The 56,970-nt window shown below is 71.1% G+C and carries 53 protein-coding genes (1 of these 53 running past the window's edge); 21 read left to right on the forward strand and 32 right to left on the reverse strand.

Features of this window, described 5'->3' with window-relative positions:
* A protein-coding gene (locus FZC61_RS01400) for a dihydrofolate reductase family protein (protein ID WP_246142497.1) crosses the window boundary here: on the forward strand, positions 1–81 show its 3' portion. Its footprint begins 648 nt before the window's first position; 81 of the gene's 729 nt are visible here — the last part of the coding sequence; its start codon lies beyond the left edge, outside the window; the stop codon is at positions 79–81.
* A 5-nt stretch (positions 82–86) separates the two neighbouring features.
* Positions 87–977, forward strand: coding sequence for a dihydropteroate synthase (locus FZC61_RS01405; RefSeq protein ID WP_148611723.1), 891 nt, complete (start codon positions 87–89; stop codon positions 975–977).
* Here the strand turns inward: FZC61_RS01405 and FZC61_RS01410 are convergent.
* From FZC61_RS01410 to rfbA, 6 genes are all read right to left on the reverse strand, one after another.
* Positions 974–2,167: a glycerophosphodiester phosphodiesterase family protein gene (locus tag FZC61_RS01410; RefSeq protein WP_170285922.1), complete on the reverse strand. Its 1,194-nt coding sequence runs from the start codon at positions 2,165–2,167 to the stop codon at positions 974–976. The two genes, FZC61_RS01405 and FZC61_RS01410, sit on opposite strands and share 4 nt — an antisense overlap.
* 51 nt (positions 2,168–2,218) lie before the next feature.
* Positions 2,219–3,130: an alpha/beta hydrolase gene (locus FZC61_RS01415; RefSeq protein ID WP_148611728.1), complete on the reverse strand. Its 912-nt coding sequence runs from the start codon at positions 3,128–3,130 to the stop codon at positions 2,219–2,221.
* Positions 3,131–3,207: 77 nt separating this feature from the next.
* Positions 3,208–4,041, reverse strand: coding sequence for an N-acetylmuramoyl-L-alanine amidase family protein (locus FZC61_RS01420; protein ID WP_148611730.1), 834 nt, complete (start codon positions 4,039–4,041; stop codon positions 3,208–3,210).
* Positions 4,038–5,042, reverse strand: coding sequence for a UDP-glucose 4-epimerase GalE (gene galE / locus FZC61_RS01425; protein ID WP_148611732.1), 1,005 nt, complete (start codon positions 5,040–5,042; stop codon positions 4,038–4,040). The genes FZC61_RS01420 and galE overlap by 4 nt, the downstream gene beginning before the upstream one ends.
* A 135-nt stretch (positions 5,043–5,177) precedes the next feature.
* On the reverse strand, positions 5,178–5,318 hold the full coding sequence (locus FZC61_RS22855) for a hypothetical protein (RefSeq protein WP_170285923.1): 141 nt from the start codon (positions 5,316–5,318) through the stop codon (positions 5,178–5,180).
* Between the two features lie 98 nt (positions 5,319–5,416).
* Entirely contained in the window at positions 5,417–6,283 is an 867-nt protein-coding gene (gene rfbA, locus FZC61_RS01430; RefSeq protein ID WP_148611734.1) for a glucose-1-phosphate thymidylyltransferase RfbA, read from the reverse strand.
* A 242-nt stretch (positions 6,284–6,525) separates the two neighbouring features.
* Here rfbA and FZC61_RS01435 point away from each other — a divergent pair, with 242 nt between their 5' ends.
* The 3 genes from FZC61_RS01435 to FZC61_RS01445 all read left to right on the forward strand — a co-directional run bounded on the left by FZC61_RS01435 (position 6,526) and on the right by FZC61_RS01445 (position 10,465).
* Positions 6,526–7,917, forward strand: coding sequence for a sugar transferase (locus FZC61_RS01435; RefSeq protein WP_211357033.1), 1,392 nt, complete (start codon positions 6,526–6,528; stop codon positions 7,915–7,917).
* Positions 7,918–7,960: 43 nt separating this feature from the next.
* On the forward strand, positions 7,961–8,962 hold the full coding sequence (rfbB, locus tag FZC61_RS01440; protein WP_148611737.1) for a dTDP-glucose 4,6-dehydratase: 1,002 nt from the start codon (positions 7,961–7,963) through the stop codon (positions 8,960–8,962).
* A gap of 120 nt (positions 8,963–9,082) precedes the next feature.
* Positions 9,083–10,465 carry a sugar nucleotide-binding protein gene (locus tag FZC61_RS01445; protein WP_148611739.1) on the forward strand — a complete coding sequence of 461 codons (1,383 nt, stop codon included), beginning with the start codon at positions 9,083–9,085 and terminating at the stop codon, positions 10,463–10,465.
* Here FZC61_RS01445 and FZC61_RS01450 read toward each other — a convergent pair.
* The 8 genes from FZC61_RS01450 to FZC61_RS01485 all read right to left on the reverse strand — a co-directional run bounded on the left by FZC61_RS01450 (position 10,431) and on the right by FZC61_RS01485 (position 17,672).
* Entirely contained in the window at positions 10,431–11,855 is a 1,425-nt protein-coding gene (locus tag FZC61_RS01450; RefSeq protein WP_170285924.1) for a tyrosine-protein kinase domain-containing protein, read from the reverse strand. The two genes, FZC61_RS01445 and FZC61_RS01450, sit on opposite strands and share 35 nt — an antisense overlap.
* Before the next feature lie 103 nt (positions 11,856–11,958).
* A complete protein-coding gene (locus tag FZC61_RS01455; RefSeq protein WP_148611743.1) occupies positions 11,959–12,312 on the reverse strand; it encodes a phosphomannose isomerase type II C-terminal cupin domain in 354 nt (117 codons plus the stop codon).
* Between the two features lie 153 nt (positions 12,313–12,465).
* Positions 12,466–12,747 (reverse strand): DUF2516 family protein, encoded by a 282-nt coding sequence (locus FZC61_RS01460; protein ID WP_148611745.1) that lies wholly within the window; start codon positions 12,745–12,747, stop codon positions 12,466–12,468.
* Between the two features lie 145 nt (positions 12,748–12,892).
* On the reverse strand, positions 12,893–13,516 hold the full coding sequence (locus tag FZC61_RS23310; protein WP_148611747.1) for a hypothetical protein: 624 nt from the start codon (positions 13,514–13,516) through the stop codon (positions 12,893–12,895).
* Between the two features lie 5 nt (positions 13,517–13,521).
* Complete coding sequence (locus FZC61_RS01470; RefSeq protein WP_148611749.1) at positions 13,522–13,938, reverse strand: helix-turn-helix domain-containing protein; 417 nt, start codon at positions 13,936–13,938, stop codon at positions 13,522–13,524.
* Positions 13,939–14,021: 83 nt separating this feature from the next.
* Entirely contained in the window at positions 14,022–15,125 is a 1,104-nt protein-coding gene (locus FZC61_RS01475; protein WP_148611751.1) for a glycosyltransferase, read from the reverse strand.
* Entirely contained in the window at positions 15,125–16,540 is a 1,416-nt protein-coding gene (locus FZC61_RS01480) for a Wzz/FepE/Etk N-terminal domain-containing protein (protein ID WP_148611753.1), read from the reverse strand. The genes FZC61_RS01475 and FZC61_RS01480 overlap by 1 nt, the downstream gene beginning before the upstream one ends.
* Before the next feature lies 1 nt (position 16,541).
* Entirely contained in the window at positions 16,542–17,672 is a 1,131-nt protein-coding gene (locus tag FZC61_RS01485) for a cellulase family glycosylhydrolase (RefSeq protein WP_148611755.1), read from the reverse strand.
* An 89-nt stretch (positions 17,673–17,761) separates the two neighbouring features.
* On the opposite strand from FZC61_RS01485, the gene FZC61_RS01490 reads away from it, so the two are divergent.
* Positions 17,762–18,910: a phosphotransferase gene (locus FZC61_RS01490; RefSeq protein WP_148611757.1), complete on the forward strand. Its 1,149-nt coding sequence runs from the start codon at positions 17,762–17,764 to the stop codon at positions 18,908–18,910.
* An 8-nt stretch (positions 18,911–18,918) separates the two neighbouring features.
* Here FZC61_RS01490 and FZC61_RS01495 read toward each other — a convergent pair whose 3' ends face one another.
* From FZC61_RS01495 to FZC61_RS01530, 8 genes are read right to left on the reverse strand one after another with little or no spacing between them, the layout of a single operon-like run.
* Positions 18,919–20,028, reverse strand: a complete 1,110-nt coding sequence (locus tag FZC61_RS01495) for a GNAT family N-acetyltransferase (protein WP_148611759.1) — start codon at positions 20,026–20,028, stop codon at positions 18,919–18,921.
* Positions 20,025–20,828 (reverse strand): polysaccharide deacetylase family protein, encoded by an 804-nt coding sequence (locus FZC61_RS01500; protein ID WP_148611761.1) that lies wholly within the window; start codon positions 20,826–20,828, stop codon positions 20,025–20,027. The genes FZC61_RS01495 and FZC61_RS01500 overlap by 4 nt, the downstream gene beginning before the upstream one ends.
* Complete coding sequence (locus FZC61_RS01505; RefSeq protein ID WP_148611763.1) at positions 20,825–21,964, reverse strand: glycosyltransferase family 4 protein; 1,140 nt, start codon at positions 21,962–21,964, stop codon at positions 20,825–20,827. Before FZC61_RS01505 ends, FZC61_RS01500 begins: the two co-directional genes overlap by 4 nt.
* Positions 21,961–23,097 carry a glycosyltransferase family 4 protein gene (locus tag FZC61_RS01510; RefSeq protein WP_148611765.1) on the reverse strand — a complete coding sequence of 379 codons (1,137 nt, stop codon included), beginning with the start codon at positions 23,095–23,097 and terminating at the stop codon, positions 21,961–21,963. Before FZC61_RS01510 ends, FZC61_RS01505 begins: the two co-directional genes overlap by 4 nt.
* Complete coding sequence (locus FZC61_RS01515; RefSeq protein ID WP_148611767.1) at positions 23,094–24,677, reverse strand: oligosaccharide flippase family protein; 1,584 nt, start codon at positions 24,675–24,677, stop codon at positions 23,094–23,096. Before FZC61_RS01515 ends, FZC61_RS01510 begins: the two co-directional genes overlap by 4 nt.
* On the reverse strand, positions 24,671–25,720 hold the full coding sequence (locus FZC61_RS01520) for a glycosyltransferase family 4 protein (RefSeq protein WP_148611770.1): 1,050 nt from the start codon (positions 25,718–25,720) through the stop codon (positions 24,671–24,673). The genes FZC61_RS01515 and FZC61_RS01520 overlap by 7 nt, the downstream gene beginning before the upstream one ends.
* A complete protein-coding gene (locus FZC61_RS01525; protein WP_148611771.1) occupies positions 25,627–26,991 on the reverse strand; it encodes an O-antigen ligase domain-containing protein in 1,365 nt (454 codons plus the stop codon). The genes FZC61_RS01520 and FZC61_RS01525 overlap by 94 nt, the downstream gene beginning before the upstream one ends.
* Positions 26,988–28,352: a sugar transferase gene (locus tag FZC61_RS01530; RefSeq protein ID WP_170285925.1), complete on the reverse strand. Its 1,365-nt coding sequence runs from the start codon at positions 28,350–28,352 to the stop codon at positions 26,988–26,990. The genes FZC61_RS01525 and FZC61_RS01530 overlap by 4 nt, the downstream gene beginning before the upstream one ends.
* 429 nt (positions 28,353–28,781) lie before the next feature.
* Here FZC61_RS01530 and FZC61_RS01535 point away from each other — a divergent pair, with 429 nt between their 5' ends.
* Positions 28,782–29,861: a GNAT family N-acetyltransferase gene (locus FZC61_RS01535; RefSeq protein ID WP_170285926.1), complete on the forward strand. Its 1,080-nt coding sequence runs from the start codon at positions 28,782–28,784 to the stop codon at positions 29,859–29,861.
* A 24-nt stretch (positions 29,862–29,885) separates the two neighbouring features.
* Here the strand turns inward: FZC61_RS01535 and FZC61_RS01540 are convergent, their stop codons facing one another.
* Positions 29,886–30,827, reverse strand: coding sequence for an asparaginase (locus tag FZC61_RS01540; protein ID WP_148611777.1), 942 nt, complete (start codon positions 30,825–30,827; stop codon positions 29,886–29,888).
* A 40-nt stretch (positions 30,828–30,867) separates the two neighbouring features.
* Between FZC61_RS01540 and cysC the strand changes: the two genes are divergently transcribed.
* The 13 genes from cysC to FZC61_RS01605 all read left to right on the forward strand — a co-directional run bounded on the left by cysC (position 30,868) and on the right by FZC61_RS01605 (position 46,727).
* Positions 30,868–32,730 (forward strand): adenylyl-sulfate kinase, encoded by a 1,863-nt coding sequence (cysC, locus tag FZC61_RS23875; protein WP_281289790.1) that lies wholly within the window; start codon positions 30,868–30,870, stop codon positions 32,728–32,730.
* Between the two features lie 3 nt (positions 32,731–32,733).
* The gene (locus FZC61_RS01550; RefSeq protein WP_148611780.1) at positions 32,734–33,765 is read left to right on the forward strand and encodes a sulfite exporter TauE/SafE family protein; all 1,032 of its coding nucleotides are present in this window, start codon (positions 32,734–32,736) and stop codon (positions 33,763–33,765) included.
* 13 nt (positions 33,766–33,778) lie between these two features.
* Entirely contained in the window at positions 33,779–35,011 is a 1,233-nt protein-coding gene (gene manA / locus FZC61_RS01555) for a mannose-6-phosphate isomerase, class I (RefSeq protein WP_281289793.1), read from the forward strand.
* Positions 35,012–35,208: 197 nt separating this feature from the next.
* Entirely contained in the window at positions 35,209–35,481 is a 273-nt protein-coding gene (locus tag FZC61_RS01560; protein WP_246142460.1) for a GlsB/YeaQ/YmgE family stress response membrane protein, read from the forward strand.
* 44 nt (positions 35,482–35,525) lie between these two features.
* Positions 35,526–35,741: a hypothetical protein gene (locus FZC61_RS01565; protein WP_148611795.1), complete on the forward strand. Its 216-nt coding sequence runs from the start codon at positions 35,526–35,528 to the stop codon at positions 35,739–35,741.
* Positions 35,742–35,836: 95 nt separating this feature from the next.
* Positions 35,837–38,188, forward strand: coding sequence for a M1 family metallopeptidase (locus FZC61_RS23880; protein ID WP_148611797.1), 2,352 nt, complete (start codon positions 35,837–35,839; stop codon positions 38,186–38,188).
* A 315-nt stretch (positions 38,189–38,503) separates the two neighbouring features.
* Complete coding sequence (gene cysD, locus FZC61_RS01575) at positions 38,504–39,418, forward strand: sulfate adenylyltransferase subunit CysD (protein ID WP_148611799.1); 915 nt, start codon at positions 38,504–38,506, stop codon at positions 39,416–39,418.
* Positions 39,418–40,707 carry a sulfate adenylyltransferase subunit 1 gene (locus FZC61_RS01580; protein WP_148611801.1) on the forward strand — a complete coding sequence of 430 codons (1,290 nt, stop codon included), beginning with the start codon at positions 39,418–39,420 and terminating at the stop codon, positions 40,705–40,707. The genes cysD and FZC61_RS01580 overlap by 1 nt, the downstream gene beginning before the upstream one ends.
* 271 nt (positions 40,708–40,978) lie before the next feature.
* Entirely contained in the window at positions 40,979–42,145 is a 1,167-nt protein-coding gene (locus tag FZC61_RS01585; protein WP_148611803.1) for a nucleotide sugar dehydrogenase, read from the forward strand.
* Positions 42,146–42,200: 55 nt separating this feature from the next.
* Positions 42,201–43,388: a glycosyltransferase family protein gene (locus tag FZC61_RS01590; RefSeq protein ID WP_148611805.1), complete on the forward strand. Its 1,188-nt coding sequence runs from the start codon at positions 42,201–42,203 to the stop codon at positions 43,386–43,388.
* Positions 43,385–44,620: an oligosaccharide flippase family protein gene (locus tag FZC61_RS01595; protein WP_148611808.1), complete on the forward strand. Its 1,236-nt coding sequence runs from the start codon at positions 43,385–43,387 to the stop codon at positions 44,618–44,620. Before FZC61_RS01590 ends, FZC61_RS01595 begins: the two co-directional genes overlap by 4 nt.
* Positions 44,621–44,673: 53 nt before the next feature.
* A complete protein-coding gene (locus tag FZC61_RS01600; protein WP_148611810.1) occupies positions 44,674–45,684 on the forward strand; it encodes a glycosyltransferase in 1,011 nt (336 codons plus the stop codon).
* Positions 45,681–46,727, forward strand: coding sequence for a glycosyltransferase (locus FZC61_RS01605; protein WP_148611812.1), 1,047 nt, complete (start codon positions 45,681–45,683; stop codon positions 46,725–46,727). Before FZC61_RS01600 ends, FZC61_RS01605 begins: the two co-directional genes overlap by 4 nt.
* Here FZC61_RS01605 and FZC61_RS01610 read toward each other — a convergent pair.
* The gene (locus tag FZC61_RS01610; protein WP_148611815.1) at positions 46,705–47,757 is read right to left on the reverse strand and encodes a glycosyltransferase family 4 protein; all 1,053 of its coding nucleotides are present in this window, start codon (positions 47,755–47,757) and stop codon (positions 46,705–46,707) included. The genes FZC61_RS01605 and FZC61_RS01610 overlap by 23 nt on opposite strands.
* Before the next feature lie 218 nt (positions 47,758–47,975).
* On the opposite strand from FZC61_RS01610, the gene FZC61_RS01615 reads away from it, so the two are divergent.
* Positions 47,976–49,319, forward strand: coding sequence for a hypothetical protein (locus FZC61_RS01615; protein ID WP_148611817.1), 1,344 nt, complete (start codon positions 47,976–47,978; stop codon positions 49,317–49,319).
* On the opposite strand, the gene FZC61_RS01620 is transcribed toward FZC61_RS01615, so the two are convergent.
* The 8 genes from FZC61_RS01620 to FZC61_RS01655 form a co-directional block, all read right to left on the reverse strand.
* On the reverse strand, positions 49,282–50,361 hold the full coding sequence (locus FZC61_RS01620) for a glycosyltransferase (protein ID WP_148611819.1): 1,080 nt from the start codon (positions 50,359–50,361) through the stop codon (positions 49,282–49,284). The two genes, FZC61_RS01615 and FZC61_RS01620, sit on opposite strands and share 38 nt — an antisense overlap.
* Positions 50,358–51,290, reverse strand: a complete 933-nt coding sequence (locus FZC61_RS01625; RefSeq protein ID WP_148611821.1) for an NAD-dependent epimerase/dehydratase family protein — start codon at positions 51,288–51,290, stop codon at positions 50,358–50,360. Before FZC61_RS01625 ends, FZC61_RS01620 begins: the two co-directional genes overlap by 4 nt.
* Before the next feature lie 12 nt (positions 51,291–51,302).
* Positions 51,303–52,319 carry a GDP-mannose 4,6-dehydratase gene (locus FZC61_RS01630; protein WP_148611823.1) on the reverse strand — a complete coding sequence of 339 codons (1,017 nt, stop codon included), beginning with the start codon at positions 52,317–52,319 and terminating at the stop codon, positions 51,303–51,305.
* Complete coding sequence (locus FZC61_RS01635) at positions 52,316–53,521, reverse strand: glycosyltransferase (protein ID WP_211357034.1); 1,206 nt, start codon at positions 53,519–53,521, stop codon at positions 52,316–52,318. Before FZC61_RS01635 ends, FZC61_RS01630 begins: the two co-directional genes overlap by 4 nt.
* Positions 53,512–55,263 (reverse strand): DUF4012 domain-containing protein, encoded by a 1,752-nt coding sequence (locus FZC61_RS01640; RefSeq protein WP_148611825.1) that lies wholly within the window; start codon positions 55,261–55,263, stop codon positions 53,512–53,514. The genes FZC61_RS01635 and FZC61_RS01640 overlap by 10 nt, the downstream gene beginning before the upstream one ends.
* A gap of 85 nt (positions 55,264–55,348) precedes the next feature.
* Positions 55,349–55,768, reverse strand: a complete 420-nt coding sequence (locus tag FZC61_RS01645; RefSeq protein ID WP_148611827.1) for an Ig-like domain repeat protein — start codon at positions 55,766–55,768, stop codon at positions 55,349–55,351.
* A gap of 144 nt (positions 55,769–55,912) precedes the next feature.
* Positions 55,913–56,377: a Fur family transcriptional regulator gene (locus FZC61_RS01650; protein ID WP_148611828.1), complete on the reverse strand. Its 465-nt coding sequence runs from the start codon at positions 56,375–56,377 to the stop codon at positions 55,913–55,915.
* Positions 56,378–56,387: 10 nt separating this feature from the next.
* On the reverse strand, positions 56,388–56,879 hold the full coding sequence (locus FZC61_RS01655) for a heme-binding beta-barrel domain-containing protein (protein ID WP_148611830.1): 492 nt from the start codon (positions 56,877–56,879) through the stop codon (positions 56,388–56,390).
* Between the last annotated feature and the right edge of the window lie 91 nt (positions 56,880–56,970).

Below are 56,970 nucleotides of genomic sequence, written 5' to 3' on the forward strand. Positions count from 1 at the left end.
CTCGAGAAGGTCGTCGGGTTCGGTCTCGAGCACGTGCTGACGGCCGAGGGCTTCCTCATGTGCCGCTACGTGAGGGGTTGAGCGTCGTGCTGAGCCTCTCCGCCCTCGCCCGGCTCGCCGCCGAGCACGCCGACGACCTCGACCTGCCCGTCGAGAAGCTGCGCCTCGGCGACCGCGAGATCGACACCGACACCAGGCCCGCGATCATGGGCGTGGTCAACCTGTCGCGCGACTCCAGCTATCGCGAGAGCGTGGTGACGTCGTTCGCCTCCGCGGTCCGCAAGGGCCGCGTGCTGACCGCGCAGGGGGCCGACGTCGTCGACGTCGGCGCCGAGTCGAGCAAGGCCACCGCGGCCCGGGTCGACGCCGAGGGCCAGGTCGCGACCCTGGTGCCCGTGGTCGCCGCCATGGCCGAGGCCGGTGTCACGGTGTCGGTCGAGAGCTACGAGCCCCCCGTGGTCGCGGCGTGCCTCCAGGCCGGCGCCCGGGTCCTCAACCTCACCGGGTCGGCCGAGGACGCCGCGATGTTCGACCTGGCGGCCGAGCACGACGCGTCGGTCGTGCTGTGCCACATCCTCGGCGCGCACGCCCGCGACCTCGACGGCCGCGACGTCGACCCCGACCCCTTCCCGGCCATGCTCGAGTCGTTCGGTCGCCGCATCGACGACGCCCGCAGTCGCGGGGTCCGCGGCATCGCGATCGACCCCGGCATGGGCTTCGGCTTCCGGCTCGGCGACCAGCGGGCCCGGGTCCGTCACCAGGCGTCGGTGCTGATGGCCTCGTTCCGGCTGCGCCGGCTCGGCGTACCGGTGTGCCACTCGCTGCCCCACTCGTTCGAGATCTTCGAGGACCAGTTCCGCACGGCCGAGGGGGTGTTCGCGGTGCTCGCCCACCTCGGCGGCACCGGCCTCTACCGCACCCACGAGGTGCCGCAGGTGGTCGCCGTCCTCGACGCGATGCAGGAGCTGTCGGTCTAGCTCGCCGCGTCGCTCGGCTCGGGCTCGTCGGTGTCGGCCTGCTCGAGCGCGTCGAGGGTCTCGATGACCTCGGTCGGCGACTCGGCGAGCAGGACGTCGAAGCCGATCGCCCGGACGCCGCGCAGCAGCTTCTCGAGGTCGCCGACGCCGGCCGGGTCGGTCCCGACCTTGAAGTCCTCGCCGAGCAGCGCGTTCTCGAACGACACGGGGTAGACGCCGATGGCGAACCCGGCGGCGTGGACCAGGTCGGGGACCCGCTGGGGCTCGTCGACCTTGGTGAAGGCCTCGGACTCGACGATGATCACGTCGATGGTGTCGGGCAGCCCGGCGAGCGCGTCGGCGGTGAGCAGGCGCGAGGAGTCGCCGTCGACGACCAGTCCCGACAGGACGTTGTCACCGAGGTTGGCCTCGAGCCGGGCCAGCACCCGCAGGTCGGCGGACTCGACCGTGACCCGCTCGGGCTCGTTGACCAGCCGGGCCTTGCGCAGCGACTTGGCGATGGCGGGCTCGACGGCAAGCCGCAGCCCGCGGAAGTAGGAGGCCCGCAGCGGCTCTACGAACACGCCGACCTCGGTGCCCTGCGCGAGGTTGAAGTCGTTGACCTGGGTCAGCAGGTCGTCGAACGAGATCAGGCCGAAGTCACCGTCGTACGCCGCGCTGTCGGGGCGCAGGGCGGGGTCGGGCTCGGTGGCACGCAGGGTGCGCAGCTCGTCGAGGGTGAAGTCCTCGCTGAACCAGCCGGTGGTCTCGACCCCGTCGACGACCTTGGTGGTCTCGCGGTCGGCGAACTCGGGCCGGTCGGCGACGTCGGTGCTGCGGCTGAGCTCGTTGTCGCCGCGGACCAGGAGCTGCTCGTCGCTGGTCATCACGACCTGGGCCTCGACGTAGTCGACGCCGGCGTCGAGCGCGTCGGCGTAGGACTCCGCGGTGTGCTCGGGCTTGGCGACCGGGTCACCGTGGCGGCCGGCGACCAGGACGGTGCCGAGGCGCAGCGGGCCGTTGGAGACGCCGCTGGAGGGCAGGAAGTCGGTGACGACCTCGGCCGGCCCGTCGTCGCGGGCCGAGTCGTCGGCGTCCTCGGCGCGGGTCGCGACCACGGCGAAGACCGCCGTGACGACCCCGACCACGACCAGGACCGCGACCACCGCACGCCGGACCCACCAGACCTGGTCCTCGCTCGCGCCGTCCACGACGCAGGAGCCTAGTGAGGCCCGGGGCGGCAGGTCATGGGAACCCGCCGATCAGGCGCGCAGCAACCGGTGGACCCGGGCCGCGACGTCCTCGAGCGCGGCCCCGGCCGCCGGGCTCATGATGCCCATGTCGATGAACCCGTGGACCAGGCCGTCGTAGCGCACCCGCTCGACCGGCACCCCGGCCGCCTCGAGCTGGTCGGCGTAGGCCTCGCCCTCGTCGCGCAGCGGGTCGTACTCGGCGGTGACCACCAGGGCGCGCGGCGCACCGGCGAGGTCACCGAGGATCGGCGAGTGGCGAACGTCGTCGAGGTCGACGTCGTCGCCCAGGTAGTGGGCGGCGAACCAGGTCATCGTCGCCATGTCGAGGAAGTAGCCCTCGCCGTTGTCGGTGCGCGAGGGGTAGTCGCCGGCCATGTGGGTCGCGGGGTAGAGCAGCACCTGGGCGTCGACCTGGTCGCGCAGGACCTGCGCCACGACGGCCGACAGGTTGCCCCCGGCCGAGTCACCGCCGACGGCCAGGACCTCGCCCCCGCCGAGCTCGGCGAGGTGGTCGGCCGCCCACGCGACGGCTGCGAGGGCGTCCTCGACGGCCGCCGGGTAGGGGTGCTCGGGCGCCAGACGATAGTCGATGGCCAGCACGGCCGTCCCACCTTCGACGCACAGCCGCCGGCAGGTCTGGTCGTGGGTGTCGAGGTCACCGATCACGAAGCCGCCACCGTGCAGGAAGACCAGCGTGGGCCACGGGCCCTCCCCCGCCGGCCGGTAGAGCCGCGCGGGCCGCTCGGCCACGGTCAGCTCCTCCACGCCGCCCACCGCGATCTGCGTCTCGGGCGTCACGAGGTCGACGGTCATCGCCCGGAACGCCTTGCGTGCGTCCTGCGGCGTCCCCTCGTGCATCGGCGGGTACGGCGCCGCCTCGATCATGGCGAGCAGGGCGGCGGTTCCGGGGTCCAGAGGCATGACCGCGACTCTAGCCACCCCACGGTGGTCGAGGAGGTCGCCCGCGACCGTCTCGAGACCACACCACCGCAGGCGGCTCACCCCAGGAACCCACGCACCGCCTTGACCAGCGCCGCGGCGTACCGCGCCCGTCCGGCCCGCCGCGTCATGACCGCGGCGTCGACCCGCGAGCGCATGTTGCCGAGCTCGACCAGCACGGTCGGCACGTCGGAGAGGTTGAGGGTGCCGAGGTCGCGGCGGACGTCGAGACCGTCGCCGCCGGCGGTGTAGGTGGCGTAGGGGAAGCCGGCGTCCCGCAGCTCCCGTCGTACGCCGAGCGCGAGCCGTCGCGACGGGCGCGCGATGTCGTCGGTCCACGGTGCCCGGTCCGGTGGGCGGATGACGTGGAAGCCGTGCGCCCCGGCGGCGTAGGAGCCGTCGCCGTGGATGCTGAGCTTGAGGTCGGCCCCGGCGCGGTTGCCGGCGCGACCGCGTACGTCGACGCACGGGCCCCACAGCCGGGTCGAGTTGCGGTCGCGGGTGAGGATCACGCGGGCGCCGAGCGCCTCGAGCCGCCGGACCACGACTTGCGAGACCTGCCAGGCGAAGGTGGCCTCGGGGTAGCCGCCGTCGGTGGCGGTGCCGGTGGTGTTGCACGGCTTGCGGAAGCCGCCGGCCGGGACCAGGCGCCCGGTCTCACGCGGGAAGCGGCTGTTGCCGAGCTGGTGGCCGGGGTCGACCACGACGGTCCGGCCGGAGAGCGGACCCTCGCCCGGCGCCGACGCCGACACCGACGGTGAGCCGGACGGCCCCGCCGTCGCGCTGGTCGACGACCCCGACGACGGCCCGGTGGCCGCGACCCCGACGCCCGCGCACCCCGACAGGGCGAGCACGAGCACCAGTACCGCTGGGCCGACCGGGTGGAGGGTCATTCGTAGCCCAGGATCTCGATCCGCTTGTCGCCCCAGGCCAGCGCCGAGGCGATGGCGTCGTCGATGGACAGCTCGGTCCGCCAGCCGAGCAGCCGGGCCGCCTTGTCGGCGTTGGCGTAGGCCCCCACGGCGTCGCCGGGTCGCGGGCCGGCCTCGGTGATCGGCACCGGGGCGCCGAAGACCCGCTCGAAGGCGGCGACCAGCTCGCGCACGGTCACGCCGTCGCCGGCGCCGAGGTTGATGATGGTGGAGGTCGCGTCGACCTCGGCGAGCACCTGGTCGAAGCGCTCGATCGCGGCCACGTGGGCGCGCGCGAGGTCCCAGACGTGGATGTAGTCGCGGATGCCCGTGCCGTCGCGGGTCGGGTGCTCGGTGCCGGTGATGGTGAACGACGGCTTGAGGCCGCGGGCCGCGAGCACCAGCTGGCCGATGACGTGGCTCGGCTCCTTGACGTAGATGCCGGACTCGAGGTCGGGGTCGGAGCCGACCGGGTTGAAGTAGCGCAGGATGACCGCGCGCAGGTCGGTCGCGGCGGCGAGGTCGACGAGGACCTGCTCCATCATCCGCTTGGTGCGCGCGTAGGGCGAGGTCGGCTCGAGCGGGTCGTCCTCGGTGACCTCGAAGTCGTCCTTGGTGGCGTAGAGGCTCGCCGACGACGAGAACAGCACGCGTGGCTTGCCGAGCGCGGTCAGCTCGTGGAAGAGCTCGAGCGACTTGGCGACGTTGTCCTTGTAGTAGAGGTACGGCTGCTCCATCGACTCGGGTACGACGATGCGCGCGGCCATGTGGATCGTGGCGTCGAGGTCGGGGTGCTCGGCGACGATGCGCCGCAGCAGCTCGCGGTCGGCGATGTCGCCCTCGTAGAAGATCCGGTCGCGCACGAACGCGTGCGGTCCGTTGAGCAGCGAGTCGAGGACGACGGGCGTGTGCCCGGCCTCCTCGAGCGCCTTCGCAGTGATCGAACCGATGTAGCCGGCGCCGCCGGTGACCAGGACCTTCATCCCGGCAGGTTATCCGGAGGCTCGCCGCGATCCCACGCCCGGACACGCCCCACGCGCTCTACGCGCCCTACACGCCCTACGCGCCGCCGACGGCCTCCCTCCGGTCGTCGGCGGCACGTCAGGCCGTGTGTGCCGTCAGACCCCGTGGTCGACGCTCTCGAGTGCGGCGGTCTGCGCCGTGCGCCCCGCGTCGTCGATCGCGCGACCCACCACGACGGCCAGCGGCAGGGGCAGCACGCACCAGGCCAGCACGGCGAGCAGGATCTCGAGGAGCACGTCCCCAGCGTGCCCGGTCCGGCTGCGCCGCGGGACCGGCGGGCGGATCGAGTCTCCTAGTCATTCCGGGCCAGGGGGCCTGACCCCGGCGCTGCGGGTCAGCCGTGCTCGAGCAGCCCGAGGAGGTAGCCGCCGTAGCCGCTCTTGAGCAGGCCCTCGGCGATGACGCGCAGCTGGTCGTCGCCGATGTAGCCCATCCGCCAGGCCACCTCCTCGGGGGCGCCGACCTTGGTGCCCTGGCGCGCCTCGATCGCACGGACGAAGTTGCTGGCGTCGTTGAGGTCGTCGAAGGTCCCGGTGTCGAGCCAGGCCGAGCCGCGCGGCAGCACCTCGACCTGGAGCCGGCCCTCGTCGAGGTAGAGACGGTTGAGGTCGGTGATCTCGAGCTCGCCGCGTGGCGACGGGCGCAGCGAGGCGGCCTTGGCGACGACGTCGTTGCCGTAGAAGTAGAGCCCCGGCACGGCGTACTGGCTGCGCGGCCTGGCGGGCTTCTCCTCCAGCGACACGGCCTTGAAGTCGGCGTCGAACTCCACCACCCCGTACGCCGTGGGGTCGGCGACGCGGTAGCCGAAGACGGCCGCGCCGTCGAGGTCGGCGAAGCGACGCAGCCGGGTGCCGAGACCGGCGCCGTAGAAGATGTTGTCGCCCAGGACCAGGCCGACGCTGTCGTCGCCGACGTGGTCGGCCCCGATGAGGAAGGCCTGCGCCAGCCCGTCCGGGCTCGGCTGCACGGCGTAGGTGATCGAGATGCCGAGCTGCGAGCCGTCGCCGAGGAGGCGGACGAACTGAGCGGCCTCGTGCGGGGTGGTGATCACCAGCACGTCGCGGATCCCGGCCAGCATCAGCGTCGACAGCGGGTAGTGGACCATCGGCTTGTCGTAGACCGGCATCAGCTGCTTGCTCACCGCGTGGGTGATGGGGTGCAGCCGGGAGCCGGTCCCGCCGGCCAGGATGATTCCGCGCATGCGGGTCATGGTGCCCCAGTGGACCTTCCGGCCACCGGCACCGTCACCGAAAGGGATGACGCCAGTGTAAAAAGTCCCGACATTGCTGTGCGATCGGGATGCGGCGCTTACTGTGGTCCGGTCCGACACCGTGGTCGAGACGTTGCCTTCTGGGGGATGCGTCCGCGGCGCCTACGTGTGGAGAATTTGTGACGTTGACAGAGACAGCCACCCGACTGAGCACACGCTCGCCGAGTCGGGTCGTGGGGTGGCTCCCGGTGATGGTGGGCGCCCTCGACCTGGTTCTCGTCGTCGCCGTGACAGGGTTGGCCGTCGTGGGCCGGGGTCAGGGCTTCCTCTTCGCCGAGCCCGCCGACGTGACGTCGACGGTCGGCACGACCGCCCCTTTGATCGTGCTGGGGTGGATCGCCACCACCTCGCTCCTGGGCGGCTACAAGGCCGACGTCTTCGGTGCCGGCACCGACGAGTACAAGCGCGTGCTCAACGCGGGCCTGCTGACCGCGGGCCTGGTCAGCGTCGCCTGCTACCTCGGGCAGTACCCCCTGTCGCGCGGCTTCTTTGTCCTCCTCTTCGGGCTCGGCGTGCCGCTGCTCCTGCTCGGCCGGTTCATGGCGCGGCGGGCCGTGCACGCGGCCCGGGTCAACGGCGCCCTGCAGCAGCGGGTGCTGATCGCGGGCTCGGCCGACCACGTCGACGAGGTCGCCGCGGTGCTGCGCCGCGAGCGCTGGCTCGGCTACCAGATCACGGGTGCCCTCACGCCCACTCACGACCTGTCGACCGAGACCCCGTCCGGTATCCCCGTCGTGGGCAACGCCGACGACGTGTCGGCGATGCGCGAGAGCGACGTGGTCTTCTTCGCCGGGGGTTCCGACACCTCGGCGCGACGGATGCGCCAGATCGTCTGGGAGCTCGAGCAGGACGACGTGCAGCTGGTGGTCGCCCCCAGCGTCAGCGACACCAGCAGCGAGCGCATCCGGGTCCGCCCGGTCGGTGGGCTGCCCCTGATGCACATCGACCCGCCGACCTGGAGCGACGCGGCCCGCATCGGCAAGCGCACCTTCGACATCGTCGGCAGCCTCGCCCTGCTGCTGCTGATGGCCCCGCTCTACCTCGCGGCCACGGCGTCGATCCTCGTGCGCGACCGCGGTCCGGTCATCTTCCGCCAGACCCGCGTGGGTCGTCACGGCGACGAGTTCACGTGCCTGAAGTTCCGCACGATGGTCCCCGACGCCGAGGCGCTGCTCGCTCGGCTGCAGGCCGAGACCGGCCAGATCGACGGCCTGTTCAAGATGAAGGACGACCCACGCATCACGCGATCGGGCCAGTGGCTGCGGCGCTTCTCGGTCGACGAGCTGCCCCAGCTGGTCAACGTGCTGCGCGGCGACATGAGCCTGGTCGGTCCACGTCCGCCGCTGCCGTCCGAGGTGGCCTCCTACGGCGAGGACGTCGCCCGGCGCCTGCACGTCCGCCCCGGCCTCACCGGGCTGTGGCAGGTCTCGGGTCGCTCCGACCTGACCTGGGACGAGGCCACCCGGCTCGACCTCTACTACGTCGACAACTGGAGCATGCTCCAGGACGTCGCGATCCTGGCCCGCACCCTCGGTGCGGTGGTCGGCTCGCGCGGAGCCTACTGAGTCCCGTCCGCGACACACCGCCCGACCCACCTAGGGTGGGCCCGTGCAGCGCATCCTCGTGACCGGCGGAGCCGGCTTCATCGGCTCCAACTTCGTCCACCACCTCGTGGCCCACACCGACGCCGTCGTGTCCGTCCTCGACAAGCTGACCTACGCCGCGAGCCGTGAGGCCCTCGACGGCCTGCCCGCCGAGCGGGTCAGCCTGGTGGTCGGCGACGTCGCCGACCAGCCGCTGGTCGAGAAGCTCGTCGGCGAGCACGACGCGGTGGTCCACTTCGCCGCCGAGTCCCACAACGACAACAGCCTCAGCGAGCCGGGTCCGTTCATCCAGACCAACATCGTCGGCACCTTCTGCCTGCTCGAGGCGTGCCGCAAGCACGACACCCGCCTGCACCACGTGTCGACCGACGAGGTCTACGGCGACCTCGCGCTCGACGACCCGCAGCGCTTCACCGAGGACACGCCCTACAACCCCAGCAGCCCCTACAGCGCCGCCAAGGCCGGCTCCGACCACCTGGTGCGCGCGTGGGTGCGGTCCTTCGGCGTGCGGGCCACGATCAGCAACTGCTCCAACAACTACGGGCCGTGGCAGCACGTCGAGAAGTTCATCCCCCGCCAGGTCACCAACGTCCTCGAAGGCGGTCGGCCCAAGGTCTACGGCGCCGGCACCAACGTCCGCGACTGGATCCACGTCGCCGACCACTCCTCCGCGGTCTGGACGATCCTGCAGCACGGCCGCATCGGCGAGACCTACCTCATCGGCGCCGACGGCGAGCGCACCAACCTCGAGGTCGTCGCGATGATCCTGGCCCACCTGGGCCGCCCGGCCGACGACTACGACCTCGTCGCCGACCGCGCAGGTCACGACCTGCGCTACGCCATCGACTCCACCAAGCTGCGCACCGAGCTCGGCTGGACGCCCTCCTACGCCGACTTCGCCGCCGGCCTGGCCGCCACCATCGACTGGTACGCCGAGCACCGCGACTGGTGGGCGCCCCACAAGCACGCCACCGAGGCGGCCTACGCGGCCAAGGGGCAAGCGTGAAGCACGCAGCCGGTCGCGAGGAACGAGCGAGCGGCGTGGGCGTGTGCAGGTCGAGCAAGCGCGCGACCGAGGAACGAGGTCGCGACCGCGCGCCGAGACCGCCGTTCTCGAAGGAGCATCGTGCCCACTGACCTGACCGTCGAGCCCACCCCGATCCCGGGCCTGCTCGTCGTCCGCCTGCCCGTCCACGAGGACGCGCGCGGCTGGTTCCGCGAGAACTGGCAGCGCGAGAAGATGACGGCCCTCGGGCTGCCCGACTTCGAGCCGGTGCAGAACAACGTGTCCTTCAACCACCGCCGTGGCGCCACCCGTGGCATCCACACCGAGCCGTGGGACAAGTTCGTGTCCGTGACCGGCGGGCGGGCGTTCGGGGCGTGGGTCGACATGCGCGAGGGCTCGTCGTTCGGGACGACGTTCACCCTCGAGCTCGACGAGGCGACGGCGGTCTTCGTGCCGCGCGGGGTCGGCAACAGCTACCAGACCCTGGACGACGCCGTGGCCTACAGCTACCTCGTCAACGAGCACTGGCGCCCCGGCCTGGCCTACCCCGCGCTCGACCTGGCCGACCCCGAGGTCGCGATCGGTTGGCCGATCCCGCTCGCCGAGGCCGAGGTCTCCGACAAGGACCGGGCCAACCCCCGGCTGGCCGACGCGATGCGCGTGCGGCCACGCACCACGCTCGTGATCGGCAGCAGGGGCCAGCTCGGGAGAGCGCTGCTCGCGGAGTTCCCCGACGCCGTCGGCGTCGACCTCGACGAGCTCGACGTCACCGACCCCGCCGCCGTCGCGGCCTGGCCCTGGCACGAGCACGACACGATCCTCAACGCGGCCGCCTACACCGCGGTCGACCTGGCCGAGACCCCCGAGGGCCGGGTGGCGGCCTGGGCCGCCAACGCCGCGGCCCCCGCGGCCCTGGCCCGGGTCGCCGACGCCCACCGCCTGACCCTGGTGCACTACTCGACCGAGTACGTCTTCGACGGCACCCGCTCGCCGCACGCCGAGGACGAGCCCGTGTCCCCGCTGGGCGTCTACGCCCAAACCAAGGCCGCCGGCGACCTCGCGGTCGCGACCGCCAATCGCCACTACGTGCTGCGCACGTCGTGGCTGATCGGTGACGGGCACAACTTCGTGCGCACGATGGCCCGGCTGGCCGGCGAGGGCGCCCGCCCGACCGTGGTCGACGACCAGGTCGGCCGGCTCACCTTCACCGACGAGCTCGCCCGCGTGACCCGGCACCTGCTGGAGTCGGCCGCGGCTCACGGCGTCTACCACGTCAGCAACGGCGGCGAGCCGACCTCGTGGGCCGACGTGGCCGCGAGCGTGTTCGAGCTGCTGGGCCGTGACCCCGCCGACGTCGGCCGGGTCTCGACCGCGCAGTACGTCGCCGGCAAGGCGATGTCGCCGCGACCGCTGCTGAGCGCCTTCGACCTCGGCAAGCTCCAGGCGACCGGGTGGACCAGCGAGCCCGCTATGCGTGCGCTGCGTCGTTACCTGACCGCTTGAGCCGCCGCTGCGCGCGGCGCGAGAGGTTCTTCTCCTCGGTGTAGGTGTACTGGTAGCCGTAGGCGTAGCCGGCCCGTCCGCGGCCCTTGGTCGGGGCCATGTTCATCACGACGCCGACGCACTTGGCGCCGACCGACTCGACCCGCTCCAGGGCGTGACCGAGCTGGTCCTTGGTGGTCTTGCCGTGACGCACGATGGCGAGCATGCCGTCGGCGCGGGCGGCGAGCAGGGCCGCGTCGGTGACCGGGAGCAGCGGTGGCGCGTCGAGGAGCACGACCGAGAAGCGGTTGCTGAGCTCCTTGATGAGCATCTCCATCTGGTGCGACTGCAGCAGCTCCGACGGGTTGGGCGGGCGCGGGCCGCAGGTGAGCACCTTGAGGCCGGTGTCGGCGTAGGGCTGCAGGGCGTCGTCGACCGAGAGGCGGCCGATGAGCACGCTGGTCGTGCCGACGGAGTCGTCGAGCTTGAGCCGGTCGGCCATCGTGGGCCGGCGCAGGTCGCACTCGACGATGCAGACGGTCTCGCCCGCCATGGCCAGGGTGATGGCGAGGTTGACCGCGGTGGTCGACTTGCCCTCGCCGGGCAGCGAGCTGGAGATGACGAACACGCGGTGGTCGTGGTCGACCTCGACGTACTGCATGTTGGTGCGCAGCACCCGGAAGGCCTCGGCCCACGGCGTGGCCTCGGCCAGGGCGGCCGACGGGAGCTTGCGCACCGCGGTCGGGTCGCTGGAGATGGTGCCCAGGATCGGGCGCGAGGTCACCTCGGCGACCTGCTCCGCGGTGGAGATCGAGGTGTCGAGCAGGTCGCGGAGCACGGCGAGACCGACCCCGAGCAGCAGGCCCAGGACGACGCCGAGACCGAGGTTGCGCACCACGTTGGGGCTGACCGGCGCGTCGTTGATCTGGGCCGGGTCGAGGATCGAGGCGCGGATCGGGGCGACCCCGCCGCTCTCGGGCGACTCGACGTCGGCGATGCGGTCCTTGAGGGCCTCGGCGTAGGCCTGGGCGATGTCGCGCGCGACGACCGGGTCGGAGTACTGCGCGGTCACGACGAGGTTGACCGTCTCGGGCACCGCCTCGGCCGTGACCGAGTCCTTGAGCACCCCGGCGTCGATCTCGCCACCGAGGTTGGTCGCGACGGTCTCGGCCAGCGACTGGGCCTTGATGAAGCCGACGTAGGACTCCACCCGCTGGGCGGCGAACGCGCCGCCGGCGGGTGCGTCGCTGGTGTCGGAGCTGGTGGTCGACACGAACAGCTGGGCCGACGACGCGTACATCGGCGTCGACTGCCACGTGAGGAACGACGCGGCCGCCGTGGAGGCGAGCACGCACAGCACGATCAGGCGCCATCGCCGTCGGACGGTCAACCAGTAGTCTCTGAGCTCCACGGTTCCCATCCGATAACGGCTGATTGGTACGTGGCCATCCTAACTGAGGGCTGCCACGTCCCTGACCACGTCCGGCGCGGAGGCGGCTCGGCCCCGGTGGGGGTCAGACCGAGATCCGGCCGTAGTCGTCGTCGAGACGGCAGATGTCGTCCTCGCCGCAGTAGCCGCCGAGCTGGACCTCGACGATGACCAGCACCTCCACGTCCATGTTGGTGATGCGGTGCGCCTGGCCGATCTCGACGCGGACCGACTCACCGGGTCCGGCGATGACGGTCCGGCCGTCGACCACGCACGTGGCGCGGCCGGCCACGACGTTCCACAGCTCGGCGCGGTGCTCGTGCGTCTGGTAGCTGAGCCGCTGGCCGGGCTCGACGACGATCCGCTTGACCTTGTAGCCGTCGCCCTCTCCGAGGACCTCCCAGCTGCCCCACGGTCGGTTCTCGTGCTCGCCGGTCATGGCGTCCCCCTTCGATGGTTGAAGCCCGAGGTTAACCCCCTGACAGGGGCGATTCGCCGAATCGGCGAAGACCACGGGGAACGCCCAGCAAGCGTTGCACGGCCGTTGCGCAACCGTTGCGCAACCCTTGAGAGACGGCCGTGTCCGTGAGGTTCAGCGGCGGTGGAGGCCGGCCAGGGCGGGGCGCACGTCGGCCAGGTAGACCAGCGCGGCCACGAGCATGACGATGCTGATCAGGGCCAGCGGGATCGGCACGAAGAACAGCACGACGCCGAGGCCCAGGATGGTGCACCAGGTGGTCTTGGTGAGCTTGCCGGCGGCCTCGTAGGCCTCGGCGGAGTAGAGCAGCGAGTTGACGAAGGCGAAGATCGTCACGCTCAGGATCGCGAGCTGGACGACGATCATGACGATGCTCTGGGCGAAGAAGACGTTCATGGTGCCCCCAGCCTACGGGCGCCGGCGGTCTGCGGCAGGCACCTGACGCAGAACACCCGGGTCCTCGCCGCTGACGCGTGCGGGGACCCGGGTGGCCCGGTCGTGGTGGGAGGAGTCAGAACAGCGTGGGCTGCTCGTCGTCTCTTCAGTTGCTCGAGGCGCTCGAGGTGCTCGCGGTGCTCGAGGTGCTGGCGGGGGCCGCCTTCTTGGCGGGGGCCTTCTTGGCCGGGGCCTTCTTGGCAGGGGCCTTCTTGGCGGTCGAGGTCACCGGGGTGGCCTTCTTGGCGGCCGGCTTCCGGGTGTTCTTCTTGGCGGCGGGGTTGGTCGTGTTGACCTTGACCTCGACGGTCGCGCTCGAGGGCAGCTTGGTGCCCCGGACGACGGCCTCGCCGCGCTTGGCGAGCTCGGCGTAGGTGCCGGTCACGGTCTCGACGTAGTCGAGCGCCACGGTCTGACTCTTGGTCGGCAGGGCCTTGGCCTCGGCCTGGAGCTCGGCGACGCGGGCCTCGATCGCCGCGCGGCGGGCCTTGGCCTGCTCGAGGGCGGTGGCGCGCAGCTTCTTGGCGTCGAAGTCGGTGACCGACTTCTGCACGTCGGCGACCTTGGCGGTCGCGTCCTTCTGCACGCCGGTCAGGCGCTTCTGCACGTCGGCGACGTACTCCTTGACGGCGGTGACGGCGAGGTCACCGGCGCCGACGCCAGCGTAGAGGGGGGTCTTGGCGGCAGCGGGGATCTCGAGGGACTTGAAGTCGATCTTGGTCTTGGCCATGTGGATCACGTCTCCTGGGTGTGGGTGTCGGGTGTGCTGTCCTCGTCGTCCTCGGGCCGTTCCGGTGCCGGGTTGGCGGCCAGGAACGACGAGTAGACGTCGAGGAGGGTCTGCTTCTGGCGCTCGGTGAGCCCGGGGTCGCCGAGGACGGCGATCTCGACGGAGCTGCCGGCCCCGGCCTCGGGACTGACGATCCCGGCCCGGATGTAGAGCTGCTCGGCCGAGATCCTCAGCGCCTTGGCGATCTGCTGCAGCACGTCGGCGGACGGCTTGCGCAGACCCCGTTCGATCTGGCTGAGGTAAGGGTTGGAGACACCGGCCTGCTGGGCGAGCTGCCTCAGGGACAGCCGCGACGCGAGTCGCTGCTCCTTGAGGTAGTCACCGAGCGACTCGACGGTCTGCCCGACCTTGCTCTTGGCCATGACCCCACTGTGCTAGCAACAGCTAGCAAAACGCAAACTGAGCAAGCGTGCTCTTGTTCACACCGCCGTACGACGACGACCGGTCAGCCGACGACCTCGGCGACGACGGCCTGCATCCGCTCGCGGAACTTGTCCTCGGCGAACCACTCGGCGTGGCGGCGGATCGCGTCGGCGTCGAAGGACATGTCGTCGAAGTCGCGCAGCGCGCTGGCGAACGCGTCGGCCTCGTCATGGTACGCCGTGGACGAGGGCGTGACGTGCAGGCCGGTGACGCCCGGGACGACGGAGTCGAGCGCCCCACCGGCGCCGAGGGCGACGACCGGCAGGCCGCAGGCCATGGCCTCGACGGGCAGGATGCCGAAGTCCTCGATGCCGGGGAACAGCAGGCCCCGAGCCCGCCGCATCAGGTCGAGCATGGTGGCGTCGTCGACGCGGCCCACGAACTCGATCCCGGGGCCGGCGAACGCGTCGCAGGTCTCGCGCGAACGCCCCTCGCCGACGACGACCAGCCGGACCCCGGCCCGCCGGGCGGCACTGATGGCCAGCTCGGGCCGCTTGTAGGGCACCAGACGCCCGGCGAGCAGGAAGAACTCCTCGCGCTCGATCGTCGGGTCGGGGGTGAAGACGTCGGTGCGCACCGGCGGCGGGATCACGACGCTCTCGCGCCCCCACCACTGCTCGATGCGCTGGGCCACCGTCGTGGAGTTGGCGACCAGGCGCTGCGGCCGGGCGGCCGCGCGCTTGTCGGCGCGCTGCTGGCTGGCGGCGAAGGCGGCCAGCCCGACCTCGCCGACCTTGCCGCCCGGCTCGCCGGCGCGCGAGGTCGGCTCCCAGATCCAGCGGGCCGGGGTGTGCACGTAGCTCACCATCGGTACGCCGTCGGGCGGGCGGACGCGCTGGGCGAAGGCGTGGTGGGACGTCAGGACCAGCTCGGCCTCGGAGAGGTCGGCGCGGGCCATCGCGACCGGCAGCAGCGGCAGCAGCTCGGCGTAGCGACCGCCGCCGCGGTAGAGCCGCTGCAGCGGGCTCGAGCGGACCGTGTCGGGGTCGATGCCCTCCAGGCTCACGGCGCGGTCGTGGACCGGGACGAAGACCTCGGAGCCGGGGAACGCCTGGACCAGCTGCTCGACGACGCGCTCGGAGCCACCGAGCTCGGTGAAGCGCTCGTGGACGATGACCGTGCGCATCAGGCCGGCTGCTCCGCGGCGACCCGCTGCCGGGCGACCGCGCGCGGGGCGCGGCTGCTGCGCCGCTGCCCGCGGTGCACGGTGACGGCGACGACGTCGAGACCGAGCCCGCGCAGGGCGGTGACGGCCTCGCGCAGCCGCTTGCGCGTCACGCCTGCGTCGACCGCCAGCACGGTCGGTCCGCTGAGGGCGCTGGAGACGTCGAGGAGGTCGTCGACGTCGTCGACGCTCGCGGCGAGCACGAGACGTGACTGCGGGGCGACCTCGACGACGCGGGCGACCCGCGCCGGGTGGTCGCCGGGCGCCGGCGCCCCGGCGGTGAGCACGCGGACCCGGTCGTGCTGCGGGAGCGCGTCGAGCGAGGCCGGGGTGAGGGTGCGGGCGAGCCCGGTCAGGCCGGGGCCCTCGTCGAGGCCCAGCTCACGGTCGACCGTCGGCCGCTGCGGTGCGACGTCGACGAGCAGCACGTCGTCGCCGCGGGCGGCGAGGAGGCGGGCGACCAGGGTCGCCGCGCGGGCCTGGGGTGCGTCGCCGAGCTGGACGAGGTTGACCGCCCGGTCGCCCTCGAGCACGGGGAGCAGCGACGCGACGGCGGTGGGCCCGTCGTCGGGGTCGATCACGACGGCCGGTACGCCGGCGGTGGCGGCGGCGTCGCGACCGGGGTCGCGGGCCGACAGCGACCCGCGCAGGGCCCGCGCCAGCACGACGCCCTCGGCGGCCAGCACCAGCGCCACGATCAGGGCCAGCAGCGCGTCGCGCAGCGGCTTGGGCGACGCGGGGCCGTCGGGGATCGTCGCCGGCTCGACGACGGCCAGCCGCCACGAGGGTCGGTCGGCGACCGCGCGCAGCGAGCCCAGCAGGGCCTCACGCTCACGCTCGAGCGCGGCGACGGCGACGTTGTCGCGGCCGATCACCTCGCGTCGCTCGCGACCGACCAGGGCGATCGCGTCGGTGATGGCCGCGCGCTGCGAGGCGAGGTCGTCGGCCTGGTCGGCGGCCACCTCGGTCGCGAGCACCGCAGCCACGGCGTCGGCGAGGTCGGCGGCCTCCACACCGTCGGCACCGGTGGCCGCCACCGTCACGAACCCGGGCTGGGTGCCGGACTCGGCGGTCACGTCGCCGCTCACGGCGCTGACCGCGTCCTCGTCGGCCGGCCGGCCGAGCGAGGTCAGGGCCTTCTCCAGCACGCCTCGGCTGGTGGTGAGCCCGACGACGGTGTCGGCGTAGTAGCCCACCTGCACCGACGGGTCGCTCGCCTGGTCCTCGGGCAGCCGCACCTGGACGGTGGTCTGGGCGACGTACTGGTCGGGGGCGGTGGAGCGCCAGACGAGGACGGCCGCCGCGGCCGCGAGGGCGACGACGAGGACCACCCATCGTCGCGCCCACACGCCGGCGGCGTGCTCGAGGAGGTCCATGTCAGTTCCTTTGCAGCTCGCGCCGCAGCGCGGAGTAGGCGGGCTTGGGTCGGCCGGCGTCGTCGAGCAGGCCGAAGCCCGTCTCGGGGTCGCTCGAGTCGCTGTCAGTGTCGCGCAAGGCGTAGAACCACAGCGAGTCGACGAACGGCAGGCGCCGAGCCTCGCGTACGGCGCCCAGCACCATCTGCTCCTGGCGCGCGAGGCTGACCGAGCGCGCGGAGGCGCCGGTCGAGGCGCCGTACTCGGTCAGCCACACGGGCTTGTCGCCGTCGCCGGCGCGCTCCATCACCTTGTAGAGGTCGAGGAGGCGGGCGTAGGTGTTCCACGGCTGCCGACCGCTGGGCAGGGCGGGGTAGGTGTAGGGGTGGACCGACACGACGTCGAAGAGGCCGCGGTCGATGCCGGTGGCGTAGAAGCGGCGCAGGAAGGTCACCGGGTTGACCTGCAGGCCGACCGCGCCGTTGACCGCCGGGGCCAACGAGCCGACGAGGATCCGGGCGCCGGGGTCGTACCTGCGCAGGGGGCGAGCGGCGGCCTCGACGAGGCGGGCGTACTCGCGGGCGTCGGGCGGGGCCGCCCAGAACGACTCCCGGTTGGGACCGTTCCACAGCTCCCAGGCGAAGACCTGGTCGCGGTAGCGCTGGGCCGCGGCGGCGACGAACCGGCCGAAGAGGGCGGGGTCGGGCGACCCGTCGTCGAGGCGGCCCGAGACGGGGCTGTAGCTGACCACGACGAGCACCTTGAGTCCGGCGGCGCGACTGGCCCGCACGACCCGGTCGGTGTCGGACCAGTCGAGCCCGCCGTACTGGGCGACCTTGGCCCAGTTGAGGTCGATGCGCACCCGGTCGACGCCCAGCCGCGTGGCCGCGGTGAGGTCGGTGCGCAGCTCGTCGTCGGAGGCCGACAGGATGCTGAAGCCCGGGCTGATGCCGACGCGCAGCGGCTTGCGTGGCACCGGGTCGGGCTCGATGTCGGGCGGGATCGTGGGCACCGGGTCGGGGGTCGGGAGGCCGGTCGGGGCGCGGCGCGGCTCCTGGGCCACCGGCGTCGGGTCGTCGCGCAGGGCGACGAGCACGGCGACGACCAGTGCCGCGACCAGGGCGAGGACGAGAAGAGGCGTCCGCCGGAGCATCGGCGGACGACTGGATGTTGCAGTGACGGTGCACCCCCACGACGAGTGCGGTCGGCGTCCCGCCCGCAGTTGTCCCTATGATGACAGTTGTGCCGCTCGATGACCGCACAGACGCGGAGACCGCGGCGGTCTACTCCCCCAGCTGGGTCGACCTGCTCGGCCTCGCGGCCGGTGACCGGGTGCGCCTGGTGGGCGACGACCGGGTCGCCGAGGCGGCCGTGCGCCACCGCGGCGGGGTCCTCGACGACGGCGCCGCGGGCGGCCTCCACGACGTGGTCTGCCTCCAGGACATCGCGTTCGACGCCGCTGCCCTGCGCCGGCACGCGGCGACCCTGGCCCCGGGCGGACGACTGGTGCTGGTCGTCGACAACGCCGCCAGCCCGCTGCGGCTCGCCGACCGGCTCGCCGGCCGACCGGGTGGTCGCCACGCCGTGGTCGGCCTGGGCCGTGTGCGCCGCCGGCTGCGGTCGGCCGGGCTCGAGGTCGACCAGGTCTTCGGCCTGCTGCGCTCGTCGGCGGCCCCCGTGACCGCCTTCGACCTCGCCGCGCCCGAGGCGGTCAGGTCGGTCCTGGGCGCCACCCTCAGCCACGTCGGTGGCACGCGCGGCACCCTGGTGTCGCTGCTGACCAGGTCGCCGGTCGGTGCCCTGGCCCCGCTGTGCCCGGCCTGGCTGGTGGTCGCGCGTCCCCGCGGGTCGTCGGTGACCCCCGCGGACGACCGCATCGTCGGCAAGATCAGCAACCGGGACAGCAAGGAGGTCAAGCTGGTCTGCGGCTCGCCTCCCCGGGTGCTCGAGAAGCACTACCTCACCGGGAGCGGGACCACCGAGGTCGAGGCGCTGCGCGAGCTCGACCGCATCGGCTTCACCCTCGCACCGCGCATCGTCGGGGAGCCGGCGCCGTCGGTGTGCCGGATGACCTGGCTGCCGGGCCGACCGCTGCTGCCCGCCGCGCTCGACGCCGACGAGGTCGTCGTCTGGGTCGACCGGGCCCTGGCGGTGCTCGCCGACCTGCACGCCCGCAGCCGGCAGCCCGACGGCAGCGTGCTCGTGCACGGCGACTTCTGGCTCGGCAACCTGCTGGTCGACGACGAGCAGGTCGTCGGGGTGGTCGACTGGACCGGCGTCGTGCACGGCCCCGACCACGTCGACCGCGACTTCCTCGTCGAGAGCACGGTCGCCCTGCGCCCGGACCTGCCCGGCCTGCGGGCCCGGCTGGCGACGACCGCCCCCGCCTGAGCCGGCCCTCACTCCCCGCCGCGCCGGCGGCGTACGGCCTCGGCGGCGGCGGTGGCCGCGTCGACCAGGGCCCGGGCCAGCCGGCCCCCGTGGCGCACGTCGACGGTGTCGTAGGAGGCAGTCGACCATTGGCGCTTGGTCTGCGAGATGCCGAGCAGCTGGTCGATGCGGCCGATGCCCCGCACGGGCGCCCAGCGGAAGGTCTCGCGCAGCATGAGGTGTCCGGGGCTGTAGTCCTGGAAGGCCGGGTCGTAGCGGCTGATCCACAGCGCCAGGGTCGGCACGTCCTGCGCCACGACCATCGCGAGCAGGAACGACACCGGCCGGTCGCCGACGTAGCCGACGAGCGTGACGCCGCGCCCGGCCGCGGTCTCGCCGCGGACGTAGTCGAGCACGAACCCGTCGTACGGCGGGCGCAGCAGGTGCTGGCGCGGGCGCGCGGTCTCGGCGGCGTCGAAGACGGTGCGCAGGTCGGGCAGCAGCGCCTCGAGGCGCTCGGGGTCGACGGCGACCTCGACGCGGTGCTCGAGGCCGGCGGCGTCGAGCGCGGCGTCGGCGCGGCGCAGCAGCTTGCGCAGGTTCTTGGCGCCGGGCAGCGCGAGGTGGGCCAGGCCGTCGGCGCCGAGGTCGATGACGGGGCAGTGGTCGCGCGGGGTGACGGTCGTGCGGCCGGCCGCCACCAGGGCGGGCAGGGCCGGGCTGGCGGCGCGGCTCTCGACGAGGTCGAGCAGCACGCGGGGCCCGGCGGCGGTGGCCCACAGCAGCGCGGCCGCCGCGTCGTCACCGGGGCGCACCAGGGCCTCGGCGATGGTGCCGAGCCCGTGGCCGAGCCAGCGGACCACCCGCACGGGGCCGACCCGGCGCTCGTGGAGCGGGGCCAGGGCCACCAGGCGGTCTCCGTCGTGGACGGTGACGACGCGCAGCCGCCCGGGCCCGAGGTGACGCCACCAGGCCAGGGCGTAGGCGGGTCGCACGAGGGCCCCGGCGCCGAGCTCGTCGGCCAGGGCCTCCCAGTCGGGGGCCAGGGCCCCGGCCGCGTCGAGGTCGTCGACCACGGCGGCACGCAGCGGCGGTCGGGAGCCGGTCGCGCCGTGGGGCACGGCAGCCTGGGCGGTCACGACGACGCCACGACCCGGTCGAGCTGGTGGTCGGGCCACGAGGCCGGTGAGCGGCCGAGGTGGTAGGCGAGCCGGGCCCGCGTGTGGTGGGCGCCCATCGTCAGGCGCGGCAGCCGCAGGAGGTCGTCGCCCAGGGTGATGCGGCCGTTGAGGAACGTGTAGGCCGCGGTGAACCCGGCGGCCTCGACGGCCTCGCGCACGGCCCGGTCGTGGTGACCGAAGGGGTAGGCGAACTGGGTGATCCGGTGCCCGGTGACGTCCTCGAGCTCGGCGCGGCAGCCGCCGACCTCGTCGGCCAGCCGGGCCGCGTCGAGGTCGGCGAGCGAGGCGTGGGTGCGGGTGTGCGCGGCGAGCTCGAGGCCGTGGGCCACGGCCTCGACGAGCTCGGCGCGCGTCATGGTGCGCGCCGCCCCCGGCCACCACGGCGGGCGCCGGCCCCACCCGGTGCTGACGGTCATCAGCGACGCCGGCACCTCGAGGTCGACCAGCACCGGCATCGCGTGGCGGGCGACGCCCGCGAGGGCGTCGTCGAAGGCGACCGCGGCCAGCCCGTCGACGGGCTCGCCACGGGTGACACGCTCGCTGATCTCGCCGAGCGCGACGATGCGGAACCCCAGCGACCGCACGGTCCGCAGGTGGGAGCGCAGCGCCGAGGCGGTCACCTCGAGGCCGTCGGCGACCGCGTCGTCGGCCACCACGTCGTGGTAGCAGAGCACGACGGCCCCGCCGCGCGCGGCCCGGCCGGTGGCCAGGCGGCCGGCCGCACCGAGCGGCGCGGCTGCTCGACCCAGGACGCTCACCGGACGTCTTGGGGCGAACGCGCGGCGAAGCGCTCGCGGGCCTCGGTGAGGGTCTCGACGAGGCGTCGCGTCGAGGTCGTCGCCTCGTACCGGGCCAGGAAGCGGGCGCGCGCGGCCGCGCCGAGGCGGGCGCGCAGCGCGGGGTCGCGCACGAGGGTGCGGACGGCCTCGACCAGCGCCCGGTCGTCGTCGGGCTCGACGAGCAGGCCGCAGTCGGGCGGCACGGTCTCGGGCATCGCCGCGACGCGCAGGCCGACGACGGGCAGCCCGGCCGCCATGGCCTCGATGACGGCGTTGGGCGCCTGGTCGATGGGGCTGGGGAAGACGAAGACCGCGGAGGCGCGCAGCTCCTCCCACAGCCGGCCGGAGCCGACCGTCACGTCGCTCACGGCGCGCACGTTGCGGCCCGGCGGGACCTCCTCGGTGGTGACCAGGACGAGCTCGCACACGTCGGCCAGGTGCTCCTGGTGCAGGCGGTGCAGGCGCAGCGCGCCCTTGCGCTCGAGCTGGCGCCCCACGAAGACGAGGCGGGGCAGCGGGTCGGCGCTCACAGCACCGGGGGCCGGTCCGTCCCCGAGGTCGGGGGCGACGATGCCGAAGGGGAAGACGCGCAGCCGGTCGGGGCCCACGCCGTAGGTCTTGCGCAGCGAGGCACCGACCCACTCGGTGTTGCCGAGCACGAGGGTCGCCGAATCGAAGACGGGCTGCTCGAAGCGTCGCGCCGCGCGGATCGCGGCCGGGGTGAAGCGGGTGGCCTCGCGGTAGGGCAGCCGGTAGGCGTTGGTCTCGGTCGTGGCGTCGGTCGACACGACCGAGGGCACGGCGCGCAGCAGGTCGGCCGAGCGCAGGGCGGCGTTGCCGGTGTAGACGTGGAGCACGTCGAAGGTGCCGAGCCGGGCCCGGATCTGGCGGCGTACCCACCGGCTCAGGGCGAGCTGGGCGCGCAGCGCCTGCAGGTCGAGGTCGAGCAAGCCGAGCCCGGGCACCGCTCCCCCGACGACACGGCGCATCAGCCGGGGCGCGGGGACGTCGAGGAACTCGGGCTCGACCTCGGGGTGGGCCGGCAGCGTACGACGCAGGGCGGCGTGGACGCTCGCGTGGCCGCCGATGTTCTCGTTGACGAACAACACCTTCATCGCGCACCCCCCCGAGCGTCGCTGTGGTCGCGCCCGGCGATCCCGAGCAGCGTGTGGAGCAGCAGGTCTGTCTGCTGGGCCAGATCATGCCCTGTCGCGACGCGTTCGCGACCACGGACCGCGCAGCGGTTGCGCAGGTCGGGGTCGTCGAGCAGCCGGGTGACGGCCTCGGCGAGGGCGCGCGCGTCGCCCGCCGGCACCAGCAGCCCGGCGCCGGCGAGCACCTCGGGGGCCCCGCCATGGTCGGTCGCGACCACGGGGATGCCGAGGCTCATCGCCTCGAGCACGGCCAGCGGGCACGCCTCGGGGTCGGTGCTGGCGCTGACCGCGACGCTCCAGCCGCGCATGCGGGCCAGCGGGTCGTCGAGGTGGCCCACCACGGTGACCTGCTCTCCGAGCGGGGTGCCGTCGAGGCGGGCGCGCACCCGGTCGCCGTAGTCGGCGTCGGTGGGCAGCTGGCCCCCGAGGAGCTCGACGCGGGTCCCGGGCGGCAGCATCCAGGCGGCGTCGAGCAGGACCTGCTGGCCCTTCCACGGGGTCAGCAGCCCGTTGAGGCCCACGACGGGCGGGCTCACCGGCTCGGGCAGCGGTGTCGACAGGTCGGGCGGGACGACACCGTTGTGGACGACGGTCAGCGCCGGGCCACGGTCGCCACGGTCGCCGTGATCGCCGTCGCGCAGACGGTCGACGACGGCGGCGGAGACCCCCACCACCGTGGTGAGGGCCGAGCGGCACAGGCGGTAGAGGCGGAGCCGGCCGGGCGCGACGACCACGTCATGGGCCAGCCACGCCGCGGGCGGGGTGCGGCCGGCCAGGCGCAGCGCCGGCAGCGCGAGCAGCGAGTTGACCAGCACGACGTCGGCGCCGCGCGCCGTACGCCGCAGCAGCCAGGCCGTCCGCAGCCAGCGGACCAGGGTGCGCAGCACGGCCACCGGCGAGCGGCCGGCGAGCCCGAGCTCGGGGATCTCGCGGTGGCGCGCCCCGGTCGCGGCGACCTGGGCCTCCAGCGGACCCGCGGGGGCCAGGCACTCGACGTCCCAGCCGGCGGCGACGGCTGCGGCCAAGGTGCGCAGCAGCACGCGCTCGGCCCCGGAGACCTGCCCGGTACTGGTGAGGGCGACCAGGCGGGTCACGAGGTGGTGTCCTTGGCCGGGTCGGGTGCGGTCGCCGCTCCCGGGTCCACCTCGACCGCAGTGTCAACCGCTGTGTCGACCGCTGCCTCGGCCGGGTCGCGTCGGGGGCCGCCCAGGCGCGCGGGGACGGGGATGCCGGCGCCCGCGACCGCACCGCCGAGCAGCGCCACGGCCAGGTAGACGAGCGTCGCGACCGTGGCGGCCAGCACCCAGGGCACGACGAGGTCGACGGACCAGCCGGCGGCCAGGGCCAGGCCCAGCGCGAGCGGTACGACGACCAGGCGGCGCAGGTCGAGCGGCCACATCTCGGTGACGCGCGACAGCAGCACCAGCAGCAGGGCGAGCACCACGACCTCGGAGCCGAGCGTGGCGACCGCGGCCCCCTCGTAGGACAGCCGCGGGATGAGCACGAGGTTGGCGCTGATGTTGAGCACGAGCCCGACGAGCATCACGAGGGGGTAGATGCGGTGGCGCTCGACCGACACCAGGCAGGTCAGCGCCAGCGAGGAGAACAGCGTCAGCACCTGCGCGACGATGAGCACCTGGGTGGCGTGCTGGCCCACGGCGTAGTCCTTGCCGTAGAGCAGCGTGGTGATGGGGCCGGGGAAGCCGACCAGGCCGACCGAGGCGAACCCGCCGATCAGGCCGACGAGCATGGCGCTGCGGCGTACGGCGTCGCGGAAGGCCGGCATGTCGCCGGGCCACGACCGCACCAGCACAGTCAGCAGGGGCACGGTGACCGCGGTCGCGGCGAAGTGCAGGATGTCGACGAACTTGTAGGAGACGCCGTAGATGCCGACGGACTCGAAGGTGTCGAGTCGCGACAGCATCACCGCGTCGACGCGGTAGTAGATGGTGGCCAGGCCGTAGCCGAGGGTGAGCGGCACGGCCTCGCGCAGCAGCTGCGTCCAGATGGCGCGGTCGACCGAGAAGCGCAGCGGCACCAGCCGGTGGGCGCGCGGGATCTTCCAGGCGAGGATGACGACCTCGCAGAGCACGGCGGGGATGACGAAGAGCAGCAGCGTGCCGCCGGCGGCCGCGAGGGCCGCGGTCAGCGCGAACTGCGCGGTGAGGCCGACGACCCCGGCGACGCTGACGGTGCCGAGGGTCAGGCGGGACTGGAAGACCACGTCGAGGGCGGCCGACGGGGTGGCCAGGACGATCACGATGCCGGCGACGGCGGTCGCGGCGAGCATGCCGCCGGAGAAGCCGAGCAGCAGCCCGATCAGCAGCACCAGGGTGTAGCCCACCAGCCCCAGGACCGTGCGCAGGGTGATGTAGGCACTGGCGAAGTGGCTCGGGTCGTGCTCGGCGTCGCCGAGCATGCCGCGCACCGCGATCCGGCCGATGCCCATGTCGGTGACGACCGACATCAGCCCCAGGAGCGTGAAGATGAGGGTGAAGCGGCCGAACTGGTGCAGCGAGAGCGACCGGGCGATGAGCACGGTGCCGCCCCAGCCGAGGACGGCCATGCCGAGGCGGCTGGCCAGCAGCCAGCTGGTGTTGGCCAACAGGCTCGACGACCCGTCGGAGTCGCTGGAGTCGGTGGCCCCTCGAGCGGGCCGTCGGCGGGTCAGCACGGGACGCCGAGCCCCCGGTAGACGGCGAGGGTGGCGGCGGCGGTGTCGCTCCAGCGCAGCCGGGCGGCCGAGCGGACGGCGGCCTCGCGCAGGGCCGCGTTGTGCTCGCGGTCGCCGACGACGTGGCGCAGCGCGTCGGCGAGGAGGTCCTCGTCGTCGGGGCGGACCAGCTCGGCGCCGGAGCCGACGATGTCGGGCAGCGCACCCACCCGCGTCGCGATGACGGCCGCCCCGCAGGCCATGGCCTCCAGCGGTGGCAGCCCGAAGCCCTCGTAGGTGGACGGGTAGGCGACCACGTCGACGGCGGCGTAGAGCGCCGGGAGGTCGTCGGCGGCGACGTAGCCGAGGTGGCGGGCGGTCGCGGGGACCTGCTGGCCCGGGGCGACGGCGCCCCCGACGAGCAGGTCGACGCCGGCCCGCTCGCAGGCCGCGGCCAGCATGCCGACCCGCTTGCGGGGCTCGACGGTGCCGAGGTAGAGAGCGCTGCGCTCGGGCACCCGGTAGCGCGCCCGGACCCGCTCGACCTCCTCGGCCGTCGGGGGCGCCATGTCGGGGCCGGCGGCCAGCGGGGTCACCGTGCTGCTGCGGCCGAAGAGGGTCGCGACCCGCTCGGCGGTGAAGTTGCTGACCGAGATGACGGCGTCGGCCCGCTTGATCGCGCGAGCCACCAACGCCTGCTCACCGCGCGCGCGGACCCGGCTGTGGGCCCACGGCACGTCGAAGACCGACAGGTCGTGGACCGTGGTGACGACCGGGCCGTCGTGGCGGCGCAGGGGCAGGTCGACGTCGAGGCCGTGCACCAGGCCGGGACCGGGGCGCATCGTCATGCCCGCGGCCGCGCGTCGCGCGCCGTCGAGGACCGGGTGCGCCACGGCCTGCACGCCGGCGGGCAGCTCGCCGACGGCGTCGGACTGCACGTGGGCGACGAACGAGGCGTCGGTGAGGGGGGTCAGGGCACGGAGGAGCTCACGGATGTAGGTCTGGACGCCGCTGCCTCCGGGGCGGAGGGCGAGGGCGTTGAGCGTGACGCGACCTTCGAGCATGTGAGCACTCCAACGAGTAACCAGAAGTAGAAGTCGAGCGGGAAGATCTCAAGATAGGTGGAGACGGTGGAGGCCGCCGCAGCCCCGACCACCGAGGCGGCGATGCCCTGGGCCAGAGCCCGGTCGGACCCGGTCGTACGGCGCGAGACCGAGACGGCGTGGGCGACGACGGCGGCGCCCACGAGGACCAGCAGCCACAGCCCGATCGGGCCGAGGTCGAGCACAGTCTTCACGTACTGGTTGTCGGGCAGGTAGAGGGCACGCCCGCCGGGGCCGTCGAGCGTGATGACCTGGCTGGGGTCGGCGCCGACCTCGAGCGCCTTCTCGGCGGCGGCGCCGGTGCGTCCGATGCCGTTGCCGAGGGGGGCGTCGGTCACCTTGTCGATGATCGTCGACCAGCCGGTGGTGCGCTCGCCCAGGCTGCTGGAGGAGAAGTAGGCGGTGACGACGGTCGCGGGGACGAACAGGAAGCCGAGGGAGGCGATCACGCCGGCGTGGAACAGCCCGCGGAAGCGCCACACCATCAGCACCAGCAGCCCGGCGGCCAGGCCCAGCGAGGCCCCACGCACCACCGAGGTGGCCATGCCGATCACCAGGACGGGGCTGAGCAGCAGGAAGACGAGGTTGCGCGGACGGCGGTGGTCGGCCATCGCCACGGGCAGGCACACCAGCAGCGTCATCGTGACGAACAGCCCGAAGGAGAACGGCTGGGTGAAGGTGGAGAACGAGCGCAGCAGCCCGCCGGAGAAGCGGATCGCGGTGTTGTACTCCCAGCCAGCGGCGGCGAGCCACTCGGGGCCGAGCACCTGCTGGGCCAGGCCGAAGACCGCGGTGGCGAACCCGGTGGCCATCAGGATGGTGACCAGGTGGTCGCGGTCGCGCCCGTCGAACGGGCAGATCCAGAGCACCAGCGGCACGAGGACGTAGAAGAAGCCGATCTTGAAGCCCCAGACACCGACGATCCCGCCGGTGACCAGCGCGGAGACCGCACCGAGCGCCACGAACGCGATCGTCGGGGGCAGCCACGGCGGAACGCCGACAGGCTCCTGGCGCCGCGCGGAGGCCGGGGAGACCAGCATCGCCAGCACGGTCGCGAGGACCAGCGCCTCCTTCCACGGTCCGACGCTCTCGCCGCCCGGGACGACCTGGAGCAGGCCGTCGAAGGGCAGCAGGGCAGCCAGGGCGAGCAGGCCACGCTGGGGTCGCTGGACGAGGGCGACGCCCAGGTGGCCGGCCACGACGAGCAGTGGCAGGGCCAGCAGCAGCGTCATGACCCCCGTCGGAACACCACGGTCCCGACGGTGCGGGCGATGATCTTGAGGTCGAGCCAGAGGGACCAGTTCTGGATGTAGTTGTTGTCGAAGGTCGAGCGCTCGGCGATCGAGGTGTCGCCGCGCAGGCCGTTGACCTGGGCCCAGCCGGTCAGGCCGGCGGGGATGCGGTGGCGGTCGTGGTAGCGCGGGATGTCGCGGGAGAACTGGTCGACGAAGACCTGGCGCTCGGGGCGCGGCCCGACGATGCTCATCTCGCCGCGCAGGATGTTGATCAGCTGGGGCAGCTCGTCGATCGAGGTCGAGCGGATGAAGCGGCCGACCGGCCCGAGGCGCGCGTCACCGTTGATCGACCACACCGGCGAGGAGCCGGGGCCTTCGGGGAGACGGAGGGAGCGGAACTTCATCAGGGTGAAGGGTACGCCGTCGACGCCGACGCGGGTCTGGCGGAAGATGATGCCGGCGCCGAGCTCGATGCGGACGGCGAGCGCGACCAGCAGCAGCAGGGGCGCGAGCAGCAGCAGCGCCAGGCCGGAGGCGAAGATGTCGAAGGCCCGCTTGGCCTGCCACGAGCCGCTGCGCCAGGTCGCACGGCGAAAGCGCATGAGCGGGATGCCCCACAGCTCGTCCATGTCGCGGCTGCGGTGCTGCAGCTCGAAGAAGCGCGGGACCGCGAAGATCTCGCAGTCGAGGCGGTCGCACTCGCGCACGGTGTCGATGAGGGCGGAGTCGTGGGTGCGGCCCCAGGCCACGATGATCTCGCTGACGCCCTCGCGCTCGACGAGCGCGGCCAGGTCGCCGTAGCCGCCGAGGTGGGGCACCGGCAGGCCGGCGGGGTCGCGGGGGGCGTCGTCGTCGAGGAAGCCGACCGGCACGATGCCGTGCTCGGGGCGGGCCAGGGCGGCGCGGGCCAGCTGCTGGCCGATCTCACCGGCACCGAGCACGAGCGCCCGGTGGGTCACGACGCCACGGCGGCGGGCCGAGCGGACCACGGCGTACAGCGCGGCACGCACGACCACCAGGAGCGCGACGACCACGACCAGGAGCCGGAGCATCGAGCCACCGGCGAGCTGCGAGCCGACGAAGGCGCTGGTGAGGCCGGCGGCGGCGAGGGCGGGGACGTCGTCGAGCACCGAGAGCGTCAGCCGCGAGCGGTGAGCGCCCAGCCCGCCGACGACGGCGAGCACGGCGACGGCGGCGACCACGGCGACCGGCAGACCACCGAGGGAGGTCACCGTGCGGGTCGCCAGCAGCGCGACCACGACGGCGGCGACGTCACCGGCGATGAGGAAGGGCCGGACCGTCGGCCACGTGCGGGGCCGGGTCGCGACGACCTCGAGCGGACGATCCTGAGCGAGCACCGAGAGCTCTGTGGGGAGGGAAAGCTCGGATACCGACACAACACACCTCTGTCATCTCCCGCCGCTAGCGGGTTGTCCCCCGTGGACATGACAAGGCTGTCGGAGCGCCCCGAACAACTCGTCCACAGAAGGACAACGCCTTCGCCACAAGGCGTTGAGGTCTGCGTCACGTCTCAAGAATTGCCGAATTTTGCATCAGCGAAAGGGGTCGACGACCCCGGGTTTCGTCTGCGCGACCTCCCGGGAGCACCCGGATCACCTCTCGGACGGTCGTCGGACAGGCCGTCGGCGGAGGCCCCGGGGGCATCGGTGCCACGATCTGCGGACGGCGTTGGCATGATGGCCCGCTCACAACAGGGCCGCGCCTGGCGGTCGGGTCGAGGAGGACCAGTGCGCAGGACGCGGTCACGTGCTCGCGGAGCATCGCGGATGCAGGCACGCGTCGTCACCTCGCTCGCGGAGGTCGAGGCGCTGGCGCCCGCGTGGGAGGCGCTGGCCGACGCGTGCCGGGCCGGGCCGTTCTCGCGACCGGGCTACGCCCTGACCTGGTGGCGCCACGCCGGGCACGGCCGGCTGCTGGTCTGCGTGGTCCACGACGAGGACGGCGCCCTGGTCGCGCTCGCGCCGCTGCACTCCCGCCGGGTCGGGCCGCTGCGCGTGGGCCGCTGGCTCGGGCACGGCCTCGGGACCGTCGCCGAGGCCCTGGTGTCGCCGCAGCACCCCGAGGCCGCCGCGTCGATGTGGGCGGCGCTGCGCTCGCCGGGCCTGGTGCTGCAGCTGACCGAGACCCGCGAGGGCGCCGGCGGGCTCGAGGCCCTCGTGCACGACACCACCCGCACCACGTCGTGCGTGCCGCGCAACCGGTGCCCGGTGGTCGTCCTGGACCCGGCCACCGACGTGCTGGCCGGGTCGGGCCGCCGGCGCATCCGGCGAACGTTGCGGGTCGCGGCGCAGCGCGTCGCCGAGGCGGGGCTCGAGCTCCACGTCGAGACCGCCACCGACGTTGCGAACCTCGACCGGCTGCTGCCCGACGTGCGCGCGGTCTACGACGAGGCCGAGGAGGGCCGCGACCGGCTGCACTTCCTGCGCGGGGAGTGGGAGCCCTTCACCCTCGACCTGCTGCGGTCGGGGGTGGCCTCGGGGGGCGTGGTCGTGCACGTCGGTTACCTCGACGAGCGCCCGGTCTGCTTCGACCTGCTCTTCCGCTGCGACGACCGGCTCTACGCCTGGGTCGGCCGCTACGCCCCGTGGGCCTCGACCTACTCCCCCGGCCACCTCCTGCAACGGGCCGGCCTCGACTGGGCCGCCCGCCACGGGGTGCGGTCGGTCGACCTGCTGCTGGGCGACGACGCCTACAAGCGCCGCTGGGCCAACGGCGGCTACGACACCCTCGAGGTCGTCTCGGGCGTCCCGGCGACCATGGCCCTGGTCGCCCCGGTGCTGCGCCGACTCGCGCGCCGCCACGACGCCTCCGAGCCGGAGGCGGGGCCCGAGCCGGGCGAGGCCTGAGCCGAGGTCGGCCCGGGTCACCGGTCAGATCACCGCGCGGATCTCCCCCACCGGTGCCCCGCCGCCGAGCAGCGGCAGCCGCCCGGTCGCGTCGACGGCCTCGTCGTGCACCCCCGAGCGGCGCAGCGCGGCCGCCATCAGCACCGGGCGCACCCGCGGCGCGCCGTCGTCGGTCTTGAGGGCCCACGCGCGACCGTCGGGCAGCGCGACGGCGTAGCAGGACTCCGCCCCCGCCTTGCCGATCGCCCCGGGCAGGGCCGTGAGCAGGGCGAGCTCGTCGCGCCGCGTGCCGGAGACGTACGCCGGGAACGCGCGGATCGCGTCGGCCACCCGCTTCTCCTCGCCCTGCGTGGCGACGGCCAGCGCGCGGAAGGCCCGCGCCAGGCCGGTCAGCGACGTCGGGAGCAACGGCGCCCCGCACCCGTCGACGGCCACGGCCTCCACCGGCTCGCCGGTGACCTCGGCGAAGGTCGCGGCGATCGCGACCTGCAGCGGGTGGTCGGCCTCGCGGTAGGTCGCGGTGTCCCAGCCGCGCAGCACGCAGGTGGCGAGCATCGCGGCGTGCTTGCCCGAGCAGTTCATCGAGATCGGGTCCTTGGCCCGCCCGTCGCGGATCGCGGCCTCGCGGGCGACGTCGTCGAGCGGCCAGTCGGGCGGGGTCTGCAGGGCGGCCTCGGTGAGACCGGCCGAGGCGAGGATGCGGCGTACGCCGTCGAGGTGGAAGTCCTCCCCCGAGTGCGACGCGCACGCCAGCGCCAGCAGGTCGTCGGGCAGGTCGAGGCCGAGCCGGACCATGCCGAGCGCCTGCAGCGGCTTGTTGCACGAGCGCGCCAGCATCGCGACGTCGACCGCGCCGACCGACCAGTCGACGGACCCGTCGGCGGTCAGGGCGACGACGGAGCCGTAGTGGTGTCCCTCCACGAATCCGGAGCGGACGATCTCGGCGACGATCTCGGGTTGGCCCATGAAGTCAGGTTATCGACGCGAGTTTGGCAGGATGACACCCGTGTCGAGCCCCTCCGTACCGCAGCACTGCCCCACCCCGCGCGAGCTCGACGACCTCGAGCTGCTCGTGTCCGGGGCGCTCGCGCCGCTGGCGTCGTACGACGTGCCGGGCTCGCCGGTCACGCTGACCCTGCCCCCGGAGCTGGCCGACGCCGGGACCGTCGAGCTGGTCGACCCCGAGGGCCTGCCGCTCGCGCTGGCGCACCTTCAGGCCGACGGCAGCCGCCGGGTCGAGGCGCTCACGACCGCCCAGCACGGCCCGTTCCGCCACCTCTACCTCTCCCCCGACCAGGTCCGCGAGGCCTATGCCGGGCGCACGTTCGTCCCGGTCACCGGCCCGGTCACCGCCGCCCAGCTCGCCCAGCTGCAGGCGCTGGGCTCCCGCGCGGTGCTGCTCGCCCTGGTCGGGCACGGCACCCCGGAGCTGTCGCCGGTCGCGCTGCTGCGCGCCACCCTGCGCGTGGCCGACGCCCTCGGGGCGGCCGTGGTCGCCGTACCGCTGGCCGCCCGCGGTGACGCCGAGGTCGACCACGCGCTCGGCGTCCAGGTCGTGTCGACCTACGCCGCCGGCGACCCGGTCGTCGGGCTGGCCGCCGACGCGGGTGACGACGACGGCGACCCGCTGCCCGAGCTCGCCGACATCGTCGACGCCGACCAGCCCCCCGCCGACCGCGTGGGCCTGGTGCTGTTCTTCACCGGCCTGTCCGGCAGCGGCAAGTCGACCCTGGCCCGGGCGCTGATGGACCGGCTCCTCGAGCAGGGCACCCGCACGGTCACCTCCCTCGACGGCGACGTCGTACGCCGCCACCTCAGCGCGGGCCTGACCTTCTCCAAGGCCGACCGCGAGACCAACATCCGCCGCATCGGCTGGGTGGCCGCCGAGATCGCCCGCCACGGCGGGGTCGCGGTGGTCAGCCCCATCGCCCCCTTTGACGAGACCCGCCAGCAGGTGCGGGCGATGGTCGAGGAGGCCGGGGGCGCGTTCTTCCTCGTCCACGTCGCGACCCCGCTCGAGGAGTGCGAGCGCCGTGACCGCAAGGGCCTCTACGCCAAGGCCCGCCGCGGCGAGATCCCCGAGTTCACCGGCATCTCGTCGCCCTACGAGGAGCCCGACGACGCCGACGTGCGCGTCGACACCACCGGCCGCACCATCGATGACGCCCTGGGCGACGTGCTCGACGTCCTGGCCGAGGAGGGCTACCTCGACCTCCGCACCGACGCACAACCCAACCCCACGGTGGTCGAGGAGGTTGCGCTAGCAACCGTCACGAGACCACCCACCCCACAGCCCGAGCACGACCCCCTCCAGGTCCTCTTCGTCTGCACCGCCAACATCTGCCGCTCCCCCTACATGGAGCTCGCCGCCCGCACCCGCGCCGACGCCAGCGACCTGGTCTTCACCAGCGCCGGCACCCACGGCCGCCAGGACCAGCCGATGAACCCCCCGATGGCCGCGGCGCTGGCCCGCCACGCCCCGTCGGCCGCCGGCGACGTCCTCAGCTTCCGCAGCCGCCCCCTGACCCGGGCCATGGTCGAGGAGGCCGACCTGGTCGTGACCGCCGAGGCCTCGCACCGCACGTTCGTGCTCGAGGACGTGCCCGGCGCCTTCCGCAAGACCTTCACCCTGGGCCAGCTCGCCGAGGCCCTCAAGCAGCTGCCCGAGGGCCTCGACCGCGCCGAGCTGCTCGCCACGCTGGGCGAGCGCCGCGGCACCGCCGCGACGTTCCTCGACGTCAGCGACCCCTACGGCCGTGGTGACGAGGCCGCCGAGGCGTGCGCCCGGCACGTCGACGACCTGCTCGACGTGGTGGTGGCCAGGCTCTCGACGTCCCAGCCCCACGCCCCCCACTCTGAGAGGGTCTGAGACGTGCTCGACTTCCTGACCGGCGACTTCCTGTCCATCCTGGCCGCCGGCTTCCTCGTCGGCATCGTCGTGGGCCTGACCGGCATGGGCGGTGGTGCGCTGATGACCCCGGCGCTGCTCTTCCTCGGCGCCGGGGCCGGCGAGGCCGCGACGGTGGTGGCCGCCGACCTGACCGCGGCCGCGATCTACAAGACCGGTGGCGCGGTCGTGCACGCCCGCGAGGGCTCGCCCAACCTCACCCTGGCCAAGTGGCTGATCCTCGGGTCGGTGCCGTTCGCGCTGGCCGGCCCCTACGTCGTCAAGGCGCTCACCGACGACCCCGAGCAGCTCGACTTCGTGCTCAAGATGTCGATCGGCTTCGCGCTGCTCCTGGCGGCCTCGACCTACGCGCTGCGCCTTTACATCAACCTGCGCCGCGTGCGCAACGGTGGCTTCCTCGGCGACGAGGACCCCCACATCCGCCCGCTCGTCACCCTGCTCGTCGGCGCGCTCGGCGGCCTGCTCGTCGGCGTCACCAGCGTCGGCTCCGGCTCGGTCATCATGGTGGCGCTGCTGATGCTCTATCCCGGCCTGTCGGCGGTCAAGCTCGTCGGCACCGACCTGGTGCAGGCCGTCCCGCTGGTGCTCGCCGCCGCGATCTCCAACGTCGCCCTCCACGGTCTCGACTGGGCCCTGCTGGTGCCGCTGGTCATCGGGTCGGTCCCCGGCACCATCCTCGGCAGCCGGCTGGCGCCGCGGGTGCCGCAGTCGTTCATCCGCCGCGGCATCGTGGTCGTGCTCACCATGTCGGGCGTCGCGCTCCTCGACAAGGCCGGCTGGGCGCCGCTCGGCAAGGACGAGACCCACCCCTTCCTCATCGGCGGGGTCGGCGTGGCCATGGTCGTGCTGGTCCCGTTGATCTGGGGGGTCCTGCGACGTGAGCAGGGCCTGCCGATGTTCGGCGCCCCCTACGTCGCCGAGCTCGAGGGCACGTCGTACGGCGACCGCACCGGCACCGGCACCGCCACCGGCGCCGAGACCGGCCCGCCGGGCTGACCTCGTGTTCGTGATGGACAACCCCGTGCGTGACTACGCGTGGGGGTCGCGCGACCAGCTGGCCCGCTTCCTGCAGCGCGTGCCGAGCGGACGCCCCGAGGCCGAGCTGTGGATCGGTGCCCACGACGGCGACCCGTCCGCGCTGCCCGACGGGCGCCGGCTCAACGACGTCATCGCCGCCGAGCCCGACCCGGTGCTCGGCAGCCGGGTCCGCGACGCCTTCGGCGAGCGGCTGCCCTACCTGATGAAGGTGCTCGCGGTCGACCAGCCGCTGTCGCTGCAGGTGCACCCCAGCAGCGAGCGCGCCCGCCTGGGTCACCGCCACGAGGACGGCGAGGGCATCCCCGTCGACGCCGGGCACCGCAACTACAAGGACCGCTGGCACAAGCCCGAGCTCGTCTTCGCCCTGAGCCGCTTCGAGGGCCTGGCCGGCTTCCGCGACGTGGCGACCTCGGCGGCGATGCTGCGCCTGCTCAAGGTGGGGTGGGCCGACAGGGTCGCCGACCGGCTCGAGCAGGGCCCGGCCCCCGAGGCGCTGCGCGCCGTCGTCACCGAGACCCTCGCGCTCGAGGGGCGCCCGCTGTCGCGGCTGCTGCGCGACGTCGGCGACGCCGCCCGCCACGCCGGCGCCCGCGCCGCCCGCGAGCAGGGCAAGCACCCCACGCATCGCCGGGGCCCGGCCGCGCTGCTGCCCGAGGCCGCGCGCACCTTCACCCGGGTCGGCGAGCTGGTCACCGCCTACCCCCGCGACCCGGGGGTGCTGGTCACCCTGCTGCTCAACAACGTGGTGCTCGCCCCGGGCGAGGCGATGTTCGTCAACGCCGGGGTGGTGCACGCCTATCTCGAGGGGCTGGGCGTGGAGATCATGGCGTCGTCCGACAACGTGCTGCGCGCGGGTCTGACCCCCAAGCACATGGACGTCCCCGAGCTGCTGCGCATCACCAGCTTCGCCCCGATCGCCCCACCGCGCTGGGACCCCGCCGAGCGCACCCGCGACTTCTGCCGCCTCGAGCCACCGGTCACCGAGTTCAGCCTGACCGTCGGCCGCACCCCCCTGCGCCGCGTCCCCCCCACGGGCCCGCGCACGATCCTGGTCCTCGAGGGCAGCGTCACCGTCGCCCTGCGCGACGCCTCGACGCCCCCGGTCACCGCCACCCGCGGCCAGTCGGTCTTCGTCACCCACGCCGACGGCCCGGTCGAGCTCACCGGCGACGCCCGCGTCGCCATCGGCTCCGTCCCCGTCTGACCACCCAACGACGCCGGTCGAGGTGCGAGGCCGCCCGCGGCCGAGCATCGAGACCCCCGCAGCACCAGACCAAGCGCAGCGCAGCCCCCTTTCGTCCACACGGGTGGGCACCCCACCGCCCCCGCGCGCGACAGTGGAGCATCGGGCACGCCGGTCTGCTCGTCGCACCACCCCCCCACCCAACGTCAGGAACCCCCATGTTCGCGATCCTCGGCTTCATCGTCTTCGGCCTCGTCGTGGGCGCGCTCGCGCGCCTCATCAAGCCCGGCCGCCAGAACCTCTCCATCGTCGCGACGCTCCTGCTCGGCCTCGTCGGCTCGGTCATCGGCGGCGTCGTCGCCAGTGCCCTGGGCACCGGCGACATCTTCGAGCTCAACGTCCTCGGCGCGGTCGTGGCCATCATCGCCGCCGTCCTGCTGATCGGCGTCGCGGAGGGCATGTCCGGTAAGTCGTCGCACGCCACCCGCTGACGTCAGGCCCGAGCCACCACCCCGCCCGGCCTATCCTCGTCAGGGTGCTCGACCGCCTGCTCCTCGCGACCGCCGTCGTGACCCACTTCCTGCTCGCGGCGGCGTTCGTGCTGACCGACGGCCCGGAGTCGAGCCCGGTCATCCTCACGCTGACCAACGAGCACGGGGTGCACGCCTCCGACCTGCCGATCATCGCGATCTGGCTGGTCGGCACCACCGCGCTCGCCGCGCTGTGGGTGCGCCGCGAGCACCGGGCGTAACCCAGTCGCAACAGCCGGTCCCCTACCCACGGCCGTGCTCGATCGTTGAGACTGGCGGACGGCGCCATCCCGGGGCCACCACGAGGAGGCCCCGCATGTCCCACCCCCGCGCCTGGACCGGTGCGGCCGTCGGCCTCGCCGTCGCGGCCGCCCTCCTCGCCCCGACGACCAGCCCGTCGGTCGCGGCGACGCCGGCCGTGGTCGGGGCCCAGACCAGCGGGGACAGCCTGTTCCCCGCCCAGGGCAACGGCGGCTACGACGTCAGCCACTACGACCTCGACCTCGCCTGGCAGACGTCGGGCGCGATCGCCGCGACCGCGCGGATCAGCGCATCGACGACCGGCGAGCCCCTGTCGCAGCTCTCCCTCGACCTCGAGGGCCTCACGGTCAGCAGGGTCACCGTCGACGGTGTCGACGCCGCCTTCAGCCGGATCAACCAGGACCCGGCGTTCAAGCTCGTCGTCACCCCGGCCACCCCGGTCAGCGGCGCGTTCGTCGTCGAGGTGACCTACGCCGGCACCCCGACCAGCCACACCGACCCCGACGGCTCGAGCGAGGGCTGGGTCGCCACCACCGGGCTGGCGAGCGGCGCCGTCGCGCTCAACGAGCCGGTCGGCGCGATGACGTGGTTCCCCAACAACAACACCCCGCGCGACAAGGCGACCTTCACCACCACGGTGACCGTGCCCTTCAGCACCCTGCCGGTCGCCGTCAACCGGGTGGCGGTCAGCAACGGCGTCCTCACCTCGACCGAGACCGGGGCGACCACCCGCACCTTCACGTGGGAGCAGCCGAAGCAGCAGGCGACCTACCTGGCGATGGTCGGCATCGGGCAGTACACCGTCTCGGAGTCCGACGTCGCGCTGACCTCCGGCACCACCCACGAGTGGTCCTACGCCGACCCGACCGCCGCCGGCAGCACCCAGTTCGCGACCTCGCGCGGCAAGCTGTCGGCGATCCTCAAGGGCCTGGAGAAGCACTACGGCCCCTACCCCGGCAGCAGCACCGGCCTCGTGCTCGACGTCTCCTCGCTCGGCTACGCCCTGGAGACCCAGGACCGGCCCTACTTCGAGAACTCCATCGACGAGCCGACCCTCTTCCACGAGCTGGCCCACCAGTGGTTCGGCGACGCAGTGTCGCCCGCCGACTGGGGCGACGTGTGGCTCAACGAGGGCCCCGCGACGTACCTCGAGACCCAGCTGGCCGCCGACCTCAACGGCTCGGCCTCGACCCAGGACACGTACTACGCCGACTGGAGCTCGTCGAACGCCGCGTTCTGGGCGACGCCGGCCGCCGGCTTCACCGACCCGGCCGACCTGTTCGGCAGCCAGGTCTACGCCCGCGGCGCGATCGCGCTGGAGGCGCTGCGCTCCTCGCTCGGCGACGCCGTCTTCACCGAGGTGATGCGCACGTGGATCGAGACCTACGGCGGCAGCAGCGCCACCACGGCCCAGTTCATCGCCCTGGCCGAGAGCGTGTCGGGCTACGACCTGACCGACTTCTTCCAGACCTGGGTCTACGGCACCACCAAGCCCGCGGCCTGGCCGGTCGCCTACGAGCTGTCGCTGGCCTCGAGCCCCGCCACCGGCGCCACGGTCGGCGGCGGCAGCGCCGTCTCCTACACGCTGCGCGCGGTCAACTCAGGCAAGGTCCCCACCGGCGCCTCGACCGTCGAGGTCGACGTCACCGACCTGGTTGCCCAGGGCACCCTCGGCGCCCTGCCCGCCGGCGTGACCCGCTCGGGCGACACCCTGGTCTGGGCCGTGCCCGCGACCGCCGTCGGGAGCACCGCGACGACGACCGTCACCGCCACGCTCGACCACCCCGTCGCCGGCCCCCTCGCCGTCGGCGCCCGCGGGCGCACGCTCGGCGCCGACTGCGGCGCGTGCGCCTCCACCCTCACCGTCAGCCTCACCGACGTCGCGTCGGCCACCCCGACCGTCGAGGGCGTGGCCCGGGTCGACCAGACCCTCACCGCCCTCCCCGGCGCCTGGGACCCCGACGCGACCCTCACCTACCAGTGGCGGCGCGCCGGCGCGCCGATCACCGGCGCGACCGAGGCGACGTACGCGCCCGTCGCGGGCGACGTCGACAAGGCGCTGACGGTCACCGTCACCGGCACCCGCACCGGCTACGCCGCCGCCAGTCGCACCAGCGCCCCCGTCACGGTGGCCCGTGGGGTGCAGGCCCGGCGGCCCCGGCCGTGGATCAGCGGGGTGACCCGGGTCGGGCGCACCCTGCGCGCCGTCGTCGGGGCCCACGACCCCGGGGTGACGGTCCGGGTCCAGTGGCTCGTCGACGGCAAGGTCGTGCGCGGTGCCACCGCGCGGACCTTCCAGCTACGGCGCCGCGACCGGGGCCTGCCGGTCCGGGTCGCGACCCGGGCCACCAAGCCCGGCTACGTGACCGTGGTCAAGGTCAGCACGTCGGTGCGCGTACGCCGCTGACGCGGGCCCCCTCGTCCGAGAGGCAATAGCGCTCCCAGGCGTCCGGATCGTCCGGCCACAGCCCGTTGCGCTCGCACCACAGCTCGAACGGCGTCGCCACCGAGCCCCCACCGTCACCGTTCCCGAGAACCATGGGACGCCCGTACCCACCCGACGCCGGTCCAGACCTGGCACGCGCCCGCGGAGTCTGGGAGGGTCCGCGTGAGCCCGCTAAGTGGTGTGAGCGTCTCGACAAACTGGTCGCTTCGCCTCCTCACCTGATCCGCGGCTACGATGCTCGTTGCTGTCCCCTGCGAGAGGCGCTGTTCCCTTCCCATGACCACCACGCACGCCGACTACCGGCTCAGCCAGCTCGACCAGCTGGAGGCGGAGTCGATCCACATCTTCCGTGAGGTCGCCGCCGAGTTCGAGAAGCCCGTCTTGATGTTCTCCGGCGGCAAGGACTCCATCGTCATGCTGCGGCTGGCCGAGAAGGCGTTCTACCCGGCCAAGATCCCGTTCCAGCTGCTGCAGATCGACACCGGGCTCGACTTTCCCGAGGTGCTCGAGACCCGCGACCGCTGGGTCAACCGCCTCGGCGTGCGCATCGTGGTCGCCAGCATCGACGACGCCATCGCCAACGGCGTGGTCGTCGACGACGGCAAGACCAGCCGCAACCGCATGCAGACCGCGACCCTGCTCAACGCCATCGAGGACAACGGCTTCACCGCCCTGTTCGGTGGCGGGCGGCGCGACGAGGAGAAGGCCCGCGCCAAGGAGCGCGTCTACTCCCACCGCGACGAGTTCGGGCAGTGGGACCCCAAGATGCAGCGCCCCGAGCTGTGGAGCCTCTACAACGGCCGCATCCACGCCGGCGAGCACATGCGGATCTTCCCGATCTCCAACTGGACCGAGCTCGACGTCTGGGACTACATCGGCCGCGAGGGCATCGAGATCCCCAGCATCTACTTCTCCCACCAGCGCCGCGTCTTCGTGCGTGACGGCATGCTGATGAGCGAGACCCCGCTCAACCCGACCCGCGACGGCGAGGTCGTCGAGGAGCGCACGGTCCGCTTCCGCACCTGCGGCGACATCACCCTCACCGGGTGCGTCGAGTCGACCGCGTCCACCATCGCCGAGATCATCGAAGAGGTCTCCGTCGCCACCCTCACCGAGCGTGGCGCGACCCGCGGCGACGACCGGTTCTCCGAGGCAGCCATGGAAGACCGCAAGAAGGAGGGCTACTTCTGATGGCCGACCAGACCACGCAGACCACGCAGCCCACCAACATGGACCTGCTCCGCTTCGCCACCGCCGGCTCCGTCGACGACGGCAAGTCCACCCTCATCGGGCGGCTGCTGCTCGACTCCAAGTCGATCTTCGCCGACCAGCTCGAGGCCGTCGAGGCCACCAGCGCGTCCAAGGGCTACGACTACACCGACCTCGCGCTGCTGACCGACGGTCTGCGCTCCGAGCGCGAGCAGGGCATCACCATCGACGTGGCCTACCGCTACTTCGCGACGCCCAACCGCAAGTTCATCATCGCCGACACCCCGGGCCACGTGCAGTACACCCGCAACATGGTCACCGGCGCCTCGACCGCCGACCTCGGCCTGGTGCTCGTCGACGCCCGTCAGGGCCTGACCGAGCAGTCGCGGCGCCACGCGGTGATCCTGTCGCTGCTGCGGGTGCCCCACCTGGTGCTCGCGGTCAACAAGATGGACCTCGTCGACTTCTCCGAGGAGGTCTACGAGAAGATCCACGCCGAGTTCACCCAGTTCGCGACCAAGCTCAACATCCCCGACCTCGAGGTCATCCCGATCTCGGCGCTGGCCGGCGACAACGTCGTCAACCGCTCCGAGAACATGTCGTGGTACTCCGGTCCCACGCTCATGCACCACCTCGAGCACGTCCACGTCGCCTCCGACCGCGACCTGGTCGACGTCCGCTTCCCGGTCCAGTACGTCGTGCGCCCCAAGTCCGACGAGCACCACGACTACCGGGGCTACGGCGGCATGGTCGCTGGCGGCATCCTCAAGCCCGGCGACGAGGTCGTCGTGCTGCCCTCGGGGATGACCTCCAAGATCGCCGGCATCGACCTGTTCGACCGCGAGATCACCGAGGCCTTCCCGCCGATGAGCGTCACCGTGCGCCTCGAGGACGACGTCGACGTCTCGCGCGGCGACATGATCGCCCGGGTCAAGAACGCACCCGTCCCCAGCCAGGACATCGACGCGATGGTCTGCTGGATGACCACCACCCCGCTCAAGCCGCGGCAGAAGCTGGCCATCAAGCACACCACCCGCACCGCCCGTGCCCTGGTCAAGGACATCCAGTACCGCCTCGACGTCAACACGCTGCACCGCGACCAGGAGACCAAGGAGCTCGGCGTCAACGAGATCGGCCGCGTCCAGCTGCGCACCACCGTGCCGCTGCTGTGCGACCCCTACTCGCAGAACCGCACCACCGGCTCCTTCATCCTCATCGACGAGGCCACCGGCATCACCGTCGGCGCCGGCATGATCAACTCCGCCAGCTGACCCAGCACGACGACGAGGGGCCCGGTCCACCAGGACCGGGCCCCTCGCACGTCCCCACGCGCTGGTCGACACCCCGCAACCCCACGCTGGTCGAGGAGCTCCCGCTAGGGAGCGTCACGAGACCCCACCCCCGCAACCACACGGAGGTCGAGGAGGTCGCCCGCGACCGTCACGAGACCCCACCCCCGCAGCCGCCCAACCCACCCCCCAGCACACGAGATATCCCCCACTCCCCCAGCACCTGCGCCAGATCCCACCTAGGCTTCCCCACATGAAGATCGTCGTCGTCGGCCTCGGATACGTCGGCCTGTCCAACGCGGTCGTGCTGGCCCAGCACCACGAAGTGGTCGCGGTCGACCTCGACCACGAGCGGGTCAGCCTCGTCAATAAGGGCGTCAGCCCGATCGAGGACACCGAGCTCGAGGACTACCTGGCCAACCGGCCGCTGCACCTGACGGCGACCACCGACGCGCAGGCGGCTTACCCCGGCGCCGACTTCGTCATCGTCGCCACCCCGACCGACTACGACGAGACCACCAACTACTTCGACACCTCCTCGGTCGAGAGCGTGATCGCCGCCGTGCTGGCCACCGAGCCGACCGCAGCGGTCGTGGTGAAGTCGACGGTGCCGGTGGGTTTCACCGAGCGGTTGCGGGCCGCCCACCCGGGCGCCTGCGTCATCTTCTCCCCCGAGTTCCTGCGCGAGGGTCGGGCGCTGCACGACAACCTGCACCCCAGCCGCATCGTGGTGGGTGACACCAGTCCGCGCGGGCGCCAGTTCGCGGCGCTGCTCGCCGAGGGCGCCCTCGACGACGACGTGCCACTGGTGATCACCGACCCCACCGAGGCCGAGGCGATCAAGCTGTTCGCCAACACCTACCTGGCGCTGCGCGTCGCCTACTTCAACGAGCTCGACACCTACGCGGCCACCCACGGTCTCGACTCGGCCCACATCATCCGCGGGGTCGGTCTCGACCCCCGGATCGGGACCCACTACAACAACCCGTCGTTCGGCTACGGCGGCTACTGCCTGCCCAAGGACACCAAGCAGCTGCAGGCCAACTACACCGACGTGCCGCAGAACCTGATCAGCGCCATCGTCGAGGCCAACAGCACCCGCAAGGACTTCATCGCCGCCGACATCCTGCGCCGCAACCCCACGACGGTCGGGATCTACCGGCTGATCATGAAGTCCGGGTCCGACAACTTCCGCGCCTCCAGCATCCAAGGCGTCATGAAGCGGCTGAAGGCCAAAGGCGTCGAGGTACTGATCTACGAACCCACCATGGACACCGAACTCTTCTTCAACTCCCAGGTGCTGGTCGACCTTGACGAGTTCAAGAAGCGCTCCGACGTCATCATCACCAACCGCAACACCGACGTGCTCGACGACGTGGCCGACCGGGTCTACACGCGCGACCTCTTTGGGCGCGACTGACAGTGACTGAGCTGTTCGCATTGCTGCCCGCATACTGTGACGGTGAGAGCCCTCGATGAGTCATGACGACGACACCCAACGACTGGAAGCACGGACCCGAGTAGTTGTACTCTCCACGGCGGACTTCGATCGCGAGGTCTGGACCAACAAGCAGTACATCGCCGTTGGGCTGGCCGAGTCCTTCGACGTCGTGTACGTCGACTCGCTGGGCCTACGTCGCCCAACACTCGGGCGGCGAGATCTCGCAAGGCTGTTGCTGAAAGTACGGCGCGCACTCGGGCTCGCCGGGGCGACCTCACGGTCAGGACCTCGGGTGCGGCCTCCCAACTTGGCAGTCGTCAGCCCGACCGTCCTGCCCTTCCACGGCAGCGCGATGGCGCGACGCATTAATGGCCGGCTGATGCGGCGGCTCGCTCGCCGACTGGCCCTTAATGATCGAGACGTCCTGTGGACATTCAGCCCGTTGACCTACGGCTGGGAGGACCACGTCGGTCGAACCGTGTATCAGTCTGTCGACCTGCTGCACCACTTGCCGCGGGTACCGACCGAGGCTTTGCTCGAGGCCGAGCGCACGCTCGCTCGCCGTGCTGATGCAGTCATCGTGAGCAGCTCGGTGATCGGCGATCATCTCCGCGCGTCGGCTGACGTCGAGGCGCGAGTGTGGACCAACGTCGCCGACACGGATCTCTACGCCTCGGCGATCGGTTGCGAGCCACGACAACCCCGCGCGATCTTCGCTGGTCACCTTGCTTCGTCGAAGTTTGATTTCGCCTGCCTGCGGGACTTGCTCGCGCATGACGTCGACGTGGTCATCGCCGGCGAGGTGGCGGCTGACGGCGACCCGATCGCTGAGAGAGACCTCGCCCTCCTGGACCATCCGAGAGTGAGCTATCTAGGTTTGTTGACGCCTCAGGAGCTCGCCCGCGAAGTGGCACGTTCCATGGTTGGGCTCATCCCCTACCTGCGGAACACGCACACAGCGGGCATCTTCCCGATGAAGGTCTACGAGTACCAGGCAGCAGGTCTCTCCATCCTGTCGACTCGCATGCCGAGCCTCGACGGCGTCGAAGTCCGTGGCCTCGAGCGGATGGAGCCGTCCGAGTTCGGTCGCACGGCTGTTCGCCTGATCTCGGAGTTCTCCGAGGATCACGCCCGTGAGTTGTCGGCCGCGTCTGCGCCTCACACGTGGTCCGCCCGGATGCAATCAGCGCGCGCCCTCGTCGACGAGTTGTGCACGGCATGAGCGCCAGCACCTCACAGGCCTCTCGGATACGCAGCCTTCTCGCTTACGGCTCGGCTCCGGCGCTAGGGCTCATCTCGGCCCCTCTGCTGGCACGCGCCCTGGGACCCAACGGTCGCGGCGAGTTCGCCTCCGTGCTGCAACCGATGACGGTGGTCACCGGCTTGGCGTGCATGGGTGTCCCGACGGCGATGACGTACTTCGCAAGTTCGGGCTCGCAAGCGTCGGGCACGCTACGGCGATCACTCCTCCTGGTCACGGCGCCCGGTGTCGTGACCTACATCGTGATGGTCTTCGTCGCCGGCCACTTGAGCACACAGACCGGGGTTCCACTCGCGGTCTATCTAGTCGCGTGGCTACTGATCCCGCTGGGCGCCTACGTGCAGGTACTGCGCGGCTATTGGCAGGCGAAGGCCGCTTGGGGGTTGCTGGACCTGGAGCGTGTCCTGTCAGGAGTGTTCCGGGTCCTGGCGATCGCTATCCCGGCAGCCCTGGTTGTGACCTCCGCCACCTGGTACTCACTGGGTGCGGTCCTCGCCGTGCTGCTGGCGAGCTCTATCCTGATTCGCAGACGCGAACGTGATGATGAGGGCGAGCCAGCAAGCTGGGCAAGCCTGTCTCGCTACGCCGTCTACGCGTGGCCGATGTCTGTTGCCCTCTTCGTTGGTTCGCGACTCGACCAGGCATTGATGCCGGCGGCGTCGTCGGTGGAGCAGCTCGGCCTGTACGCCGTCGCGGCGACCGTCGCTGAGGTCCCGCTGATTGTGACTACGCTCATCGGTCGCGAAGCCCTGCCGTTGGCCGCTGCTGGTAAGACCACGTGGGAGATCGTCGCTGATGGCAGGCTCTACTGGTTCGCCCTACTCGGCATGTGCCTAGTGGTGGTCGTGTCGGCACCTTGGTTGGTGCCCTTGGCGTTCGGTTCGGCCTTCCAGCCCTCCGTTGCTGCGGTGCAGATCCTCCTGGTGGGAAGCATCGGCACTGCGGCTGTCGTGTTCCAGTCAGCGGTCCTCGCGGGTCGCGCTCGACCGCGCTCGTCGGCCATCTCGCCGCTGGTAGCAGTGCTCATCACGCTGATCGGCTTCACTGCCATGTGGGGCAGGGTGTCCTCCACCGACGCCGCGCTGATTTCCGCGGTGGCTCAGATCGCTGCATCCGTGGCTGGGGCGCTCGTCTTGCTGAGGACCAATCCACGTCGGATCGCGCCGGCCAAGAGCGAGGTTGGGATTCGATGAGCGGGCACACTCCTGCGAGGGTCGACCTTTTCGAGCCCGGCGGACGAGGTGGGGTGTTCCAGCACACGGTGGCGGTCGCGCAGGCGCTCGAATCCCGCGGGGTGCGTGCTCGGGTGCACACAGCGACTGACCACGAGCTGGCCGACGTCGACCTCGACTTCTGCCGGTGCTTCGACTGGCACCGTGACACTGCACGCGGACGCTCGCTGCGGATTCTTCTAGGCTATTTCGGGCGTACCGTGCCGCACCTGCTACGCACCTCAGGCAGGACACTCTGGGTGCAGGGCGGTTTCAAGCCACCACTGTTCCTCGCGCTCATCGTCGCTGCGCGCCTGACGTGTCGACGGGTCCTCTTCTCTCCGCACAACTTGTTCGAACGCGGTGGGCGACGACTCTCCCAGCGCGCACTCGACCTCTGCACACAAGCCGCCACCTGCGTCGTCGTCTACAACGGGGTTGATGCGGAAACGCTGAGGTCAGCGGGCCGCCCGTGCAAGCAGGTCGAGCTGGTCATGTACGCGCCCACGATCGACGAGTCAACGATGACCTACTGGCGCAAGATGACAATAGAGCGGAATCTCCGAGTCTGCGCGGTGGGCCAGCTACGACCCGACAAAAACCTGGGCATGCTCGTCCGTGCAGCCGAGGCTGCAGGAGTGGGACTGGTCCTCGCCGGCGAAGACCTCGGAGTCGTCGACTCTCTGCGAGAGCAGATCGCCCGAAGCCCCCGGTCCAACGTGCTGCTGCACACCGGATATCTCGACCTGCCGGGTATGGCAGCGATCGTAGCCAGCGTAGGCGCTGTCGCACTGCCTTACTCGGTGGCGAGCCAGTCAGCGGTCGCTGTAATGGCGAAGTCCTACGGAGCCACGGTGCTGGCGTCCGGCGCTGGTGGTCTTGCCGAGCAGGCCGACGTGGTCGTTCCAGACCTCGAAGAGCGCAGCTGGGCCGCCGCGCTTGAGCGCCTCGCGTCGGCACCCCGGAAGGAAGTTCCGCGGACACCAGTCCCTCCCGCACCGGAAGTCCTCGACTCACTTGAGCGCTTGGTCTTGGAGCGACGATGAGTCGCCGGCTGCTCGCCCTGTGCGTCACCGACGTGATGAGCGGCGGTGAGCGCTACCTCGTGCGCCTGGTCGAAGAACTCGCGGCCGACGGATGGGATACGACGATCGCGACGCGGCCAGGGCCGCTCGCGGACGACCTGGCGCAGCGACCAGGGATCCGGTCGGTGACAACGCAACTGGGGCCGAAGCTCGGTCGGAGCACGGCGGTCGCGAACCTCGGCACCTGGCGCCAACAAAGGGAGATCTTCGACCGCCTCATCACGTCTGAGAAGCCGGACGTCGTCCTACTGCAGTACAAGCTCGAGCAGTTGCTGTGGGGCGGACGGCGGCTCGGACCGCGATTCGTACTGCTCGAGCATGGCCCCGTCCCCGGTCCAATCCTCAAGCTTCCAGTCGTCCGGCGCGCTTACAGGCGAAGCGCACGGCTTGCCGACGCGACGTTTGCCGCCTCGACGGTGGCCGCGCGTGACCTGCGAACCGCGGGAGCCGAGCCGTGCCTGCTGCCAGCAGGCGTCGACGCGCCGCGGAACGTCGTCGCAGCGCCGGGTCGCAGGCGTGGCCTCTATGCGGGCCGTTTGGAAACGAACAAGGGGGTTCTCGAGGCCATCGACCTGGTGTTGCGCAGTCCGGGGTTCTCCCTCACAGTCGCTGGCACCGGCACGTTGAGCGACCGGGTGGCCGAGTTAGCACGCCTGCATCCGGAGTCCCTAAACTACGTCGGCTACTCAGACGACGTCGTCGGCCTCATCAACACCGTCGACTTCGGGATACTCCTCTCCTCGGACCCGGGCGAAGGACGCCCGCTCTTCGCTCTCGAGTGCCTGGCGAGCAACAGGCCGGTCATCGGATCGAGCGCTACGGAGGCGCTGCAGTCGCTCTGGACGGAGTTCGGGGAGGAGCGGATCAGGCTGGTGGACGCGCAGTCGTTGCGCGACGTTGTCCTGCGGGAAGAGTGGATACGTCCCGTCTCCGTCACCATCCCTGGATGGGACGAGACCGCAAAGGTCTTCGCGCGCCGGGTCAGCGAGCAGCGCTCGCAATAACCTCCGCGTAGAGGCGCACGCACTCCTGCGCAGCTCCCCCCCAGGTGAGGGTAGCCAGCCGCCGGTGGTCGATGGGGGGAGGGTCGCTCAGGGCGGTTTGGAGGACCTCTCGTAACGAGTCGACGTCGTCAGCAGTGAACGTCGGCATCCCCGTGATCGTGGCCAGCTCGCCGAAGGCAGGGATGTCGGACAGCACGCACGGCGTTCCGAGGGTCATGGACTCGATGGCCGACAAGCCGAGCAGTTCCGGGCGGCGCAACCGCTTACCGTTCATAACAGACCGTGTGGGTGACACGCTGATCCGTGACCCGGCGAGCACCGCGGCTACATCGGAGTCAGCGGGCGATGAGACGAACTTGACGTCCTTACCACTTGCGAGCCGCCGCAGTGAGTCGATGTAGTCGTGGTCCATGGCGGAGCCAGCGACGACGCATCGGGCGCTGTCCGGCAGGGCCCGGAGGAGCAGGTCGGGACCCTTGTGCGGTATCAGGCGCCCCACGAAGGCGACGTCCCAGTCGCCATGGTTTGGTCGGGAGGTTGGGTCAACCGATCGCAGGATGTGGTCCCCACCCCCGTAGATCACGCGGAACGGCTTCGCCAACGGCCAACCGAGATCAAGGGCGCTCACGTGGCTGATGGCGGCCAACCCATCGATCATCCGCAAACGCTGCGCGCCCAGGACGCGCCCGATCGACCGCCATCCCCCGCCCAGGTCGCTGAGCACAACGGGCGTACCTGTGCGCAGGCTCGAGGCCAAGACTAGATCTGCGACGTGGGAGTCGAGCTGGAAGAGATGCACGACGGAAGCACCCGCGACCAGCCGGCGCAGTTCTCGCGCATCGAGCCGCTCGTCGTCACCCGAATCATCCGCATGCTTCATCAATCCGCGGTAACCGATTCCAGACACCACGGTAACCTCGATGCCCGGCTGCGACCGCATGGCAGCGACGAACTCCGAGACGTAGCGCTCCCCGCCGCCCGACGAGCCGGGCTCGAACAGCTTGGGTGCGCAGATGAGAACCCTAATCACCGCGAAGCACCTTCCACCTGGCTCATTGCGACGGAACTCCAAGAAGTCACAGTGAGGCAATTCAGCCTCGCGCGGCGGTCGCTCAACATGTGCCTACTGTGTCAGGACCGACGTCCCGCTCGATCCTCAGGGGTGGCTCTCTCGACTCAGCTGAGGCATCAGTCTCCCTGGGGCACAATGAGACAGACATCGGCCGCAACGTTCGGAGCATTCCCACCATGGAGCTACTGCTCTTCGTGATCGTCAGTGCGGCGATCTTGACTCGTTCGTGGCGATGGGTCTCGCAGGGTGAGCTCAGTCGCGTGCTCCTCTCGACTACGGCCTGCATCGTCTACATCACCTGCCTGTTCGTGCCCGCAGAGTTAGCCGTCCACTCTCAGTTGCGAAGCAAGCTGACCGCAGCCGGTGTGCTCAATGGCGTCACGGACCGCGAGCTGAGCGACTTGCTGGTTCGCTGGTCCGTCGAGCTGGCCATCGTCGTCGCAGGTGAGATCCTCGTCATGAGTCGGGTTTCGCGCGGAGCCTTTGAGGGCACCTACCGCCCTCCGTCGACCGGCATCCTCGTCCTGGCGTACGCCTGTGTCGGTTCCGGCCTCTTCGCCTTCGCGACGCTGGTGTCCGGGACGGAAGCGCGAGGCACGAGCGGTCTCGGGGTACAGAATCTGATCGCCTCCTTTTACGTATCGGGCTTAGCGATTCTCGGGTACCACCTCGCTTCGCTGGCGACTGTGCATCGAGTGGTGTTTGCTCTCGGTGTTGTGTACCAAGCAACATCCTTGACCCGCAGCCCGCTAGTCGTGATCGGCCTCGCCGTTGTGGTCGGCGTCGCTCATCGCGGCGGACTTCGGCGAAAGCGTGTCTTCCTGGTCATCGCCGTCGTCGCCATCATCGCGGTCCTCGGCTCAAGTGTGATGTCCGCACTTCGCGGCGCTGCCTTGAGAGACGAGGCCGTCACCGCCAGCGGGACAGTGGGCGCAGTTCTGGAGAACCCGTTGGAGGCGCCGTACCAAGGCGGAGTTGACACCCTCGATGGGTACCGTCTGTCTCAACGTCTCTCGCCCGTCGAGCCGGCACGCCCGGCTGATCTGCTCTTGGCGGTCGGATCCTTCGTTCCACGATCCATCTGGCCCGACAAGCCACAGGATCTCTCGGTCGACATCTCGCGGAAATACCTGGGGTATCGCAACAGCGGGCAGTTCCTGTCCCCGGTCGGCTACCTGACACTAGCCGGCGGCAGCTACCTCGCCGGGCTGGCACTCCTTGGCCTGCTTTGCGTTCTGTTTGCGTTCGCCAACCGGAAATGTGCTGGCCTGCTTGCGGTAGCGATGGCCGTCATCTGCTTCCGATTCTTCATCGGCGGGGGCAGCTTCGACATCACCTACGGCATCCGTCTAGCCCTGCCGTGGTTGGCCTACTGGTCGGTGCAGTGGGCTGTGAGCGGCCAGGGAGTTACCAAGTTCTACTCAATGGCCAACAGCCCCACCGAGCCCGATCCAAACGACTGGCGTCGGAGCAGTGAATCGATCAGCCCTGCCGGCAGAGACCTTCGAGGTCATGGATGAGGGACGAGGTCGCGGCTTTCCAGCCCCAATCCACGGCGGTGAGACCGCTCTCCGCGTCATGCCTGTCATCGAGCGAGGTCAGCAAGCGGACCACGTGATCCGCAAATTCTTCCGACGAACTTGCCTGCGCGACGTATTGCCGGCACTCGGAAGGCACCGAGCGCATGCTGTACGGCGTTGCGACCATGGAGCGGCCGTGCGCGAGGGCGCTCACCACCTTGAGCTGCGCGCCAGCTCCTCGCCTCACCGGCGCAACCGTCAAGGCGCACGAGCGAAGCTCGTCATCGATCGATTCCACCTCGCCCACGACCGTGACGGAATCGCTGGCCAAGGACCGGCACGATCGATCGGTTCCACGTCCAACGATTCGTAACTGAGCCTTCGGGTGTCGGCGGAGCACGTGGGGCCAAACCGTAGTGACGAGCCACATGGCTGCATCGTCGTTCGGCGCATACCCACCGGACCCGAGAAAGAGCACAGGCGCATCCAGCGACGAGTGCGCGAAATCCGCAGGCGGGTCACACGAGTGTGGGACGAGGCACGTTCGTGCGCCCCACGCCTTGAGGCGCGCTTCCTCCTCGGGAGTGCAAGCAATGCAGAGCGCGGCATCACGCGCAGCTCGGGGTTCCCAGCGCCTTGCCTTGAGGGACTCAAGTATCGCGCTGCCCTTGTGCAGTCCGGATGCCAGAGCGGCGAGGGACGCGTAGCGGTCGATCTCGATGTTCTGGAAATCGATGACCACCGGCGTCTTGGTTCGAAACATCGGCGCCAAGTACGAGATGCTGAGCAGGATTACGTCCGGATCGGATTCCTCGACGGCATCTGTGAGCGCGTCGAGAATTCTGATGTTTCCCTGCCTCGGTCTCGGGCTCACAAAATGTCGAAGTGCGGTGGCCCGTGCCGCCATACCGTACGTCTCTGGATCGAAGATCTTGACGTGATGACCGGCAGCCTCGAGCCCCTGGACCAACCCCGCCATCCGGATCTGACCACCGGACCGCGCGGGCTCGATCGGCTCCAACGCGACGAACGCGACCCTCACAGCGCGGCCCCGCGGCTCGTGGCCCGATCGCACTCCGCAACGAAATCACGAACGGTGCTTGCGGTGTCGACGATGGGGACCCAACCACAGAGATCACGCAGACGCTTGTGGTCCCCGACGATCAAACGAGGGTCGGTAGGCCGGAGTCGATTCTCGTCGACCTCGATCCGCACATTCTCCGCGCCCATCGCGGAGAGCAACTCTCCAAGCAGGGCCTGGCCACTCACCGCGCGACCCGAGCAGACGTTGAATGGTCCGACGTCTGCGCCACCACCTTCGACCAACAGGCGGTAGGCCCTCACAACGTCCCTCACGTCGGTGTAGTCGCGCTGCGTCGTCAGATCGCCTACGAGCGCTGGCTCGCCGCTCCGCGCTGCTAGGGCTACGGCGTCATACAGGTCAGGAAGCAGGAACCCCGACCTTTGCCCAGGTCCGATGTGGTTGAACGGCCGGACCACCGTCCACGCCAAGCCACGATGCGCGTAATAACCTGCCTGGTTCTCGTTGAGCACCTTGCTCACAGCGTACGGCGAGGCGAAGGCGATCTGACCATCCTCGTCGATGGGCATCTGCTGGTCGGGCGAGTAGACAGCCCCGCTGCTCACCAGAAGCACCCTGGGCGGCTGCGCAGACCGCAAGGACGCCTCCCCCAGGTGGGTCACCATCTGGCTGTTGGCCGATATGTAGGCCTGCGGGTCATCGAAGGACGGGCCCACGGATGACAGAGCGGCCAGGTGGATGACGGCCGCGACGTCGATGGAGGGCCACGACTCGGTGAGGTCGTGCTGGATGTGGTCACTGAGCAGACCGGCTGTCTCAGGGATAGGACTCCCCAAGCCCACTCCCACGACCTCGTGCCCAGATGATACGAGCTCTGCAGCCAGGTGCCGGCCAACGAAGCCGTTGATGCCGGTGACGGCCACCCTCATCGTGTCTCCCCCTCAGCGCTCAGCGACGCGCGGCTGGGCGCGCCCCGACAGCAGGGCGATGTCGTGGTCGACCATTCGCTTGACCAGACCCGGGAAGTCCACCTCACGCCGCCAGCCCAGAACCCGCTCAGCCTTGCTGGGGTCACCCAGCAGGATGTCGACCTCGGCGGGCCGCATGAACTCGGGGTCCTGCTTGACGTAGGGACGCCAGTCGTCGATGCCAACCTGACCGAATGCAAGAGTCAGAAACTCCTCGATCGAGTGCGTCTCCCCTGTCGCAAGGACGAAGTCGTCCGGCTGATCGTGCTGCAGCATCTGCCACATACCGCGGACGTAGTCGCCTGCGTAGCCCCAGTCGCGCTTGGGCCACAGGTCACCGAGGGTGACGTGGTCCTGCTGCCCAAGGTGAATGGCTGCGACGGCGTTGGTGATCTTGCGTGTGACGAACTCCAGGCCACGCCGCTCGCCCTCGTGATTAAACAGAATTCCCGTGGCGACGAACATCCCGTAGCTCTCGCGGTAGTTCCGGGCAATCCAATGGGCGTACAGCTTCGCCACGCCATAGGGACTTCGAGGGTGGAACAGCGACTCCTCGTTGTAGCCCGCACCGGGCCGGTTGTAATCCAGGCCGCCGAACATCTCCGACGTTGATGCCTGGTAGACCCGCGCGGTGTCCGCCATGCCGGTCACGCGCACCGCTTCAAGCAGGTTCAGCACGCCCTTGGCCGTGATGTCGGCGGTGAGCTGGGGGTTGCGGAAGGAGTATCCGACATGGCTGATTGCACCCAGGTTGTAAACCTCATGGGGCTGCGAGGTCAGCATTGCTTGAATCAGTGAGGTCTGGTCCGTCAGGTCGGCCTCGATGATGTTGACATAAGGGAACTCCGCCTCAAGTGCCTCCTTCCGGGCGTTCCGCTGTCCGCGGATCAATCCGAAGACCTCGTAGCCCTTCTCGTGGAGCAACTCGGTGAGGTGGCCGCCGTCCTGGCCTGTGATCCCGGTGATCAGAGCGCGGCGCGTCTCATTCATCTACTGTCCTCTCGACGTACTGATGGGGGAGCCTGTTGCAACATCTCGTCAACGCACAACCGAATGCGGGCCGCGAATGACTGCTCGCTGAAGTCATCGGCACGACGACGAAGTACATCCGCATCCCAGGTGCGGCTTCCGCACTCGTCAAGGGCCGCAGCGATCAAGTCTGGACGGGGCTCGTTGAAGAAGATGCCCGTCGAGCCCTCGATGACAGTGTCCAAGAATCCACCCCACCGGAGGACGACCGACGGCTTGCCGTGGGCGGCAGCCTCCAAGGGAGTGAGCCCGAAGTCCTCGTGGCTGGCGGCGACGAGCGCGCGGCACCCTCGGTAGGCTCCGGCCATCTCGGCGTCAGTAAGCCCCTCGAGGAAGATGACGTTGGATGCCGCCGCCTGCTGCAGCTCGGCCTTCTGGGGGCCGGCACCGATGACCACCAGACGTTGAGTCGGACGGTCCCTGAAGGCTTCCACGATCTCGCGGACGTTCTTGTACGGCAGCAGTCGAGAGACAACCAGGTAGTAGCCGGGAGCCGGCAGCCGCCGATCATCGGGGACGAGCGCAACATCAACAGTGTGGGGCGCGGGCACAACGTCGACGTCGAAGCCGTAAGCCCGCTTGATCCGACCTTGCGTGACCGATGAGATCGCCAGATAGGCGTCCGCACTGCTCGCCGCGCGGCGGTCCCATCGCCGGAGGGCCGGACTGAGTACGCGGAGCGCAGCACGGGTAGACATCCCCGCGCTATCGCCGAGGTAGCGATCAGACTCGTAGAGCCAACGTGCCGGGGCGTAGCAGTAGACAACCTTGCGGCCTTGGGTCCTGAATCCGTGGGACCACCCGCTGCTGCTCGCGATGACCAGGTCAGCGTCGATGTGGACTGAACTCGCCGCCCACGCCAGGAACGGAAGGGCGCGACGATGGTCCCGTCGGAAGAGTCGCACCTGATTCAGCGCCGAAACTCGGATGTCGAGACCGCGAAACTCGTCGTAGGTCTGATCGGGCTCGTACAGCGTCGTGAAGATCGGGGCATCAGGGAAGATGCGGGAGAGCGCGAGGACCACCCGTTCTGCGCCGCCTCGCTGCGTGAGGTAGTCGTGGGCAATGGCGATACGCGGCCGTGCGACGCGACCGTTGGCAGCACCAGCGCCACCGGTCAGATCTCCGGTCGACTGGCCGCTCTCACTCCCGGTCATGAGCATGCCGACCGGAACCTAGAGGACCCGGGTCCGGGTGCGATCCCAGGCGTCACGGTCGTCCGACCGTCGCCAACCTGCCCGGGGCCGGTCTTCATGTCCCAAGTCACTATGACGTTGTCCAGCGTCTCGATGATCGGCGCCGTCGTCACCACGGGGCGCCCATCGATCTCGAGGCCGTAGTCGGTGTCGATGTTCTTCCCGTCGACGCGCACATTGCTGATCGAGCCTCCAAACGGCCCGTAGATCCGCAGCGCAACCAGCTGCGTACCCACTGGAATCCCGTACTGCCCGCCGCCCGTCACGTAGGTCGGAAGCTCCTTGGCTGCCCTAGGTCCGATGGTCTGGCTGAAGGTCATGCTGCCAGTGAGGCTTTGTGTCCCCGCTTCACAACCGCGGGACCTGACCTCAGTGAAGTAGCGGAGGTAGTAAGACATCTTCGATCCGGTGGCGTCGTTGAGGCCGATGTCCACGTGGGGCGTTGCGCCGTCGTCCCCGGCGAGTGCGCCGAGGATCGTTGCTCCGCGGAGCACAGCAGCGTCATCCTGATCGAACGGCGACACCAGGAATCGCCGCTCCGAGGCCGCCTTGGCGAAACCCTGGACGAAGTCGATCGGCGATGCCAGGTCGCCGGTGGCCGCCTCGAAGATTGCTCGAGCGACGGCCTGGAATCGCTCGTCCTGCTCAGCCGGGTCCTTGATCGTGAGATAGGTATTGCTCAGCAGTTCATCGACGATGTTGTCGGCTGTTAGCGTCAGGTCACCGACCTGAACCGGGCCGGTACCGTCCATGAGGTAGGACATTCCCACGGGGTCCAGGGCCAGCACGCCGTCGAGGTCGGTGTCTGGGTACTTTCGATCCCAGAACGCCTCGAACAGCTCGGCGGCGCGCGGGAAGTCGGGGATGAAGTTGGGATCCTGGAAGAACAGTGCCGGCAGCTCGTCGTAGACGGCGTCCTCCTCGGCGGTGAGCTCGACGACCTGCTCGTCGGTGTTGAGATCACCGGCCGATCCTTGCTCGAGCAGCTCGACCTTGCCGTCCTCGACATGGATGCGGGCCCATGAGCCTGGGAGACCGCCGGTTGAGCGAATCTCGGCGTTGTTCTGGAAGATGAAGAGATAGTCACGTGGGCCGTCCGCACCAAGCATGGCGGGGAGCACGTCGACCGCAGTGCCAGCAGCTTTGAAGTCGCCCGCGACCTCGGCCAACCGCTTGGTGTAGTCGTCGTACCGCGTGCGCAGCGCCGGCGCGAAGTCGCGAGAGTCCAACGGTTCCACCAGGTCGACGGCCTGACGCATCGCAGTGGCGGCGTCGTTGACCGGCTGCTGCAAGGCCGCCACTTGGTCGACGTCGATGCGTCCGTCGGCGACGATGCCGTCAAGGGAGTCGACGGTGTCGACGAGCGGCGTAACAGCGTCCCGGGCGACCAGGTCGACCGAGGCGCTGAGCGCCTCGACGCCGGCGGCGTCGTCGCCGTAGACGGGGAGGTTGGTCAGGCCGGCCCACCAGAAGCCATCGGTGCGGTCGGCAGCCGAGGCGGCCGCGTCGCGCAGGTCGTCGACGGCAGCATCGCGGGCGGCGTCGTCACCGTCGGTGACGGCAGCCTGCAGGCGGTCGACGGCTGCGTCGGCTGCGCGGAGGTCACGCTCGGTGCGCCACCCCAGCCAGGCACTCCAGGCCACGGCGGCCACCACCAGTACGGCGACGGCGATCAGGAGGCGACGCAGGGTGAAGACGCTGTCTTTCACAGTGATGCTGACCCTTCCAAAAACAATCCGTACCCCGGCGTGGACGCCGGGGTACGGATCAGAGTTGCTGCGGCAGGACGGTCGATCAGCGCTTGACGCGGAACTGGCGGTTGCCGCTCTTGGAGTCGTCGAAGATCGAGCCGTTCTTGCCCGTGAAGGTGGCGGTCACGTTGTACTTGCCCGGCTTGAACTTGCGGGTGATGGTGACGCGACCGGTCGAGCCCAGGGTGCGGGTCGCGAACGAGACGCCGCCGCCGACGCGCTTGAAGCGGAAGGTCACGGTACCGACGGGACGGGCGGTGGTGCCGACTGCGCGGACCGTGGCCTTGAACGTGCGGCGCGCGGGGCCATTGCCCGTCGGGCTGACGGTCAGGCCCGTCTTGGTCTCGAAGCAGGCGGGGTACTGCGGGTTGCCGCAGGCGGCCTGGGCCGGCGAGCCAGTGGCGGCGACGAGGCCGGCAGTGAGGAGGAACGCGGCCAGCAGGCCTGCGAAAAGCTTCTTCATGTGGATAAATCTCCCTGACGCGGTGCTCGGGTGGACGTGTCCGCGCAGTCAATCACACAAATCGCGGACTCCGTGACTCGTTGAGCGCAAGAGGCATCGGCCCTGTGTTAACAGTGTGTGTCGGTGTCACCCGTGCGGGTGAACTTACGTTGCGGTGCACGCCTGGCACTGCCCGAACACGGTGAGATGCCCGGTGTCGACGACGAATCCGTGGTCGGAGCGCAGCCGGTCGGTGAGCGCCGAGGCCACCTCGACGTCGACCGAGACGACCTCGCCGCAGGTGCGGCACTTGAGGTGGAAGTGCTCGTGACCCGCCACCGAGTGGTAGGTCGGGGCCCGGTCGGACAGGTGCGCGTGGCGCACGAGGCCGAGGTCCTCGAGCACCTCGAGGGTGCGGTAGACCGTGGAGGCGTTGACCGAGGAGACCTGGGTCTTGACGTGGGCCAGGACCTCCTCGGGGGTGGCATGGCCCAGCTCGTCGATCGCGCCCAGGATCAGCTCGCGCTGGGGCGTCAGGCGGTAGCCCTTTGCGCGCAGCTCGGCGCGCCAGTCGGTGTCAGGCGTCGTCTCGGGGTGGCCGTGGCCGTGGCCGACGGGCTCCTCAGGCACATCAGACACGCTAGACACGTTGCAGCCGGGCCCACAGGTGCGGTTGCAGCTCCTGGCCCATGGCCTCCATGTCGTAGGCGTAGAGCAGGTCGCCCTCGACGTTGCCGTAGAGGCGGTGCCCCGCCGTGACCTCCTTGGCGGTCTCGGTGAAGCCGACCCCTGCGGTGTGGAGCTCCATCTTGCCGGCCGCGGCCACGCCGTACCAGATCTCGCTGAAGCCGGTGTTGTGCGACAGCACCAGCTCGAGCTTGCCCTCGGGCAGGCAGCGCAGGAAGCCCGTCTCTTGGGCGGCCTCGCGGACCTTGTTGCCCTCGGCGTCGAGGACCCAGGAGCGCGAGAAGTAGTGGAAGAACGGGCGACCGTCCTGCTGGAAGACCAGCTCCTGGCCGAACTCGTAGGGCTCGATCGTCGGGTAGTCGCCGTGGCCATTGCCCCGCCAGGTGCCCAGCAGCCACACCACCGGGCCGCACTGGGGGTGGAGGTTGTCGGGGATGTTGAACATGGGTGTGGAGTCTAGGGCTGGTCGTGGGGGTCGGTGGGGTGGGCTGCGGTCGAGTGGTCTCGAGACGGCCGCGAGCGGCCTCCTCGACCAG

This window comes from Nocardioides rubriscoriae (assembly GCF_008087085.1).
In the GTDB taxonomy this organism is placed as follows: domain Bacteria; phylum Actinomycetota; class Actinomycetes; order Propionibacteriales; family Nocardioidaceae; genus Nocardioides; species Nocardioides rubriscoriae.

What these genes read in the sequence shown, in the direction of transcription:
- FZC61_RS01415 (WP_148611728.1), bottom strand. Translation starts at nt 3,130, where the DNA reads ATGCCTCTGGACCCCGGAACCGCCGCCCTGCTCGCCATGATCGAGGCG.
- FZC61_RS01420 (WP_148611730.1), bottom strand. Translation starts at nt 4,041, where the DNA reads ATGACCCTCCACCCGGTCGGCCCAGCGGTACTGGTGCTCGTGCTCGCC.
- galE (WP_148611732.1), bottom strand. Translation starts at nt 5,042, where the DNA reads ATGAAGGTCCTGGTCACCGGCGGCGCCGGCTACATCGGTTCGATCACT.
- rfbA (WP_148611734.1), bottom strand. Translation starts at nt 6,283, where the DNA reads ATGCGCGGAATCATCCTGGCCGGCGGGACCGGCTCCCGGCTGCACCCC.
- FZC61_RS01455 (WP_148611743.1), bottom strand. Translation starts at nt 12,312, where the DNA reads ATGACCGGCGAGCACGAGAACCGACCGTGGGGCAGCTGGGAGGTCCTC.
- FZC61_RS01460 (WP_148611745.1), bottom strand. Translation starts at nt 12,747, where the DNA reads ATGAACGTCTTCTTCGCCCAGAGCATCGTCATGATCGTCGTCCAGCTC.
- FZC61_RS23310 (WP_148611747.1), bottom strand. Translation starts at nt 13,516, where the DNA reads ATGGCCAAGACCAAGATCGACTTCAAGTCCCTCGAGATCCCCGCTGCC.
- FZC61_RS01470 (WP_148611749.1), bottom strand. Translation starts at nt 13,938, where the DNA reads ATGGCCAAGAGCAAGGTCGGGCAGACCGTCGAGTCGCTCGGTGACTAC.
- FZC61_RS01475 (WP_148611751.1), bottom strand. Translation starts at nt 15,125, where the DNA reads ATGCGCACGGTCATCGTCCACGAGCGCTTCACCGAGCTCGGTGGCTCC.
- FZC61_RS01480 (WP_148611753.1), bottom strand. Translation starts at nt 16,540, where the DNA reads ATGGACCTCCTCGAGCACGCCGCCGGCGTGTGGGCGCGACGATGGGTG.
- FZC61_RS01485 (WP_148611755.1), bottom strand. Translation starts at nt 17,672, where the DNA reads ATGCTCCGGCGGACGCCTCTTCTCGTCCTCGCCCTGGTCGCGGCACTG.
- FZC61_RS01505 (WP_148611763.1), bottom strand. Translation starts at nt 21,964, where the DNA reads ATGAAGGTGTTGTTCGTCAACGAGAACATCGGCGGCCACGCGAGCGTC.
- FZC61_RS01520 (WP_148611770.1), bottom strand. Translation starts at nt 25,720, where the DNA reads ATGCTCGAAGGTCGCGTCACGCTCAACGCCCTCGCCCTCCGCCCCGGA.
- FZC61_RS01525 (WP_148611771.1), bottom strand. Translation starts at nt 26,991, where the DNA reads ATGACGCTGCTGCTGGCCCTGCCACTGCTCGTCGTGGCCGGCCACCTG.
- FZC61_RS01535 (WP_170285926.1), top strand. Translation starts at nt 28,782, where the DNA reads ATGCAGGCACGCGTCGTCACCTCGCTCGCGGAGGTCGAGGCGCTGGCG.
- FZC61_RS01540 (WP_148611777.1), bottom strand. Translation starts at nt 30,827, where the DNA reads ATGGGCCAACCCGAGATCGTCGCCGAGATCGTCCGCTCCGGATTCGTG.
- manA (WP_281289793.1), top strand. Translation starts at nt 33,779, where the DNA reads ATGGACAACCCCGTGCGTGACTACGCGTGGGGGTCGCGCGACCAGCTG.
- FZC61_RS01560 (WP_246142460.1), top strand. Translation starts at nt 35,209, where the DNA reads ATGTTCGCGATCCTCGGCTTCATCGTCTTCGGCCTCGTCGTGGGCGCG.
- FZC61_RS23880 (WP_148611797.1), top strand. Translation starts at nt 35,837, where the DNA reads ATGTCCCACCCCCGCGCCTGGACCGGTGCGGCCGTCGGCCTCGCCGTC.
- cysD (WP_148611799.1), top strand. Translation starts at nt 38,504, where the DNA reads ATGACCACCACGCACGCCGACTACCGGCTCAGCCAGCTCGACCAGCTG.
- FZC61_RS01580 (WP_148611801.1), top strand. Translation starts at nt 39,418, where the DNA reads ATGGCCGACCAGACCACGCAGACCACGCAGCCCACCAACATGGACCTG.
- FZC61_RS01585 (WP_148611803.1), top strand. Translation starts at nt 40,979, where the DNA reads ATGAAGATCGTCGTCGTCGGCCTCGGATACGTCGGCCTGTCCAACGCG.
- FZC61_RS01590 (WP_148611805.1), top strand. Translation starts at nt 42,201, where the DNA reads ATGAGTCATGACGACGACACCCAACGACTGGAAGCACGGACCCGAGTA.
- FZC61_RS01595 (WP_148611808.1), top strand. Translation starts at nt 43,385, where the DNA reads ATGAGCGCCAGCACCTCACAGGCCTCTCGGATACGCAGCCTTCTCGCT.
- FZC61_RS01605 (WP_148611812.1), top strand. Translation starts at nt 45,681, where the DNA reads ATGAGTCGCCGGCTGCTCGCCCTGTGCGTCACCGACGTGATGAGCGGC.
- FZC61_RS01615 (WP_148611817.1), top strand. Translation starts at nt 47,976, where the DNA reads ATGGAGCTACTGCTCTTCGTGATCGTCAGTGCGGCGATCTTGACTCGT.
- FZC61_RS01625 (WP_148611821.1), bottom strand. Translation starts at nt 51,290, where the DNA reads ATGAGGGTGGCCGTCACCGGCATCAACGGCTTCGTTGGCCGGCACCTG.
- FZC61_RS01630 (WP_148611823.1), bottom strand. Translation starts at nt 52,319, where the DNA reads ATGAATGAGACGCGCCGCGCTCTGATCACCGGGATCACAGGCCAGGAC.
- FZC61_RS01635 (WP_211357034.1), bottom strand. Translation starts at nt 53,521, where the DNA reads ATGCTCATGACCGGGAGTGAGAGCGGCCAGTCGACCGGAGATCTGACC.
- FZC61_RS01645 (WP_148611827.1), bottom strand. Translation starts at nt 55,768, where the DNA reads ATGAAGAAGCTTTTCGCAGGCCTGCTGGCCGCGTTCCTCCTCACTGCC.
- FZC61_RS01655 (WP_148611830.1), bottom strand. Translation starts at nt 56,879, where the DNA reads ATGTTCAACATCCCCGACAACCTCCACCCCCAGTGCGGCCCGGTGGTG.